The organism is Drancourtella sp. An57 (genome assembly GCF_002161525.1).
Taxonomy (GTDB): domain Bacteria; phylum Bacillota; class Clostridia; order Lachnospirales; family Lachnospiraceae; genus Sellimonas; species Sellimonas catena.
In genome coordinates, this window is sequence record NZ_NFHY01000013.1 from 57,672 (window position 1) to 109,996 (window position 52,325).

The 52,325-nt window shown below is 43.9% G+C and carries 47 protein-coding genes, 7 tRNA genes, 1 rRNA gene and 1 pseudogene (1 of these 56 only partly in view); 7 read left to right on the top strand and 49 right to left on the bottom strand.

All coding sequences use genetic code 11. The features are described from left to right. The 11 genes in view from B5G11_RS11555 to B5G11_RS11605 are tightly spaced (at most 33 nt apart) and all read right to left on the bottom strand, a layout consistent with a single transcriptional unit that may run on beyond the window. Positions 1-639 carry the 5' portion of an RNA-binding domain-containing protein gene (locus tag B5G11_RS11555; protein ID WP_242959049.1) on the bottom strand. It extends 438 nt beyond the left edge of the window, so the window shows 639 of its 1,077 coding nt (coding positions 1-639); its start codon is at positions 637-639; the stop codon falls past the left edge of the window. Positions 640-651: 12 nt separating this feature from the next. Further along, complete coding sequence (locus B5G11_RS11560) at positions 652-1,524, bottom strand: DegV family protein (protein ID WP_087253873.1); 873 nt, start codon at positions 1,522-1,524, stop codon at positions 652-654. Positions 1,525-1,557: 33 nt separating this feature from the next. After that, on the bottom strand, positions 1,558-2,175 hold the full coding sequence (locus tag B5G11_RS11565) for a V-type ATP synthase subunit D (RefSeq protein ID WP_087169029.1): 618 nt from the start codon (positions 2,173-2,175) through the stop codon (positions 1,558-1,560). A 13-nt stretch (positions 2,176-2,188) separates the two neighbouring features. Further along, positions 2,189-3,625, bottom strand: a complete 1,437-nt coding sequence (locus tag B5G11_RS11570; protein WP_087253876.1) for a V-type ATP synthase subunit B — start codon at positions 3,623-3,625, stop codon at positions 2,189-2,191. A gap of 20 nt (positions 3,626-3,645) precedes the next feature. Beyond that, positions 3,646-5,412, bottom strand: a complete 1,767-nt coding sequence (locus B5G11_RS11575; protein WP_087253879.1) for a V-type ATP synthase subunit A — start codon at positions 5,410-5,412, stop codon at positions 3,646-3,648. Beyond that, positions 5,405-5,992, bottom strand: coding sequence for a V-type ATP synthase subunit E (locus B5G11_RS11580; protein WP_242959050.1), 588 nt, complete (start codon positions 5,990-5,992; stop codon positions 5,405-5,407). Before B5G11_RS11580 ends, B5G11_RS11575 begins: the two co-directional genes overlap by 8 nt. A 15-nt stretch (positions 5,993-6,007) precedes the next feature. Next, the gene (locus B5G11_RS11585) at positions 6,008-6,316 is read right to left on the bottom strand and encodes a V-type ATP synthase subunit F (RefSeq protein WP_087169026.1); all 309 of its coding nucleotides are present in this window, start codon (positions 6,314-6,316) and stop codon (positions 6,008-6,010) included. Position 6,317: 1 nt separating this feature from the next. Next, on the bottom strand, positions 6,318-6,749 hold the full coding sequence (locus B5G11_RS11590) for an ATP synthase subunit C (RefSeq protein WP_087169025.1): 432 nt from the start codon (positions 6,747-6,749) through the stop codon (positions 6,318-6,320). A 14-nt stretch (positions 6,750-6,763) separates the two neighbouring features. Continuing rightward, the gene (locus tag B5G11_RS11595; protein ID WP_087253882.1) at positions 6,764-8,704 is read right to left on the bottom strand and encodes a V-type ATPase 116kDa subunit family protein; all 1,941 of its coding nucleotides are present in this window, start codon (positions 8,702-8,704) and stop codon (positions 6,764-6,766) included. Continuing rightward, positions 8,701-9,747, bottom strand: coding sequence for a V-type ATPase subunit (locus B5G11_RS11600; RefSeq protein ID WP_087169023.1), 1,047 nt, complete (start codon positions 9,745-9,747; stop codon positions 8,701-8,703). Before B5G11_RS11600 ends, B5G11_RS11595 begins: the two co-directional genes overlap by 4 nt. A gap of 3 nt (positions 9,748-9,750) precedes the next feature. Then, positions 9,751-10,062 carry a hypothetical protein gene (locus tag B5G11_RS11605; protein ID WP_087253885.1) on the bottom strand — a complete coding sequence of 104 codons (312 nt, stop codon included), beginning with the start codon at positions 10,060-10,062 and terminating at the stop codon, positions 9,751-9,753. Between the two features lie 143 nt (positions 10,063-10,205). On the opposite strand from B5G11_RS11605, the gene B5G11_RS11610 reads away from it, so the two are divergent. Further along, the gene (locus tag B5G11_RS11610) at positions 10,206-12,002 is read left to right on the top strand and encodes a DUF885 domain-containing protein (protein WP_087253888.1); all 1,797 of its coding nucleotides are present in this window, start codon (positions 10,206-10,208) and stop codon (positions 12,000-12,002) included. 73 nt (positions 12,003-12,075) lie between these two features. On the opposite strand, the gene rd is transcribed toward B5G11_RS11610, so the two are convergent. The 3 genes from rd to B5G11_RS11625 form a co-directional block, all read right to left on the bottom strand. Continuing rightward, entirely contained in the window at positions 12,076-12,234 is a 159-nt protein-coding gene (rd, locus tag B5G11_RS11615; RefSeq protein ID WP_024733984.1) for a rubredoxin, read from the bottom strand. 115 nt (positions 12,235-12,349) lie between these two features. Further along, complete coding sequence (locus tag B5G11_RS11620; RefSeq protein ID WP_087169020.1) at positions 12,350-12,874, bottom strand: nucleoside recognition domain-containing protein; 525 nt, start codon at positions 12,872-12,874, stop codon at positions 12,350-12,352. Between the two features lie 52 nt (positions 12,875-12,926). Continuing rightward, positions 12,927-14,276, bottom strand: coding sequence for an MATE family efflux transporter (locus B5G11_RS11625; protein ID WP_087169019.1), 1,350 nt, complete (start codon positions 14,274-14,276; stop codon positions 12,927-12,929). Positions 14,277-14,421: 145 nt separating this feature from the next. On the opposite strand from B5G11_RS11625, the gene B5G11_RS11630 reads away from it, so the two are divergent. Further along, positions 14,422-15,291 (top strand): AraC family transcriptional regulator, encoded by an 870-nt coding sequence (locus B5G11_RS11630; protein WP_242959051.1) that lies wholly within the window; start codon positions 14,422-14,424, stop codon positions 15,289-15,291. On the opposite strand, the gene B5G11_RS11635 is transcribed toward B5G11_RS11630, so the two are convergent. The 6 genes from B5G11_RS11635 to B5G11_RS11655 form a co-directional block, all read right to left on the bottom strand. Next, entirely contained in the window at positions 15,255-17,498 is a 2,244-nt protein-coding gene (locus B5G11_RS11635) for an alpha-galactosidase (RefSeq protein ID WP_087253891.1), read from the bottom strand. The two genes, B5G11_RS11630 and B5G11_RS11635, sit on opposite strands and share 37 nt — an antisense overlap. Before the next feature lie 480 nt (positions 17,499-17,978). Then, positions 17,979-18,128 (bottom strand): hypothetical protein, encoded by a 150-nt coding sequence (locus tag B5G11_RS16365; RefSeq protein ID WP_158099270.1) that lies wholly within the window; start codon positions 18,126-18,128, stop codon positions 17,979-17,981. Positions 18,129-18,130: 2 nt separating this feature from the next. Continuing rightward, positions 18,131-19,507, bottom strand: a complete 1,377-nt coding sequence (locus B5G11_RS11640; protein ID WP_144289693.1) for a hypothetical protein — start codon at positions 19,505-19,507, stop codon at positions 18,131-18,133. 5 nt (positions 19,508-19,512) lie between these two features. Then, positions 19,513-20,310 carry an MFS transporter gene (locus B5G11_RS11645; protein ID WP_087253898.1) on the bottom strand — a complete coding sequence of 266 codons (798 nt, stop codon included), beginning with the start codon at positions 20,308-20,310 and terminating at the stop codon, positions 19,513-19,515. Next, positions 20,285-20,611, bottom strand: coding sequence for an MFS transporter (locus B5G11_RS11650; RefSeq protein ID WP_158099271.1), 327 nt, complete (start codon positions 20,609-20,611; stop codon positions 20,285-20,287). Before B5G11_RS11650 ends, B5G11_RS11645 begins: the two co-directional genes overlap by 26 nt. Before the next feature lie 226 nt (positions 20,612-20,837). Then, positions 20,838-21,164: a hypothetical protein gene (locus B5G11_RS11655; RefSeq protein WP_087253904.1), complete on the bottom strand. Its 327-nt coding sequence runs from the start codon at positions 21,162-21,164 to the stop codon at positions 20,838-20,840. Between the two features lie 553 nt (positions 21,165-21,717). On the opposite strand from B5G11_RS11655, the gene B5G11_RS11660 reads away from it, so the two are divergent. Then, positions 21,718-22,899, top strand: a complete 1,182-nt coding sequence (locus B5G11_RS11660; protein WP_158099272.1) for an Rpn family recombination-promoting nuclease/putative transposase — start codon at positions 21,718-21,720, stop codon at positions 22,897-22,899. A gap of 148 nt (positions 22,900-23,047) precedes the next feature. Here the strand turns inward: B5G11_RS11660 and B5G11_RS11665 are convergent, their stop codons facing one another. From B5G11_RS11665 to B5G11_RS11675, 3 genes are read right to left on the bottom strand one after another with little or no spacing between them, the layout of a single operon-like run. After that, on the bottom strand, positions 23,048-25,018 hold the full coding sequence (locus tag B5G11_RS11665) for a hypothetical protein (RefSeq protein WP_087253910.1): 1,971 nt from the start codon (positions 25,016-25,018) through the stop codon (positions 23,048-23,050). A gap of 21 nt (positions 25,019-25,039) precedes the next feature. After that, a complete protein-coding gene (locus B5G11_RS11670; RefSeq protein WP_087253914.1) occupies positions 25,040-26,548 on the bottom strand; it encodes a glycoside hydrolase family 31 protein in 1,509 nt (502 codons plus the stop codon). Beyond that, positions 26,545-27,012 carry a GNAT family N-acetyltransferase gene (locus B5G11_RS11675; RefSeq protein WP_087253917.1) on the bottom strand — a complete coding sequence of 156 codons (468 nt, stop codon included), beginning with the start codon at positions 27,010-27,012 and terminating at the stop codon, positions 26,545-26,547. Before B5G11_RS11675 ends, B5G11_RS11670 begins: the two co-directional genes overlap by 4 nt. Before the next feature lie 88 nt (positions 27,013-27,100). On the opposite strand from B5G11_RS11675, the gene B5G11_RS11680 reads away from it, so the two are divergent. Next, on the top strand, positions 27,101-28,372 hold the full coding sequence (locus B5G11_RS11680) for an MATE family efflux transporter (RefSeq protein ID WP_158099273.1): 1,272 nt from the start codon (positions 27,101-27,103) through the stop codon (positions 28,370-28,372). Positions 28,373-28,453: 81 nt separating this feature from the next. Here B5G11_RS11680 and B5G11_RS11685 read toward each other — a convergent pair whose 3' ends face one another. From B5G11_RS11685 to B5G11_RS11710, 7 genes and pseudogenes are all read right to left on the bottom strand, one after another. After that, positions 28,454-29,416: a hypothetical protein gene (locus tag B5G11_RS11685; protein WP_144289695.1), complete on the bottom strand. Its 963-nt coding sequence runs from the start codon at positions 29,414-29,416 to the stop codon at positions 28,454-28,456. Positions 29,417-29,793: 377 nt separating this feature from the next. Next, positions 29,794-29,937: a hypothetical protein gene (locus tag B5G11_RS16370; protein ID WP_158099274.1), complete on the bottom strand. Its 144-nt coding sequence runs from the start codon at positions 29,935-29,937 to the stop codon at positions 29,794-29,796. 249 nt (positions 29,938-30,186) lie between these two features. Then, the gene (locus tag B5G11_RS11690; RefSeq protein ID WP_087169576.1) at positions 30,187-31,179 is read right to left on the bottom strand and encodes a PDDEXK nuclease domain-containing protein; all 993 of its coding nucleotides are present in this window, start codon (positions 31,177-31,179) and stop codon (positions 30,187-30,189) included. Between the two features lie 43 nt (positions 31,180-31,222). Then, a complete protein-coding gene (locus tag B5G11_RS11695; protein WP_087169588.1) occupies positions 31,223-31,438 on the bottom strand; it encodes a helix-turn-helix transcriptional regulator in 216 nt (71 codons plus the stop codon). Between the two features lie 101 nt (positions 31,439-31,539). Next, positions 31,540-31,836: pseudogene (locus B5G11_RS11700) on the bottom strand (nucleoside recognition protein); the annotation flags it as partial. A 77-nt stretch (positions 31,837-31,913) separates the two neighbouring features. Further along, positions 31,914-34,274 (bottom strand): ABC transporter permease, encoded by a 2,361-nt coding sequence (locus B5G11_RS11705; RefSeq protein ID WP_158099275.1) that lies wholly within the window; start codon positions 34,272-34,274, stop codon positions 31,914-31,916. A 272-nt stretch (positions 34,275-34,546) separates the two neighbouring features. Then, positions 34,547-36,220 (bottom strand): ABC transporter ATP-binding protein, encoded by a 1,674-nt coding sequence (locus B5G11_RS11710; RefSeq protein WP_087253925.1) that lies wholly within the window; start codon positions 36,218-36,220, stop codon positions 34,547-34,549. A gap of 369 nt (positions 36,221-36,589) precedes the next feature. Between B5G11_RS11710 and B5G11_RS11715 the strand changes: the two genes are divergently transcribed. The 3 genes from B5G11_RS11715 (at position 36,590) to B5G11_RS11725 (ending at position 39,091) form a co-directional block, all read left to right on the top strand. Continuing rightward, complete coding sequence (locus B5G11_RS11715; protein ID WP_182466596.1) at positions 36,590-36,940, top strand: helix-turn-helix transcriptional regulator; 351 nt, start codon at positions 36,590-36,592, stop codon at positions 36,938-36,940. Positions 36,941-37,054: 114 nt separating this feature from the next. Beyond that, a complete protein-coding gene (locus tag B5G11_RS11720; RefSeq protein WP_087169574.1) occupies positions 37,055-37,762 on the top strand; it encodes a LytTR family DNA-binding domain-containing protein in 708 nt (235 codons plus the stop codon). 288 nt (positions 37,763-38,050) lie between these two features. Further along, positions 38,051-39,091 carry a sensor histidine kinase gene (locus tag B5G11_RS11725; RefSeq protein ID WP_158099276.1) on the top strand — a complete coding sequence of 347 codons (1,041 nt, stop codon included), beginning with the start codon at positions 38,051-38,053 and terminating at the stop codon, positions 39,089-39,091. A 15-nt stretch (positions 39,092-39,106) separates the two neighbouring features. On the opposite strand, the gene B5G11_RS11730 is transcribed toward B5G11_RS11725, so the two are convergent. The 19 genes from B5G11_RS11730 to B5G11_RS11820 form a co-directional block, all read right to left on the bottom strand. After that, a complete protein-coding gene (locus B5G11_RS11730; protein WP_087169572.1) occupies positions 39,107-39,694 on the bottom strand; it encodes a nucleoside recognition domain-containing protein in 588 nt (195 codons plus the stop codon). Positions 39,695-39,741: 47 nt separating this feature from the next. Further along, complete coding sequence (locus B5G11_RS11735) at positions 39,742-40,893, bottom strand: AI-2E family transporter (protein ID WP_343215508.1); 1,152 nt, start codon at positions 40,891-40,893, stop codon at positions 39,742-39,744. A gap of 33 nt (positions 40,894-40,926) precedes the next feature. Continuing rightward, positions 40,927-43,533 (bottom strand): calcium-translocating P-type ATPase, PMCA-type, encoded by a 2,607-nt coding sequence (locus B5G11_RS11740; protein ID WP_087253929.1) that lies wholly within the window; start codon positions 43,531-43,533, stop codon positions 40,927-40,929. A gap of 324 nt (positions 43,534-43,857) precedes the next feature. Then, positions 43,858-44,970, bottom strand: a complete 1,113-nt coding sequence (ugpC, locus tag B5G11_RS11745; protein ID WP_087169569.1) for a sn-glycerol-3-phosphate ABC transporter ATP-binding protein UgpC — start codon at positions 44,968-44,970, stop codon at positions 43,858-43,860. Positions 44,971-45,111: 141 nt separating this feature from the next. Beyond that, on the bottom strand, positions 45,112-45,960 hold the full coding sequence (gene rsmI, locus B5G11_RS11750; RefSeq protein WP_087253932.1) for a 16S rRNA (cytidine(1402)-2'-O)-methyltransferase: 849 nt from the start codon (positions 45,958-45,960) through the stop codon (positions 45,112-45,114). A gap of 10 nt (positions 45,961-45,970) precedes the next feature. After that, on the bottom strand, positions 45,971-46,723 hold the full coding sequence (locus B5G11_RS11755) for a tRNA1(Val) (adenine(37)-N6)-methyltransferase (RefSeq protein ID WP_087253935.1): 753 nt from the start codon (positions 46,721-46,723) through the stop codon (positions 45,971-45,973). Then, positions 46,716-47,627 carry a stage 0 sporulation family protein gene (locus tag B5G11_RS11760; protein WP_087169566.1) on the bottom strand — a complete coding sequence of 304 codons (912 nt, stop codon included), beginning with the start codon at positions 47,625-47,627 and terminating at the stop codon, positions 46,716-46,718. Before B5G11_RS11760 ends, B5G11_RS11755 begins: the two co-directional genes overlap by 8 nt. Positions 47,628-47,630: 3 nt before the next feature. Then, complete coding sequence (gene holB, locus B5G11_RS11765) at positions 47,631-48,620, bottom strand: DNA polymerase III subunit delta' (protein ID WP_087169565.1); 990 nt, start codon at positions 48,618-48,620, stop codon at positions 47,631-47,633. Between the two features lie 64 nt (positions 48,621-48,684). After that, entirely contained in the window at positions 48,685-49,269 is a 585-nt protein-coding gene (locus B5G11_RS11770; protein ID WP_087169564.1) for a guanylate kinase, read from the bottom strand. Then, positions 49,262-50,668 carry an aminotransferase class I/II-fold pyridoxal phosphate-dependent enzyme gene (locus B5G11_RS11775; protein ID WP_330677536.1) on the bottom strand — a complete coding sequence of 469 codons (1,407 nt, stop codon included), beginning with the start codon at positions 50,666-50,668 and terminating at the stop codon, positions 49,262-49,264. The genes B5G11_RS11770 and B5G11_RS11775 overlap by 8 nt, the downstream gene beginning before the upstream one ends. 73 nt (positions 50,669-50,741) lie before the next feature. Beyond that, positions 50,742-51,284 carry a hypothetical protein gene (locus B5G11_RS11780; protein ID WP_087253941.1) on the bottom strand — a complete coding sequence of 181 codons (543 nt, stop codon included), beginning with the start codon at positions 51,282-51,284 and terminating at the stop codon, positions 50,742-50,744. A gap of 186 nt (positions 51,285-51,470) precedes the next feature. Further along, positions 51,471-51,543, bottom strand: a tRNA-Lys gene (locus tag B5G11_RS11785). A gap of 16 nt (positions 51,544-51,559) precedes the next feature. Beyond that, positions 51,560-51,632 (bottom strand) — tRNA-Phe (locus tag B5G11_RS11790). Positions 51,633-51,661: 29 nt separating this feature from the next. Next, a tRNA-Met gene (locus B5G11_RS11795) sits at positions 51,662-51,735 on the bottom strand. Between the two features lie 51 nt (positions 51,736-51,786). Next, a tRNA-Tyr gene (locus B5G11_RS11800) sits at positions 51,787-51,868 on the bottom strand. A 22-nt stretch (positions 51,869-51,890) separates the two neighbouring features. Beyond that, a tRNA-Thr gene (locus B5G11_RS11805) sits at positions 51,891-51,963 on the bottom strand. Between the two features lie 44 nt (positions 51,964-52,007). After that, a tRNA-Val gene (locus tag B5G11_RS11810) sits at positions 52,008-52,080 on the bottom strand. Positions 52,081-52,084: 4 nt separating this feature from the next. Continuing rightward, positions 52,085-52,158, bottom strand: a tRNA-Asp gene (locus tag B5G11_RS11815). 79 nt (positions 52,159-52,237) lie between these two features. Then, positions 52,238-52,325, bottom strand: a 23S ribosomal RNA gene (locus B5G11_RS11820); the annotation flags it as partial.

Genomic DNA, 52,325 nt, shown 5'->3' on the forward strand with positions numbered 1-52,325 from the left:
AACCGCTGCCAGATTGAATCCCTGCTCACCAGTTACACGATCAATAGAATATAATCTCGCACTTTTCAACAATTCATCATCTGTCATACGGCTCCACGGATGTCCGCTTCCGTTACTCTGATTTTCTGCCATAATACGAAGTTTAGGAAGCATATCAATCCGCAAATCCTCTTTCTTTACATATGGGTATAGTTTTCGTTCCGTAAAAATCTCTTGTTTACGGATATACATTTGTGCAATTTGGGAAGTTGCAGTTACTTTCACATCCGCATCATCAATCCGGTCATAAATTATTTTCTTGTAACTATGAACCTCGGCACTTGGTAAAACATGAATATGAATAATTGTCTTGCCCTCATATTTCAGGACTTTGGGTGACAAATAAACTGTAGGTGTAAACAACGCCGGATTGCTGACACAGCTTATAAAGTTTCTGACCATATCAGCTGCCGCATTTTCCGGCACCCCTAAAACAGTTCCATCATCCAGTACGCCTAAAAAAATGTCTCCTCCAAAACGGTTCAGAAAAGAGCATACTGTTTCATATACATCGCTTTCAATACCATTCCCACAACGCTTGAATTCCACTGCGATGGTTTCTCCTATGTCCAGTATTTCCTTAATCGCTTTTGAATCCACAGCCTCGCCTCCTTATTCCGTCACTTTCCCTCCGTAGTACACCAGTCCTACAACGCCCGGTCCTGCGTGTGTGCCTATGCTTGGGCTGACATCGTTGATAACGACATCCTCAAATCCAAGATCGTTTACCATTTTCTTCACTGCGAGGGCATCCTCCATGCAGTCTCCGTGAAGGATTGCCACTTTACGGTCTTTTCCGTAATGTTCCGGATCCAGCGACTTTTCCATGTTGGTGACAAGTGTTTTCAGCGCCTTCTTCCGCCCGCGGACAGTGCCGTCGGATTTCAGTTCTCCTGATGCCGTTATACGAAGAAGCGGCTTGATGTTGATCATGCTGCCGACAATCGCAGTCGTTTTGGAGACACGTCCTCCTCTTTGAAGATGGTGCAGATCATCCACGGTAAACCAGACATTGATATGGCTTCGTTCTTCATTCAGTACTGTCAGGACTTCCTGCATTGCTTTCCCCTGCTCCCTTAATTCTGCCGCCCGGTACACTGACAGACCTTCGCCGAGGGATGCATTCAGGGAGTCAAAGATCTCGATTTTCCTGTCCGGATACTCATCGAGCAGCTCCCTTGCCACCATGCGCACGTTGTTATAGCTGCCGCTCAATGCGCTGGAAAATGCGATGTGGAGAATATCTTTTTCTTCTTTTAAAACCGTCTCAAATTTTTCCCGGATGACTGCCGGATTGTTTGCCATGGATTTCGGAAGTTCTCCCTTCCTCATCGTCTCATAAAATTCATGCGGGGACATGTTTTTCTCATCTCCGTAAACCTCATCTCCGAATGCGTAGTACTGCGGGATCACCGGGATTCCATATTTTTTCAGGGCCTCAGCCGGCACATCCGAATTTGAATCTGTTGTAATCGTGTAGTCCATCGTTGTTCTGCCTCCTCATTTCATCTCTTTTCTCTAACTTTGTTTTCTCCGCTTGATCACTTTCAGTCTTGTAAATTCTTCTCTGTCTTTTTCTTCCAGTGCGTTGCTGATGCTTGATACAAGCTGTGTATACATCGGGATAGTGATGTTCTGCAGCGCATTGGCTCTCTTCTGCGTCTTTTTAATATTGGAAGCAAGCCGGTAAGCCGCATTCTCCACCATGGAAAGCTTCACCGTCAAATCTTTCACCTTCCGGAAAGCTTCCGCCGCCCGGTCCGCGGACTCTTTTGTCGCGCTGAACGCATAAGTCGGAACCGGTGTCTTCGGTGTATATTTCACATGCGGGATCTCCGTTCCCATGATACTTCTTGTCTGGATCACGATCGAATCTTCGATCGGAACCGTATATGCGATCTGGGAGATCGTATTGATCCCGTTTTCAATATTTGCCTTCTGAAGACATTGATACGCATAGGTAAATGTGCTGTCAATCTCCTCCTGAATGGTGCGGGCCTGATCGATCAGATCCATCAGTTCCCGGATCAGAATGTTTCTCTTTTTATCCATCAGTTCATATCCCTGCTTCGCAAGCGCAAGAGAATTCTTCGCAAGCATCAGGTTGCCTTTTGTCGGAAATGTCCGTGGATCCAACAGCCTCACCCCTTTACATTTCTTTATTTGCTACAGAGCCCGGACTCGCACTCGTGGTGACACCTTCATCCCGTTTTGTCGGATGATAGTATTTGTCCAGAATCTTCGTATTAACACGGTCCAGCTCCTCTCTCGGAAGCCGTCCAAGAAGCTCCCATCCAAGATCCAGTGTCTCCTCGATGGTACGGTTTTCCTCCGGACCCTGACCGATGTATTTCTCTTCAAATTCCTTTCCAAACGCAAGGTATTCTTTATCGATCGGGGAAAGTTCGTCCTCTCCGATAACCGATGCCAGATTTCTTGCGTCCCCCACTTTTGCGTAGGCGGAAAACAGCTGGTTTGCCAGATCCTGATGATCCTCCCTTGTGTAACCCTCTCCGATTCCGTCTTTCATCAGACGGGACAGGGACGGCAGGACGCTGATCGGCGGATAAATGGACTGACCGTTTAAGTTCCGGTCCAGTACTATCTGGCCTTCTGTAATATATCCGGTCAGGTCCGGGATCGGGTGGGTAATATCATCGTTCGGCATCGTCAGAATCGGAATCTGCGTTACCGAACCGCCTGCGCCCTCCACGATGCCTGCTCTCTCATAGATTGCAGCAAGTTCACTGTACAGATAACCCGGAAAGCCCTTCCGGCTTGGGATCTCTCCTTTGGAGGAGGACACCTCACGCATGGCCTCGGCAAAGGATGTCATATCCGTCAGGATGACAAGGATATGCATGTTCTGCTCAAAGGCCAGATACTCTGCAACCGTCAGCGCTACTTTCGGCGTAATCAGACGTTCCACCACCGGATCGTTTGCCAGATTCAGGAACATGGCCACATGGTCTGCCACGCCGCTCTCCTCAAAAGTTCTGCGGAAAAAGTCCGCCACGTCGTGTTTGACTCCCATGGCCGCAAAGACAATGGCAAACTCTTCACCGGAATCCTCTCCCAGAGACGCCTGCTTGACGATCTGCGCTGCAAGCTGGTCGTGAGGCAGTCCGTTTCCGGAAAAAATCGGCAGCTTCTGTCCTCGAATCAGCGTAGTCAGGCCATCGATTGCCGAAATCCCGGTACGAATATAGTTCCTCGGATATTCCCGTTTTACCGGATTGAGCGGCAGTCCATTGACATCCCGCCTTACTCGCGCGGCAATCGTTCCCAGATCATCGATCGGCTGTCCGATTCCGTTAAAGGTTCTTCCAAGCATCTCGCGGGACAGTCCGATCTCCATCGGATGCCCGGTGAGTCTGGTGTGGGTGTTGACAAGGGACATTCCCTCGGATCCTTCAAAGACCTGGATGACCGCCTTGTCCCCATAAAGCTCAATGATTCTTCCAATCCGCTTCTTGTTTCCTCCCACAATAAATTCTACAATTTCATCATAAAACGCATCCTGTACCCCTTCCAGTACAATGAGGGGACCGTTAATGCTGCTAAGCCCAAGATATTCGATTGGCATAACTGTTTCGTTCCCTCCTTTTATGCATTTTTCTCCAGCACACGCTGGTAGAAGGTATCAATGTCCCGCCGGTACTGCGCAAACAGTTCCAGCCGGTCATTCGGCACATCGTACTTGATGGCAATGACACGTTCAAAAATATTTTCCGACTTCAAAACCGACATCGGATGCCCCATTGTCACAAGGGCCCGTGCCTGTTTGTACAGATATAAAATCGTATCCATCATCAGGAACTGCTTTTCCAGAGAGACGCACGTATCATCTTTGTGGAAAGCGTTCTGCTGCAGGAAGCCCAGACGGATGACTCTTGCAATTTCCAGAATCAACTTCTGGTCATCCGGCAGAACGTCACTTCCGATCAGCTTGACGATTTCCAGAAGGCTGCTCTCCTGATTCAGAAGGGCCATCAGCCGGTTCCGGTAATCTACAAACTTCGGAGAAACATTGTCCTGATACCAGTGGGACAGATCCTGCAAATATTCACTGTAACTGGAAAGCCAGTGGATGGCCGGGAAATGTCTGGAGTAGGCAAGGCTCTTGTCCAGTCCCCAGAAGCATCTCACAAACCGCTTCGTATTCTGTGTGACCGGCTCCGAGAAGTCACCGCCCTGAGGCGATACCGCCCCGATAATGCTGACTGATCCTCTCGTACCGTTTAAGTTCTGCATCATGCCCGCTCTCTCATAGAAAGCCGACAGCCTGGATGCAAGGTAAGCCGGGAATCCTTCTTCTGCCGGCATCTCCTCCAGACGTCCAGAAAGTTCACGAAGAGCCTCCGCCCATCTCGATGTGGAGTCCGCCATGATCGCCACATCATATCCCATGTCCCTGTAATACTCGGCCAGAGTAAGTCCCGTATAGATACTTGCCTCACGGGCCGCCACCGGCATGTTGGACGTATTGGCAATCAGCGTCGTCCGGTCCATCAGAGGGTTTCCGGTCCGCGGGTCTGTCAGTTCCCCAAACTCCTCCAGAACCTGGGTCATTTCATTTCCACGCTCTCCGCATCCGATATAGATAATAATGTCCGCATCGGACCATTTGGCAATCTGATGCTGGGTCATTGTTTTTCCTGTTCCGAATCCTCCCGGGATCGCAGCTGTTCCGCCTTTTGCGATCGGGAACATCGTATCGATGATCCGCTGTCCCGTCACAAGCGGTACCGATGCCGCAAACCGCTGGCTCACCGGGCGCGGTGTCCGGATCGGCCACTTCTGGGCCATCGGAATCTCCACCGTTTGTCCGTTTCCTGTATCCAGAGTCAGAAGCGGCTCTTCGATCGTGTACGGCCCGTCCTCCCGCACAGATACGACCGTACCGTGCAGATGCGGCGGAATCATACATTTATGGACAATAGCTCTTGTCTCCGGTACCTCCGCAAAAATATCGCCGCCGTTGACATAATCGCCTTTCTTCACAGTAAAATGGGTGTCCCATTTCTTTTCACGGTCGAGGGAGTCGACCGAAATTCCTTTTGTAATAAAAGCTCCGCCCGTCTCTGATATTTTTTCCAGCGGACGCTCAATTCCGTCAAATATATTATTCAGAATCCCGGGCGCCAGAGTCACCGACACTGCATTTCCGGAGGCGGTCACTTCTTCTCCCGGGCGAAGTCCCGATGTCTCCTCGTACACCTGAATAGTTGTCCGGTCCTTATCGAGGGCAATGACTTCTCCGACCAGATGATCCTTTCCCACATAAACCATTTCGGACATTCCGAATCCGGTATTGCCTTTCAGATAGATGACAGGCCCGTTAATTCCATAGATTTTCCCAGTCTTAGACAACTCCATCACCTCCCAGGAATACAAATTCATCATACTCCGATCTCAGAGCGGTCCTGAAAGAATGATCAATCAGAATATTTCTGCCGCGGATGACTGCCCGGACTCCTCCGATGAAGTCTTCGTTGCTGATCGTCAGCATAGTGCCGGACTTTAATTCCAGCTCCTCTTTCATCTCCTGATCCGAAGGATTGATATAGATTGTCAATCCCTCATCGCCCGCAAATTCTACAGACTTCCGGATACAGCGCAGAAGAAAGTCCCGGTACTTCTCTGTTTTCATATAGGATGCCACCAGTTCCATGACCTCCCGGAACACCTTATCCTTTAGTTCTTTCTGCACTCTTCCTTCCTGCCTCTTCAGATCCAGCTGTGCCTTTGCCATCGCCTGGTTTTTCTGCTGTCTGGCATTGACTGTCTCCGCTTTGATCCGGGTCTCCATCTGGCGCACGGCCTCCTGCTTATGATCCTCAAACACCTTGTCGAGGGCCGCGCGGTAACTCGTTATAATCTCATTTCCTTCTGCTCTGGCCGCCTCCATTGAGGAGGTCTGAATCTTCGCAATTTTCTCATCTAATGTCAAAAGGAATCCCTCCTTTTATAATTTCAGTCCGATTGCTTCGGTAATATAAGATGTGATAAAGTCTTTTCTCCGTCCGGTTCCGTGTCTGTCAGGAATCTCCACAAGCAGAGGCATTTTCCTCTCCAGACGGAATTCGTCGATGAGATCCGGAAATTCTTTCCCGAATTTCTCCGTCAGAAGGACAATCCCCACAGTCTTGTCCTTCAGGACATTCTGGAGCGCCTCATAGAGCTCCTCACGTTCGTGTACGACAACTCCGTCCACGCCTGCAAGGCGCATTCCTGTATACGTATCGACATTATCACTGATCAGAAACATCTTCATCTTATAACTGTCCCAGGATCATGAAGGAGATGATCAGCCCGTACAGGCAGACACCTTCTGCAAGTCCTACGAAAATCAGCGACTTACCAAGGACGCTGGAGTCCTCGCTGATCGCGCCAAGTGCCGCGCTCGCTGCACTTGCCACGGCGATACCGCCGCCGATACAGGATAAACCGGTAACCAGTGCGGCCGCGATATAGCCCATTCCCGTTGCTGTAGAGGCAGAGGCTGCCGCGTCCGCCGCCTGTACATTCGGTCCTGCAAACATCATAATCGATGCCAGAACGAATGCTCCGAAGAAGAAAAATACATTCACTCCAATGGCACGTTTGTAACGCCCTTTGTTCTTCTCTCCGATCAGATAATATCCAAACGGAATGATAATACTTAAGATCAGTGCTGCAATTAGCGCTATTCTCGCTGCAAGAGTCATAATAAAGTCCTCCTTTATTTTTCCATTTTTCTGTTTTTGTTATATGGCTCAAACTTTCTTCCGCTTCCTTTATAGAACCGGCTGAACATCTCATAGTATTCCAGACGAAGTACCTGGATTCCGACTACAAGTCCTTCCATCAGACAGACAAACAGGTTTCCAAGCACGATCACCACCCAGTTTGTATGCCCGCCCTCTACTCCGGCAAGCATCAGTACGACCTCCATCATCGCCGCATGGCTGACGGCAAAGGCTCCGATACGCACGAAAGAAAGAGTGTTCGAAAAATAGCTCAGGAGCATCTCGAACAGTTCAAAAAATCCTTCTACCAGGAACATCACTGCTCCTTCTTTCATCTTCTCTTTCTTCTTCAGAAGCGTGTTTGTCAACGGCTCCTTAAAGAGAATCAGAAGAAGCGGCACTCCGAACATCACAAGAAGCACGATTCCTGCCGGTGTCTTGTGTCCGGTCATGAACAGAACCACAACCGCCACAATCGATCCGTAAAAGACAAGTCCGGCCACTCCGTTCGGATCAAACCATGCGCCCTGAACATCGTGTCCCCGGAACGCATTGATAATATGAAGTACCATCGCCACCAGAATCAGCAGCATTCCAAAGGCAATCGACACGATAAATACCGTATTTAGTTTCCCGACAAACGGGAGTGTCGTCATATGGTCGATGGGCCTAAGCCACAGAGGCTCTATGATATCTTCAAATCCGAACACACTTCCAAACATGAAGCCGAAGATTGTTGAGAATACTCCTGCCGTAGCAATGATTCCCGCAAGCGGGAGTTTCTTAAAGTGGTAAATCAATGCTCCCACAATGACAAGCAGAAGTCCCTGGCCTACATCGCCGAACATCACTCCGAAGATGAAGGAATAGGTGATTCCCACAAAAAGGGTCGGGTCAATCTCATCGTGGGACGGCAGCCCGTACATACCGACGAACATCTCGAACGGCTTGAAAATCTTCGGGTTTTCCAGTTTTGTCGGCGGTTCTCCGAAGTAGCTGTCATGGTCGTCCTCCACGACAACAAAAACCTTGTCGTCCTGCTCCGCTTCCGCCATAAACTTTTTGACGTCCTCTTCTGCCATCCAGCCGCAGAGGATATAGTAATCTTCTTTTTTATCTTCCACCCTGGCCGCCATCTTACGGACGTCGAAATTGTGAGCAAGCTCTTCCAGCCTCTGCTTCGCCCACACAAGCTGCGGGGCTTTCTGTTCCAGCATCTTCGCCGCTTCTTTATCCAGGTCATCAATTTTCTTCTGGATTTCATACATTTCCTTCAGAAGCTTCTGGCTTGCTTCCTCCGGCGATCCTTCGTACTGCGCCGGAATCTCAATCCGCTCAAAATGAAGGGACCGGAATACCGCATCCGTCTTCTGGAGATCCGCAGGTGCAGCAAAGTAAGCACCGTAGACAGATGTCCCGTCCTGCGCTCCTTTTACAAAAACCGCATCCAGATCATTCAGGAGATATTTCTCCAGCTTCTGGTACTGCTCCACCGGCATCTTACCGAAGCGGTAGGCAATATATTTATAATTCAGGATCTTTCCAAGATCACCGCCCATCGGCCGGAACGGCTCGATGATTTTCTGTCTGGCTGCAATCTCTTCTTTCTTCTTTTTCCACTGATCCTGCTGTGACTGCAGTTTTAAATATTCCTCATTTGTTGTCCGGATCAGTTCAAAAATATCATTGAGCCCCATTTTCGTATCCGGTAAGGTCTTATCCGGATCTTCCAAAAATCCCACAAACTGCACCGCTTTAAGAAGTGCATCCCTGTACGGATTCATTTCCACAAAGGGCCTTAAATTGTCCACTGTCTTCAGCTCAGAAAGCGCTGATTCCAGCTGGATTTCATATCGTGACAGATACAGATCCATCACACGGTCAATATCACTGCGCGGCCCTGAGATATTGACAAATTTCATTTTTACAATCATTTTTTCTGCCCTCCTGTATACTCCATGATCTCATCCGAGGATACACCATAGCGCACACATTCTATCACGGTCGTCAGCTTTTTGATCTCCTCCTCTTTCATAAAGAGGTAGGTATTGATCGACGCAATAGAGTACGGATTTCTCCTCCGGTCTGTCGTGTACAAATAATACAGATAATCCGCGTACATCTTTTCTACCGTCAGATTCTGGCCAAAATCATAGTGTCTTGCGTACGAGGTCTTCTGCACGGCATTCTGAAATTCCTCCAAAGTCGGCGCTTCCACCATCTCCTTGACCAGCCCGGTACTGATCTTGTACTGGATCGGAATCAGCAGCGCATAAATATCCGGCGGGGACAGGCTGAAATATTTCTTGGCCCGGTAAATCCACTGAATATTCAGCATATTGATCTGGGTCCCGTAATCTCTCGCAAAAAGCTCCAGCTCCTTGTCCTTCAGGATCTTCTTGTGATCCTTCCACATGGAAACAAAGTAATACAGATTCAGTGCCAGATCATAATCAAACAGTGTCGCCTTCCCTGAATCCCTCAGCTTCTTTAATGTCTCATAGTATTCCGTTCCCTTCAGGTTTTCAATCAGCTCATCTGTTGTTCTTACGTGGATCAGCTTTTCGATGGAAATCTGCGAATACCGGTCAAAAAATGCTTTCTTATGGTTCAGATCGAAAGGCTCCTGATAGTGGTTGATGACGATCCTCAGACAATAGTTGATCAGCTCCACTTCGTACCGCTTCAGATAAAGCTTTAAAAACTTTCTCTGCTCCAGTGTGCAGAAACGGTAAATCTTCGTGTAATCATGGTACAAGGACAGTTCCAGAAGCTTCTCGATGTTCCCCCTGTGTACAAGGGACGGCTCCAGATTCTCCAGGATTTCCCTGTATACAGTATTCTGAATCAGGTAAGAAACCACTTCCGGCACACTGCTCATGACCATGATCTCATCAAACTGCTCTTTTGTAAGGAGTTTGGCCTCCATTGCCCTTAGCTTCGTGACAATCCCACTGTAGGCAAGTAAATTTCCCATAAGCTACACCTCTGTGATCCGCTTTAAAATATCTTCTGCATACAATGTATGCTTCTCCTCATACTCCTTTTGAAGGGATGCGATGAGCTCCCGACTTGTATTTTCCTGACCGGTAAGAAGGTTCTCCTTATCATGCTCAAGCCCCTCCTGAATCTTTTCGATCCGGGCTTTTGTCTCCTCCTCCATCCGAAGGTCAAATACCTTTCTCTTCTCTTCGTATTCCCTGTCGAGTTTCTCTTTCTCAGCCTCTGCATGCGCTACAATCGCCGATGCAGTCTGCTCAATTTCCGTCAATTTGTTGATTACAGAGTCCATAGAAAGCCCCCTTTTTGTATAATTTGCAATTATCTCTTATCATACAACTTTTAAAATAAAATGCAATGGTTATTTCAAAAGTTTAACATTTGACCGCACTATTTCACATATAATATGACAAATTCTATCTGGAGCCTGAATTTATGAAATTTTCACTCCCAGTTTTCTCATGTTTTCGCAGAAAAAAAGTCCGGTTTGTCCTTCTGGCTGCGGTCAGCCTGGCTGCTGTCTCTCTGCTGATTTATTCCTTTCTTCCGCCCTCTTCGGACCCGGATTCTTTCTTTTCCAGAACGATCACCTCAAACAGCACGGATGAACAGTTTGAAGCATTTACAAAAACACTTTTCTTCCAGGAGGTGTCCGGCGATTCCATCAGCCTGCACTTTAATTTAAAGGATCCGGAAAGTTACGGGATTCTGGATGCGCCTGTCACCTTCGGTACCTTTGTATCCTCTCCCGAGAGTTCCGGAGCATCTCTGGAAAATACTCTGGCAGCACTTGACCGCTTTTCGCCAAAAAAGCTGTCCAAAGAAAATCAGCTCACCTGGCGGATTCTGGATTCTTATCTTGAGACCGCCCTTTCCTGTTCCAAATATCTTCTATATGAAGAGCCGTTAAGTCCGCTCACCGGAACCCAGTCCCAGCTTCCGGTTCTGCTCTCTGAATTTACTTTTGAGACGACAGAGGATATCGATACATACCTGTCACTTCTTTCTACCATGCCGGATTACTTTCAGTCTCTGATTGACTTCGAACAGGCCAAATCCGAGGCTGGCCTTTTCATGTCTGACGACAGAGCGGACGCCGTCATCCAGGAATGTCAGGACTTCGTCTCCATGGGAGAAGATCACTATCTTCTCTCCTCCTTTGAAGAACGCCTTGACGAGATGGGTACGCTATCGGACAGCGAGCGAATTCTGTACACAGCCAAAAACAAAGATCTCCTGACTACTCAGATTTTTCCCGCCTACCAGATTCTGATAGACGGGCTGACTTCACTGAAAGGTTCCGGCACTTCCGACACGGGGCTTTGCAGTCTCCCGGACGGCAAAGAATGCTATGAAGCATTTCTGAAACAGGAAATCGGAACGGACCGTTCCGTCGAGGAACTTGAGCAGCTCGCCGCCTCCCAGATCATCTCTGATATGAAAGAGATGAAAGCGGCGCTTCCCGCCTCCGGAATCGTGTCGGACGTTGTCCTTCAGGAATCCTCCCCGGAATCCATCCTCCTGGAACTGAAACAGAAAATGGAGCCGTCCTTTCCTGACATCCCGGACGTTTCCTTTACCGTCAAGCAGGTGCCAACATCCACGCAGGAATATTTAAGCCCCGCCTTTTATCTCATCCCGCCCATCGACGACAGTACCCAAAATACGATTTACATCAACCCGCGACATGAAATGGAAGGCTTAAACCTTTTCACCACACTGGCCCATGAAGGCTATCCGGGCCACCTCTACCAGACGACCTATTTCCTTTCGCAGAATCCGGATCCGATCCGCACCGTCCTGAACTTTGGCGGATATGTGGAGGGATGGGCCACCTACACAGAAATGATGTCCTACTATCTGGCGCCGATCTCCAAAGAAGAGGCCGTTATCCAGCAGAAAAACGCTTCTATCATCCTCGGTCTCTATGCTCTGGCCGATATCGGAATCCATGAAAAAGGCTGGTCGGAAGAAGACACGCTTGCTTTCTTCTTCCAATACGGTATCGGTGACAAAGACAGCATTTCGGAAATCTATCAGCTGATTCTGGGGGATCCGGCCAACTACGCAAAATATTATTTCGGCTATCTGGAATTTCTGGAACTGAAAAAAGAGGCCATGACCCGCTGGGGCGAAAATTTTTCCCAGAAACGGTTTCATAAGTTTGTTCTGGATATCGGGCCGGCTCCTTTTGATCTGATCAGAAAAGAACTGGAAAAAACGGACGCATAGAAAAAAGAGAAGACAGCGGTCACACAGGGCATCTGCCCCGGACCGGTCTGTCTTCTCTTTCGTTTCATTTCTATTATTCTGCTACGAATACTTCTTTTCCCATACCGCAGATCGGGCATACCCAGTCTTCCGGAAGGTCTTCAAAAGCTGTTCCCGGTGCAATTCCGTTATCCGGATCACCTACTTCCGGGTCATATACATATCCGCATGGTTCGCAAACATATTTCTGCATTTTATATTCTCCTTTCTTCCTATACAAATAGTAAGAATTACTATTTTTATTTATGACCAGTATAATCTATATTACAAAAAAAATCTATCCCTAAATTTGTTTTTTAATAAATTATTTACATTTTTCCGGCAAGCCATACACTCGCCGCAAGTCCGGCCGCCGTCGCAATCATCGCTCCGGCCAGTGTATATCTTGTCTTTTTCACCTTTGCAGTCATAAAATACACAGACATCGTATAAAAAATCGTCTCCGTACACGCCATGGAGATGGAGGCGATCCTCCCTATGTAAGAGTCTGTCCCGAATTCCTTGTAAATATCCGTCAAAAGTCCGGTAGCCGCCGACGAGGAAAACATTTTGACGACAGAAAGAGGTACCAGCTCTCCCGGGAATCCGATTTTCTCCGTCCACTGTCCCAGAATTCCGGACAGAAACTCCAGAAAACCTGAGGCTCGGAGTACTCCCACTGCCACCATCAGCCCTACGAGTGTCGGCATGATCTTCAACACCGTATAAAATCCATCCTTCGCCCCTTTGATAAATGTCTCGTAAACCTGTACCCGTTCCAGAATTCCGGAGACAACAATCGTAAAAATCAGAAAAGGGACGATGTACTGAGACAGAAATAAAACAAACTGCATATTCTGTGCTCCTTCGCATATCGTCCCTTAATTATACGCACACTGTTCCGTTTTATGATTCCGCTTCCCGGTTTTGCTCCAGTCCCTTCATGATTTTAAAGTACATGACCAGAAGCAGGCTTCCCGCAAGAATCCATGCCATCGGACTGGCAAGGCAGGCGCCCACGTAACTTCTGTGACGTGAGGCAATCATTGCCACCACACCTCTTCCAATTAATTCGGCAATTCCCGCAGTCATCGGGAGGAATCCGTATCCCATTCCCTGAATTCCGTTGCGGTACAGGTTCACCACAGTCAGCGGGATGAAGAATACAGACACACAGATCAGATACGTCCGGACTCCGCCGATTACCTGCGGTACATCCGCAGCTTCTACAAAGAGATACGTAAGATAATGTCCGCCCAGGACCATCAGCACCGCAACCACAACCGAATAGACGGAACCGATGATGGTTGCCGAGCGGAATCCCCGCCGGATTCTTTTGATATCTCCCGCTCCCATATTCTGGGCACAATAGGTCGCCATGGCCGTTCCAAGAGCCACATAGGCCTGAGTTACAATCTGCTCGATCTTGCTGGCTGCCGTAAAGGCCGCAACGGAGATGGAGCCGAGCAGATTCAGCGCGGACTGCACCATCATTGTCCCAATAGCAGTAATCGAATACTGAAGCGCCATCGGAAATCCAATCCGCATCTGTGTCCTCAAAAGATCTCCTTCCACTTTCCAGTCTTCTTTGTGGAGATGCAGATGCGGCACCGCCTTCCAGATGTAAATCAGACATGCCGCCCCCGACACGCCCTGAGAAATGACAGTCGCATAAGCCGCCCCTGCCGGTCCCATGCCAAAACAGATGATGAACACCAGATCCAGCACGACGTTCAGAAGCGCCGCCAGAATCAGAAAATAAAGCGGTGTCCGGCTGTTGCCGAGTGCTCTTAAAATACTGGAAAGCAGATTATAAAGTACCTGGGCAAAAATCCCGGCACAGATAATGACAATATATTCGTACGCATAGTCAAAAATGTCTTCCGGCGTATTCAGAAGTCTCAACAGGTCTTTCATAAAGATCACGCTGGCCGCTGTCATCACCACGGAGACAATCAACGACAGAATCGCGGCAGACGCCACTGTTTTCCTCATTGCATTCATATCGCCTGCACCGAATTTCTGCGCCGTCAACACGGTAAACCCGGCAGTCAGCCCGATCAGAAATCCGATAATCAGGAAATTGATCGTCCCTGTCGCCCCGACTCCTGCAAGTGCCTTTGTCCCGACAAATTTCCCGACAACCACGGCATCCACCATATTATAAAACTGCTGGAACACATTTCCTATAAAAACCGGCATCGTAAACCGGACAATCAGCTTTCCGGGACTTCCCTTTGTCATATTGTTTTCCATAGCTGTTCTCCCTTCTCGCATTCCTTTTTTTACTCATATTTTTTCATTCTACCGCTCCGCATGTAATCGCGCAATCCCCTTTTTTATTTACAATTCTTTTTTCTCATGCTACACTCAAGAAAAACCGCTCAGGGGAGGGGATTATATGGACCAGATACAGACTTTTTCAGAATTTAACAGTAATCTTTTTCAGGAAATTTATATGCTTTTCTGCGGAATGCAGGATTGCCCGCCCCTTTATTCCTATGGACCTGCTGTCCGGGACTCCTACATATTTCATATATGCACAAAAGGAAAGGGAACTTTTTATTCCGGAGAAAACAGTTATTCCATCGAAACGGGGCAGGGCTTTTTGATTCGGCCTGACAGGCTCACCTTCTATCAGGCCGATGAGACGGATCCGTGGAGTTATGTCTGGGTTTCCGTTGCCGGCACCGACATTGCCCGCTACTTCGAGCTGATCGGAATCACGCCGGACCACCCGGTCTTTACCTGCCCGGACCCGGAGAAGGCAAAGAACTATGTCCTGGATATGATCGCCCACCATAAGATGAGCTTCCAGAATGAAATTTATATTCAAGGGGTTCTGCTGCAGTTTCTGGCCCTCCTGATCGAAGGCTCCGGCTACAAAAGCAAAAGCAGTAAAAAGGTTGCAGACGTCTATGTCAGCCAGGCCATTTCCTATATATATAAGAACTACCAGAACCCGGTATCCGTTCAGGAAATCGCAGACTTTCTATCCCTCAACCGGAGTTATCTGACGGAACTGTTCTTAAAGACTGTACACCTGTCTCCACAGCAGTTTCTCGTCAAATACCGCATGACCAAGGCGTGTGAACTCCTGGAAAATACCAGTCTCCCCATTGAACACATTGCCTATTCCTGCGGATACTCCAGCACCTTTTCTTTCTCCAAGGCATTCCGGAAGGTCAATGGAACAAGCCCTTCCCGGTACCGCCAGGATAAGAAAACGAATCCTTATTCGATGGAGCTTAAGAGATACAGCCGGGACTGATAGTCCCCGTTCTTTCCGTTGTACTTCTCTTTATTCTCCCCGGAGGAGGCATCGGACACATTCAGGCCGTACCAGAGAAGTTCATCTCCGTAGAGATCTTCCTCGTATTTTCCTGGCTCCATCCCGGCGACATGATACTTCCGGTCCGGATCCAGCCCCTGAAGCCTGACTTTTTTATACGGTCCGTTCACAGACTGCAGGACCTTGTAATATCCGACAATCGCCCGGGTTTTATCTTCTGATACGACCATCCACGCCGTCTCATTTCCCTCAAACGGACTTAACAGCCGGTAAAAAGTGCCGTACTGAATCAGGTGACGGTACTGTTTCATAAACGTAATCTGTGCTTTGACCTCTTCTTTTTCTTCTTCTGTCAGCCTGTTCGGATCCAGCTCATACCCAAAAGTTCCAAAATACGCCACATTCGCACGTGTTTCCAGAGACGTGTTTCGAAGCAGCTGATGATTCGGCACCGCAGACACATGGGCTCCCATGCTGCTGACCGGATAGACAAAAGAGGTTCCGTACTGGATTTTGCATCGCTCTACCGCATCCGTATCATCAGATGTCCAACACTGCGGCGCATAGTAAAGAAGTCCCGGATCAAATCTCGCCCCGCCGCTTGCGCAGGACTCAAACAGGATTTCCGGAAATTCCTTCGTCAGCATATCGTAAAGCCGGTACACACCCAGTATGTACTTGTGCATGACTTTTCCCTGATCCTTTGCACCGGCACCCGCCGAATACACTTCAGACATACTCCGGTTCATATCCCATTTAATATAGGAAATCGGAGCTTCTGTCAGAACCTTTTTCATCTGTTCAAAGATCGCGTTCACAACTTCTTCTCTGGAAAAATCAAGGACATACTGATTACGTCCCACCGACACCTTTCTTCCCGGCACTGACAAAATCCAGTCTGGATGCTCCCTGTAAAGCCTGCTTTCTTTATTCGTCATTTCCGGCTCAAACCAGAGTCCGAATTTCAGTCCCATTTCCTCTACCCTTCTGGCCACTCCCGTAATGCCATCCGGCAGTTTTTCCAGATTCGGATACCAGTCGCCCAGAGAAGAGGTGTCGTCATTACGCTTTCCAAACCATCCGTCATCCAGCACAAACAGTTCCACTCCAAGCTCTTTTGCTGTTTTTACAATTTCAAGAATCTTGTCCTCGTCAAAATCAAAATAGGTTGCTTCCCAGTTGTTGATGAGAACCGGTCTTTCCCGGTCTCTCCAGAATCCTCTTGCAAGGCGGCTCCGGTAAAGCGTATGATATGCCTGGCTCATACCATTCAGTCCGTGATCCGAATATACCATCACAGCCTCCGGAGTCTGGAAGGTCTCTCCCGGTTTCAGATTCCAGGAAAAAGTATCCGGATGAATTCCCATCGTCACTCTTGTTGTGTCATACGTGTCGACATCCGCCTGCGCAAGGAAATTTCCGCTGTAGACCAGGCTGAACCCATAGACTTCTCCATTTCCCTCTGTCGTCTCCTCCCGCTTCAAAGCCAGAAACGGATTATAATTGTGGCTGCTGCATCCACGCAGACTGTATACTGCCTGCACTCCATGCTCCAGCTTTCTCTCCTTGACCGAACGTTCCCTTGCCCATGCTCCGGTCAGCTCGATCATCTCAAAATCCATATCCGGAAGATCAACACTCATACTCATTGCCCGGTCCAGAACAATTTCCTGATCTCCCTTCTGCGTAATCTTCGCACTACGTGCAACTGCCGGAACATTCGCAAAGATTGTATAATATAAAGTAATTTCCGTACCGGATACCTGATCTTCCAGATACAGTTCGAGTGTATCCGCTTCCTCTTCTTTCTCTACATAGGTTGCCGGCAGTCCGGAAAGCTCCGGTTTTCCCTGATAAATGCTGTGTCCTTTGTAAAGGAACTCGGATATCCGGCTGCCGTTTTCCTGAAGAATCTCAAGAGCCGGATATCTCATATCCCCTGATCCGTACACCGGGTATTCCTGCTTGATGTGCTCCATGGAAAATTCCAGTTTTCCTTCAAACGGGCATACAGACATCGGTCTTGCCCGGAAATTCAACATATGCGCAAAACTCTCCCTGTCCCGTAATTTCTTTCCAAAATAAATATGTCCGATCTGTCCATTCTCCAGTACATTCAAAATATAGCTGATGTTTTGATTATACAGATGAAATTCCATCGATGATTTGTGAAAACAAACCGCCATCTCTGCTCCTCCTTTTTCCCCTGATCTTGCGATCCGTAATCTTCTCGTTTTTACTACAACTAATTATAATCATTTCACACTTTTATGCCAGTTCAAGATGTCAGGTAAATATGTCCAAATGTCAGGTAAATGATTATGTACTAAAAATGTTTCCGCCGTAACAAGAAAGAGGAAGACAGCATCAAACCTGATGTCGCCCTCCTCTTTGGAAGTCTCCTCATCTTAACTTGTCCTTGTCTCCCGGCTTTCCAGCGTTCTCTACCGCTGGAACCAGACATCTGCTCCTGTAACCGTATGAATCCTCTGTCCGTACGGTTATTTTTCTTTTTTGACTCTTGAAACCGTATACTTTCTTTGTCTCATACGGTTACTTTTTCCTTTCTTGGCATTTAATCCGTACACTTTATTTGTTCCGTACGGTTACTTTTCTCTTTTCTGGCATTTGATCCGTACAGATGTCTTATTCTCTACCGCTGCTTTTTACCCTTTTAAAGATGTAACCGTACAGATGTCTTCTTTTGTACGGTTACATCTTCCTATCTTACAAAGCTCATTTGCCAGACAGATCAGGCAGGTCGATACCCCGCCGTATCCCGGCTTATCATCAATAAAAATCAGCCTGCGTCCCATTTTTATACCTCCTTATTCCGCACCTCAAGGATCAGCCCTCTCTTTGCCAGCCGGTCTATATATTCAGAAATCTCTTTCTGATTTTCCTCGTCCAGATTGGCATTCCACTCATCGAAAAGGAACAGCCTCACGGACGGATCTTTCATCCGGTCGAGCACTTCCTCCACATTCGCCCGCAGACGTTGTCCTGTAGAATATTCCCTCTCATTACTATCCTCAAAAAACAATCTCGTATGGTTCGGGAACAGATAGGCCCGATCCCCAAAATACTCTTTGATCCGCATCAGAACTGTTGTTTTCCCGCTTCCGTTTGTTCCGGTAATCAGAATCCGCCCATACCTTTCCTCTTCTGCACAATCCTTCAAAAATTCCAGAAAGTTTTCCACATTCTCGAAGCGAAGTTCCACATCACCTGAGGAAAACCGGAGATTCTCCCAACGGATCGTCCCATGATATTGATTTTCTTTCTCCACAGCTGATGATGCATGATCGATGTTCCGAACCTTTTCCCGGATTCCGACCAGTTCGGTAACATATTCCACTATGACGCTCAGATACTGAATGTTGCTCACCTGCCGTGGAAGCGTTACAATGACAGACGTCATCCGGCCCACGTTTCCTGCACTGTCCGCCAACGTCCACAGCACTACCAGAATCATCGGAAAGATACTTCCAACCATAATCAGAAGAGACAGTATATTATTACTGAAACGGTACTGTGTCTCTGTCTTCTCCGCTTTGTCAACGGTCCGCCCAAACACCTCTTTCCACCGGCTCCAGTTATAGCGGTTTCCAATCAGGAGAGTATCCCAGCCGTCAAACAATCTATTCTGCACAGCACTCTGTGCTTCCTGCGCTCCGGCACTCTTACGGACAATTTTTCCCCTTGCCGTCAGAATTCCCGCTGCAATCACCGCTGCTGCACAAAGATATGCAGCAAAAAACCACGGACTCAAAGACCAGCCAATGACGAGGACATTGAAAATCACATTCAAAACCGTCGCCATCAGATCTCCAAAGAATTCGTATGTTTTCTCAATAGTCTGCCACGTCTGATTCTGGAAATACGATTGTCGCTCTCCTCCAAATGCATGACTTGTTTTTAACGACGGCTGATTATATAAATTACTCTCATAAAGAGAAAGATATCTCTGAAACGTTGCATATTCCGCTTTTACCATATATTTCTGACTGAAAATCCGGGGTACAAATACCAGGACGAGAGAAAGCACAAAGACCCCAAACCAGATCATGCCCTCCCCTTTCAGGATTTCCGAGCTCAGGGCAATCATTGCATAGGTGGATGTCGCGGCAATCAGCTGTTCCAAGATAGTAAAAACCAGGAATAAAATACTGAATTTATTAACAAAATGTCTCATATACATCACCTACTTTTCCTTAGTACTATCAATACACTTACCGCACTCACACCAAAGCCAACAGCCAGAAAAATTAAAAACTGCTCTATTGTCACAATTTCCAGAAGAATTCCAAAAATACCATAAATAACTCCAGAACACAGCGACCGTATCAAGGACATCACGGATAACATCGTTGCCCTGTTTCTCTCTACAATCCATTCCTGTATGATGCTGTCCGCCACAGTAAAAATGATTTCTGGCACAAAGCATAAAATTAACGAAATCACAAAAAACAGTCCCTTATTCTGAACCTGGGACAACCATAAAAATCCCAAACACTCTGTTATCAGAGCCAGAAAGATGATCCTGCTTCTGTTAAAAATTCGATTCAGCGGACTCACTGCCAGATAGGCAAACGAATTCCCTATGTACGATAGGGAGAAAAACAAACCGGTCGCCGACACGCTGATCCCAACTGATTCCAGAATCAGCTGATTCAGATTGTAATAACCGTACGCTATTCCATCAATCATACTGATGCCAATAAAGAAAAGGAGGAACATTCCAAGCGGCCGGTATAAAATATTGTCTTTCAACGTTTTTATCAGTTTTCCTGTGCTTTTTTCTCTTTCTGCAAACGGCATGAGGTCTTTCACTCTGCACATAAATCCTGCTGCCACTATCAGAATCAGCATTGTCAAAAGATACGGAAGATTCCAGGAATACTGCGCAAGCTGAGCTCCGATAAAAATTGCACCGCCCATAACAGCCGACTGCGCCGCAAGAATTCTGGAATTAATCTTCAAATACTGATCTTCCATCTTCCATCTTCCGGCTTGCAAGCATCTGATAAAGTAAGGCCGAATCACTGCCGGAAATAAAAGTATACGCAACTGCTTCCAGACCTGCCAACAATATCAGCCAGACTTTCTCCTGCGCTGCTACCATCAGTCCCGCCTGACATGCCAGCAATATCGTTCCTGTAATAATGGAATTTTTCCTTCCGATCCGGTCTCCAATATATCCCGTCGGCACCTCGCTGACCGCTGTACATATATTGTAGACGACAGAATACATCGAAACTTCCACGATCGAAAGCCCTTTTTGCTGTAGATAAATCAAAAAATACCCCGCGTCAGGATCGCCGCACTGGTAATGGAATAAATATAATAGTATAGTAGATTTCTGTTGGATTTCATTGTTGTATGTTTCCTTACATGTGAATATGTCATCATTATATCAAAGCTGTTCCATACTTTGTAGGGAAACTGTCAAAACGACTTAAATAAGCCAAAAACGGAGAAAGGGTCATAATCACCCTTTCTCCACCCTGCTATTATCCACTCTTTTATTCTGCCATCTGTGTCCGATAATCTTTCCACGCTTTCTCTGCTGCCGCTGCTGCTTCCTGCCGCAGCTGATTTTCATCTGTCTCTTCGCCACCTATAATCTGACTTTGCAAATTTCCCACGGCCGAATATAAATTGTGTTCTACCTGGGTCAAAAAATAAGAGCCGTACATTTTTGTTAATAATTCTTCAAAATCATATACTCCATGTGCTCCAGGTTCTGTTGTTTCGGCAGCCTCCTGCTCCGCCTTCTCTTTCGCCTCCATATAAGCATCCTGCAGCTTTTGATCCGGTACGGTAAACAGCATTTCCAGCACTGTTGTCAACGTTTTCTGTTCCGGTGATTCCTGTTCTGTGACCCATATCTAATAGTCCGATTAACTTTCCAGAACTTGTACCAGTAATTTTAATTAATCACTCATATTCTCTTCTTTATAACTCATTGGTATCACTCCCTAAAATGCTGTGTTTTTATTTCTTTCATATTTATCTGTTATTTTGTTTCAATATATCATTTTTTCTGTACATTTACAATCTATGCATTCTTAATATATCAACAATTTATTATTTGCATCCTAAAACGGAAAATTGTCCTCTCTCTTTGTCTTTTCAGAAAAATTTTATCTTTCACCGGCTTGCCTTGCCCTTCTTTTCATGCTATTCTGAGATCGTCTGAAAAGCTGTCTGCTTTTCTATCATTCACGGCATTCGCCGAACAATCCAATTCATAACAAAAAACATGGCCGGGATCTCTGTCTGTAAAGAATACGTTTTCTGTGGGACATCTCTTTTCTGCTGTTTGAAATTATGTTAGACTACAAGAAACAGAAACAGTTTTCTTCTGACAGGTGCCGGACCGCCACAGGAAGGAGACTATTTATGCAAACAAACGAAGTCGAAATCAAAACCATTCAAACCACTTCGGAAGAAGAATTTATTATGAAGCCTTACATCGACTGGTGCTTCAAAGAGTTGATGCGCAATCCAAAAACAAGAACCGGATTCATCGCTGCATTGTTGCGTCTTCCTCCGGAACAGATCGGCAGGACAACGATCCTGGAAAACGAGCTTTCCAAAAGAACAGAGGAAGAAAAGCAAGGTGTTCTGGATGTCCGTGTCCTTCTGGAAAGCGGTACTCAGCTGGATATCGAAATGCAGGTTCTCTATATAGAATACTGGGATGATCGAAGTCTTTTTTATTTAAGTAAAATGTTTTCCAGCCAGCTCCAAAAGGGCGAATCTTATGACAAACTTCAAAAATGTATACAGGTTGGCGTCCTGAATTTTACCTATTTTAAAAAAGACAATTTCTGTCACAGAAGGGTCCGGTTCTATGATGAAGCAACCGGAGATCTGTACAGCGAAAAGCTGGAGCTTCAGATACTGGAACTTCCCAAAATCCCAAAAGAGTACCACCATCCTGACGGCATTATTGCATGGATGAAATTCTTCCGCGGCGGCAATAAGAAGGAGATGGAAGAAATGGCAAAGGGAAATGCATACCTTGAATCGGCCTACGAAGATCTTATGGAGATGAGTCAGGATGAGAAAAAACGCCTGGCATATGAAGCCCGGGAACGGGCCCTGCGCGATCAGCTCGCCTTGCAGCATCAGACTGAAAAAATATTTCAGCAGATCGCAGAAGTACAAGGAGAATTAGATAAAGCTAAGGACACACTTGCCGAAACCAAGGGACAGCTCTCCAAAACTCAGGGACAGCTCTCCAAAACTCAGGGACAGCTCTCCAAAACTCAGGGACAGCTCTCTGAAACTCAGGGACAGCTCTCTGAAACTCGGGGAAAGCTCTCTGAAACTCGGGGACAGCTCTCTGAAACTCGGGGACAGCTCTCTGAAACTCGGGGACAGCTCTCTGAAACTCAGGAACAACTCTCTGAAACTCAAAAACAGCTCGCAGAGGCTCATGCACAGAATGACGTTGCCCACGATCAGGGACGTAAAGATGCGATTATCGATTTGTATCAAAAAGGTCTCCTTAACCTGGAGCAGGCAGCATCCTCATATGGTATGTCGACAGAAGATTTTCAAAAACTGATCTTTTAATTAGAGCAGTTGGTGGTTAATATCAATTTTTATTTTCTGATAAGAAAAGACAGCCCCGGAGAGTCTGGACTTTTTCAAGTACTATGCTCTCCCTGGGACTGTCTATTCTTTTTTGAAGTCTTTATTTCATCCGCCTGAAAGTTGCTTTTTATTTCATCTTCACCAGATGAAAATAGGACGGATAAATTCCCGGAACAATGTTGGAAATCTGGTTTCCATTCTTCGGAGATGTCGATGTATGCCAAAACCGGTTTTCACTTGATGTTCTTCCCCAGAAAAATCCGATGTGGCAGTCTGCTCCCGGCTGATTCCAGTTTACAGGTTCACAGTAAATGATATCCCCCTGTTCTGCTTTTCCGGATTTCAAAAGAGCAGATACTGAATTGTATGTATAATACTCCACATTGGCTTTTTTGAAATAACGAAACCAGTTTGATGCGTTACATGCTCCGCCCCACAGCCCCATCTTGCCAATTGGCGCAAGATTGCCTCCGCATTTCTGCGTAACATAGGCAACAAACCCGGTACAGTTCATTCCACTGTAGCCATCAGCCCGTCTGTCACCATTCGGGTAAAGAATCTCGTGCATATTCAACGGGTTTTTCATTGGTTGATACGGAGTTCCCAGATAATAAGAATCATTTTGGTGTGCACTCAGTTCTTTTACAATCTTTGTTCCGTCAAATCCAAGTGCTTCGGAAAAAGACTTTGTCTTCTTCACCGGTACTGTCTGCTTTTTCTTGAAAGCATTACTTGTACTTCCCGGTGCTCCCTTTGTTTTTGGAACCAGCATAATTTGAAGTGCTTCCATACGGTAAGCATATCCTTCACTTCCAGAAGCCTGTCCGTTTTTCGCCCATCCAAGCCATCCGAAATTCTGGACATGCGCCCGGTAATAAATATCGTAGCACTTCGCAACCTCTCCGGTCAGGCGAATCTTAACCGCCTCCATTCTCAGGCTTTTGGCCTGCGTTCCTGCCTGCTGTCCATTCTTCTTAAATCCCTGCCAGCCTATATTCTGGACATGTGCCGAGTATTCAATTCCGCCGGAAAGTTTCTGTGAATCCGCTGTATCAAGCCACATGGTCATAGCTTCCAGCCTCAGACTCTTTCCAACTGTTCCCATAATCTGCCCGTTGACGGATGTATTTGTATTTCCAATCTTTTGAACATGCCCGCGATAACTCAAATCCGTATTCGTATATGCTTTGATAAATCCCCTTGTTCCTGCTGCCGGTGATGGATCGCCTTTTTCCACAAGCCGGATCATACAGCTTTCCATCCGTGAACTCAGTGCAGAACTTCCTGCCGGAGCGCCGTTTTTCACCCAGTCCAGCCATCCATAATTTTGGATATGTACACGATAATAAATATCATACTGCTCGGCAAGCTCTCCCGTCAGGCGAATCTCAATCGCTTCCATCCGCTTCGATTGTCCCTGCGTTCCAGACAGTTCTCCATCTTTCTTCCAATCCATCCAGCCGTAATCCTGTACATGTGCCCGGTATTCCACGCTTCCCTGAACAGCATCTTCTCCGCCCTGCAGTTTGATTCGGAGCGCTTCCATCCGTCTGTATTTTCCCTCAGTACCGGCCAGTTCACTCTCTTGCCTCCAGTTCTGCCAGCCCTCATTCTGGACATGTGCCTGATACGTAAGTGCCGGTTTCGCTGATCTTACTTTTTCTTTCGGAAGTTCCTGCATCTCCGTCACTGCCTGTTCCGCAGGCTCTTCACTCTCAGGTGCCTTCTCTGTATACGGATTTTCCGTTATGTTACCTTCCTCACTTGCCGGTTCTTCTTCCAAAACGTCTCCCGGAATGTTGTCCGGATTTTCTTCTACGGTTTCATCCTGGTCTTCTCCCGGGACTTCATCCGGTGTCATTCCTTCTTCCAGCTGTTCATCCTTTTCTGAATCTTCCCCGGTCTCTTCCTCTTTTCCGGATTCTGCCCCTTCCTCCGGCTGACTCATATCCTCTTCATTTTCCACACTTTCGGTATTTTTCAGTCCATTTTCCACAGATTCCTCTGCTGTAATGTAATCTTCCTGTGCATTGACAGAAAGCGGCACACTGGATACCGCCAGTGCCGCCGTCAAAAACAATACTGCTGTTCTTTTCATTCCTTACCCCCACTGAATTTATTATCCTATTCTCTCAAAAACAATCGGAATTCCTCGTTCCGATTCGCAATATATGGTTTCGCCCTGCGACGTCCATACTCTTCCACGATCATACCACTTTCCCTTTGGAAGGTAAAGGCTCCTTCCGGTTTTCCCTTTCTCATAAACCGGCGCAACCAGATATTTTCCACCTAACATGAACTGATCCGTCACGTTTTCCACATGTTCCTCCGGAAATTCATATGCCAGATATCGAATCAACGGTTCACCTGTGACGCTGGTCTTTCTGATTTCTTCCATAATATAAGGCAGAAATTTTTTCCGTACCTCAATACTTTTCAAAATATATGCAAAGTTTTCCCGGCTCAGAATCCGAAATGGTGCCGCAGAGAACTGCATAGCAGGCATCAGACAGGCAATCTCGCAATGCCTGACAAACAGTTCTTCATCCAGTCCGGCTTTCTCCATGTTCTGGAAATTCAGATATTCTCCCCCTCCGATCATATCCGGACACCCATAAGCATGCCCCGTAATTCCCTGAAGCAGCGTGTCCGGAACCAAAGATGCAATTCCATTTTCTCCCCAGGAATGATCCTTGTCGCAGAGCCGCTGTAAAAGCGCATATCCCCCTGCCCGAAAAGATGCCCGGTACTCATTGTACGGATATTGTTCCCCGAACTCCGCCCAAAGTCTGGACTGTTCATCCGGCGTCACCCTTCCGAACGTTACATTATCATCCCGGTAATACATGCTGTCCCCTGCATCAAACTTAAATCCATCCACCCCCATGTCTGTAAGTGCATCGAGCTGACATTTCAGCCATTGTACTGCCTTTGGATTGGAAAAATCCAGAACTGCCGAATATCCATTCCACCATTTTGCAATGTACGGCTCCCCTTCCGGCGTCCGGATGAGAATTCCCTGATCCCTCGCCTCCCGGTATTTCAGCGAATCCGGCGATACATACGGACAGACCCATACCATAACCTGATATCCCATCCCGTGGAGCTTCTCTATCATCTGCTCCGGATGCGGAAACTTTCCGCTGTGAAATCTCCAGTCTCCATAGCATTCCGCCCAGCCATCGTCAATCATCAGAACTCCGGGCGACATCCTGCTTTCCAGAATCCGGCCGGCATATGCGAGAATATCCTCCTCATTCTGATGATAAGTAAGCTCGATCCATGTATTGTAAATAATTCTCCCAAACAGATTTTCCGCCGGCATTCCCCGAAATGGAAAATGCTTCTGCATGGCATGCAGATAGGCCTCCCGAAGGCCGCCTCCTGTCTCTTCCAGCTGATAGGAATCCGGGACCTCTATAACGCCGCTTCTGATCCTGATGTGAAATCCCTCCTCAGACCAGAGGCATCGCCCTTTTGTCGACACCAGAAGAGGCATCTCCTGATTCGGCGTTGGATTACTGGTCAAATCCAGCTCCGTTTCCGTATCCGGACCAATCGGCATCCTCATCCCATATTTCACACAGGTACCATACCAGAATTCATTTCCTTGAAACTTAATCTTCATTTAAACTCCCCCTGTTTTTCTTTTGCGTAATATACCAGATCCATGCCATCTTTGATTTTTTCCGTTTTTCCTGTTTTTTGATATCCCATTTTTTCATATAGATAACAGAGCTTTTTCTCCTGTAAAATAGTATCCAGTTCCCATCTTTTTGCTTTTGTATAAAAAGATTCGACCATCTTGATAGCTTCCTGGGCATATCCGTACCCCTGATATTCTGGCAGAATAAAGATCTGTTTCAAAACACAACGTTTTTCAAAATCACAGATTCTGACTGCTCCAATATGTTTTTCTCCATTGGCTTTTTCTAAAATCAAATCCATAACCTTTTCCTTTCCTGTATATTTTCCGCGTTCCTCATGAGTTAAGTATATATGCAAAGGTTGAAAATGCCAATCCCATACCTTGCTTTTTTCCTGCTCGTGATATTCCTCTTGCCAGACATTTTCCAGAATTCTATAATTAATTTATATCGTGGAATGAGATTTAAAAAGGTAATAAAATATGAACTGTATAAGTAAAGAAAGAAAAAGCTGCATTACAGAATTGAATAAAATGGCATTGCCGTTAATCGCAGGTTCCATCACAAGTATCTTGATGGGAATCATTGATCAGGCTTTTATCGGACATATTTCCTTAGAGGCCTATGCCGGTGTCGGACTTGTCTATTCCTGCATCAACAGTCTCGTAGGTGTTCTCGGTGCATTTTCGATCGTCTTTAATATTTGCGGTTCTAATCTAAAAGGAAGAAATGATTTAAAAGGTATCAGCGAAGAGTTTTCCCTTCTCCTGATTCTGTGCGGAGGCATCGGATTCGGGCTTTTTATTCTGTTTAATATATTCTGCAATCCGATTTTACATAAAGGCTTCGGATTAACTGGTAAAACTCTGCAGGAAGCGTCAGAATATCTTAGGATTTTCAGTTTTTCCATTCCACTGAATTTAGTCATCTTTCTGTATTCAAGCGTATTCAAAATATTTAAAAAAACGAACCATATCTTTGCCACAACCTTGTTTATAAATATACTGGGTGTGTGTTTAGACTATATTTTGATTTATGGAAAACTGGGCCTTCCTGCGTTTGGAGCAAAAGGTGCCGCATTAGGAAGTATACTGTCTCTGATTGTGTATCTAGGCATCTATAGTTATACAGCACGCCATCTTGTTCAGATTGATCTGCGGATTCCTCAGATATTAAAGAAAATAAAAGACAAGATCCGCTTTTCCATTCCATTTTTAGCTCAGGAATTCATGGAAGATATCTTATTTGTAGTGGGATTGAATATGATTGTGGCCCGGATCGGCACAGTAGAATTGTCAGCATACAATCTGATTCTGCAAATCATTTCGATTATACAAATGCCCATGTTTGGCTATTCCACAGCCACGGTTTCTTTAGTAAGTGAGGCTTTCGGAAATGGCAGCCATAAAAAGGCAAAACAGATCAAAAATACAGCAACGATACTGTCTTTAAGCTGTTTCGCCTTAATGTTTCTTGTTCTGATAAACTGTGATTCTTATATTATTACTTTTATCTCAGATGAAGCAGAAGTCGTGTCCCTGGCACAATTCTGTCTTCCTGCCGCTTTACTTGCCCAGATTTTTAACTATGGACTCAATATCGAAAAGTCAGCTCTGCAGTCTATCAATGAGTCCCGATACACACTGTATGTCACATTTACTATCAATATGATCATACTGTGCCTGTGCGGCGTACTGGTAAAAAACTTATTGCTACTGTATGTCCTTTTAGGTATCGGCTATGCCGCCGTATATTTGATTTTGTATCAGCGGTCCCGCAGAAGGCTGAATGCGGATTTGCGGTAAAAAATAAATTTACTTCTAAAAAACAAAATAATATGTCCTTCTCCAACTCCTGTTTTTACCAGAATATTCGGAACCTCGCAGCTACTCTTTCACCTGCATCTCGTATTGTTTCCACACTCTGTCTGCCAAATCTGACACGAATTTTTCCCATCCATTTTCCGGTTCTACTCCCCATTCTACAACCTTCTGGATGTCCGATGTCAGAGTCTTTTCAACATCCGTTATAAAATATGCTCCATCCAATTCCTCAAAACTTTCTTCTACTGCTGAAATTGTTACATCTGAACAGTCGGATAACCAATTCCTGATCTCACTTTTCTCTACCGCGATTCCATCGGTGGTGCTAAAAACCTGCCCTATGTTCTCAATACCATCCTCTTTTTCCTGCATCTTATCATTTAAAAACAGCATTAAAAATTCATATGCTTTTTCTTTATGATCGCTGGACATTCCAACTGCCCCATAAGTCATAACGGATGCCATTTTTCTTCCTTCCAATTCCGGAATGGTCTTAACGTAAACCTCTTCTCCCCCTGTCAACGAACCGATAGGCTGTATTTGATACTGTTCTTCTATGTTATCTACCGTATCTACCAACCATTCCTGTTGAAGTGACAAGAAAGATTCTGCAAATGCTGTCCATTTCTCTTTATCAAACAAAACTTGTTGTGTTTCATAATCTGCTGCCGGCTGATACCATCTTCCAGCTGTCAAATATAAACTCCCATCGATTGCCTTTTTCAATCCAGAGCCATCCTCTTTTTCCGCCTGTTCCAACCATTCCCCCAGAGTCTCCTCTGTCACCTTCTCAATGTCATTAGATCCTGATAGTACATAGTAATAACAGGAGAGCGGAATAATATATTGCTTTCCGTCATATTGTCCTGCATTTAAAATCTTCTTATTATAGGTCGTATCATTCCAATAAGAATCTGTTTTCATATATTCATCTAATGATGCTAATGCTCCGCTTTGCATCGTTTGATATGGATTTGCAAATAACTCCGTTTTCACCTCTGCAGCATCTGGATTCGTATCCAGCAAATATACATCTGCTCCTTTTCCCGCCATAATTTGTGTCTGAAGCTTCTGAATCTCTGCATCCCGTCCATTTTCCTCAGTAGGAAGTACCTTTACATTTATCTCAATGTCTTCTGTTTTCATCATAAAATCAGCTACACTGCTTACTTCTTTCTGAATTGATGGGTCCGTGATCACTGTCAGTACAGTTTCATTTTCTTTTCCATTTTGCTTCTCACATCCGCTCATTCCTGTAAAAAGTATTCCAACACATCCCAAAGCAATGATTCTTCTCGCCATATTTTTCATAATGATGCACTTCCTCTTGTTAATTTCATTGTTTTCGATAGTAAGCTCAAAAATTTTTATTGTCTAGTTCTGAAAGCTTATAGCAAAATGTATCATCCAGCAGATAAGTATATGCCGCCTAAAACATCTGCATAGACTAGAGTTTCTTCTGGTTGTCTTATATAAACCTCATAATCTGCATTTCGATACAGGGTTGCGCCTTCAACTAACAAATCCTTTTTTCTCTGCCATATCATTTTTATCAATCTATTATGTATTTATTTCTTAATTCTCATTTATTTTATATTTTTCTTTATTGTTTTCTGTTATTTCAAATTATACTCTATTAACCTGACAAACTCAATATCACTTGCGTAAACGTCACGATTCTTTGCGCAAATGTTACTTACAGCAAAAAAATCCCGGAGAGCTTCACACTCTCCGGGTCTTTTTCCGATCCATCATCTTACAGAATATAATCGCCGTTACTGTACTGATCGTCGTCGCTAATCTTCACCCTCCATCAAAGGCATATTGATCAATTCCTGTAATTTCTTCTGTAACACACTCTTATCAGGCAACTGTAGCTGGTATTCTGCGACCATCATCGGAGATAATGTTCTGCTCATTGCATACTCAACTACTTCATCATCCTTTGATGCACAAAGGATCATCCCCACACTTGGATTCTCATGTTTCTTTTTTTTCTGCCGATCAAGCGCCTCCAAATAGAAATCCATCTTGGAAATATATTCTGGCTTAAATCTGCCAATCTTTAGTTCAAAAGCCACTAAGCACTGTAAGCCGCGATGAAAGAATAAAAGATCAATTTTGTAATCCTCTCCTCCCACTTGCACCCTGACCTCATCATCTATAAAAGTAAAGTCTCTGCCAACCTCCAAAATGAAGTCCCTCATATTGCTGATAAGACCCTTTCTCAGATCAGCTTCCTTAAAATTTGATGGAAGATCCAGAAACTCTATTACATAAGAATCCAGGAACGGATTTTCCTTCAACTCTTTTATCGGTTCAGGCAACAGCTTTTCCTGAGACAGCATGTATCTCTCATAGTATCCGCTATCAATCTGACGTGAAAGTTCTCTTGCTGAATAATTCTCTTTTACACACAAGGCTAAATAAAAATGGCGTTCTTCCACTGTTTTCGCTTTTGAAATAATAGCCAAATGATTTGACCAGCTTATTTGTGTCAACAGTGTTGTCACAAATTCATCGTCCTTATAGGTTTCATAAAATTTCTTCATCCGATATAAGCCACGTCTGTTGAACCCCTTTATGCCAGGAAAAGCATTCTGTATTTCTTCCGCCACAGTATCGATATAGGCATCGCCAAACGAAGCCTTCTCGGATTCTGTGCTCAGATGTTCTCCAATCTTCCAATACATATTAATCAATTCTTCATTAACCTTTTTCAATGCATTTTGTCTTGACTGGCTGATAATCTGAATAAGGCTGCCTGCGACTGTAATCTCATTACTCATATTTTCCCGCCTTTCAAATTTGTGACAACACTGTTGACATAAATCACGATTCCTTTCTCTCCACATAATTCAGTTCAACGTCAAAGCCAAGATCCTCCATCATAGCAAGAAACGTCTTATTCATGATCTGCTCTTTACTGCGGATAATCTTATTCACATATGACGGTGATGTTCCGATATTCTCTGCAATCTTTGCCTGCGTAGTAGATTTCTCGATACATCTCATCTTTATATCCATTTCGATATTGTTCTTTAACATATTTTTCTCCATTGTTCTTCTCAATTATTTGACTTATAACTCAATTTATTATACCACAAATCCTCATTTCTAACCAGTCCACAAAAAAATCCCGGAGAGCTTCACGCTCTCCGGGTCTTTTTACGATCCATCATCTTACAGAATATAATCGCCGTCACTGTGCTGATCGTCGTCGCTACAATCCCTGCTCCCACGATTGCCGTGGGCTCCACGCTGCCGTACTGGCTGCGGAAGGCAATAACATTGACCGGGATCAGCTGAAGGGACGAGATATTCAGAATGAGGAAGTTGCACATGGCGTTGCTGGCCGATGTACTTCCATGATTCAGTTTTCCAAGCTCCTCCATGGCTTTCAGGCCTGCGGGGGTCGCGGCCCATCCGAGGCCGAGAAAGTTGGCTGGTGTCAAGCTAGGACTAAAATATTTTTACAAATAAGAACAATCTTTTCAACCATTTTATTGTCAAAAGACATTTTTTATCTTTTCTTCATCAACCGTTTTTTGACGTCACATTTCATAATTTCATACATCACAAACCAGATCAATACATACAAACTATAGACGGTTCCCATGATGCCACTGAACTGCATAATTTCTGTTCCAGTAAACAATCTTGTCTTTAATGTCAGGGCGGTAAATAGAATGCCTCCGATTAGTGCTTGAATTGCAGGAAAAAGTATAAAGAAACGGAGTTGAAATACAACTTTCTTCATTCTGTCCTTTTCCTTCATACCCAGTTTTTCCAAAAAATCATTATCCCATTTCCAGTTGTTTTCCTCCTCCTTGACAAACAGAAAATACTGAAAAACTGCCATGATCATCAGAATCAGCAGGATAAATCCATTCGCTGTCCGGGTAAGAAGGATTTCAGACTCTGTATTCTGAATCATTTGCGACTTCTCATAAAATGGTTGGATAGAACGATCCCAAAGTTGATCAAATCGATTCTTTTCTTTCAAATACTCAAGCTGATCTGTAACCTGCTTTGTTTTTCCATCCGGAATATTCATGCAAAGCAGTACTGTCGGACCTTCTGTCAGATTTCCTGCATGAGATACTGTATAAAGCTTCCACTCTTCATCTGTAATAGATTCCCGTACATTCCAATTTTCTCGATTATAGGCAGAAATTTCATTCCATGCCTTTTCAAAATATTCATCAGACAGGACAATCAGGTTTTCCTGCTTCCCCTGCTGAAAAATCCCAATCAGGCTATCCCTCTCTTCACTAACAATATTTCTCTCCGGAAAGATATTCCGATAATCAGCTGTATTATAATATTGAAGCGGCTGTCCAAAACGCAGATGTTTTTCAATCCGTGTAGTATCCCAGTCAATCGTATTGGTCTTGACTGAAAGATCCTGCTGATAGACCACATGCATCTTCTCTCCTGAAAGCTCCAGATTTCTTCTCTCTTTTCCCATGACCTCTCTCATCTGATTATAAGATGTTTCAGAAATTGCAATATGCTGTCCCTGCGGCCATTGAACCGGTCGAATTCCTCCCGCCCACGAAGGAATTTTATCACTTCCATAAATAGAGGTCATTCTTACCATCGGGTACTCGATAATATCTGCCCCTGCTTCCCCTGCAATCTTTTCCAGATCAGGGATATCCGCCTCATACGCCATGCATACAATGTCATATGGATACATACCTTCTACATTTTGCTTCATCATAGAACTGATAAACGCTGGGGAAAATACTGCCAGAAGCAAAAATTGAGCAACAGAGAGATAGAACAGCAGCCATACATTTTTCCAGAACCGGTAATAAAATGTATTCCACCGGAAAATTCCCTGATAATATCCTGCCTTGTGCTCTCGCTTTTGCAGCCAAAGCGCCAGTCCTCCCATCAATAAGCAGAGGATTCCCAGTACCGGAAGACAGTAAACCACTTTCATTTCCGCCCATCCCCGAATGGAAAACCATGCCATTCCAAGCACATAGAGAAATATTCCAATCATGATACGTAAAAACAGATTTCTTTTCGGTCTTCTTTCCTTCGCCTTTTCTTCTGTCAGATTAGTCGAATTTCCAAGTGCAATGAAATTCTCCTGATTAAATCCCAGCGCCAAAAGCATCAGTACAAGGTAAACCAAAAAGCCAAAGAAAATCTGCGGAGCACTTACCACTCCCGGCAGATCTACGTTTCCATGAAAGTTCTTTGTAAATGCCCTTCTCATGAGAACCGCTCCCACAGCTCCGGCAGGAATTCCAATCATTGCCGCAATTAGAATGTTGATAAAAAATTCCACAAGGAAAATAAGATACGCTGTATTTTTCCGGATACCAAGAATAACCATCAACCGGTATTCTTTCTTCTGTTCCTTTATGTACCAGGAAATGACCATGACCATCATCAAAACGCTTAAAATTCCTAAGATCAACGCCAGACTCTGAAAAAGTCCATGAATTCCCTCTCCAAACATGACACTTGCCAACGCAGAATCGGACTCTTCCTTTCCTCCGTAAAGTTTATCTGTCATTTGGTACATGGAAAAAACAATGTAACAGATTGCTGCAAGCAGCATCGCTGCCATAACAAAAATAACCTGATTTTTTCCTCGATAACGAAAATTCTTTCGAATAACCTGATAAAATTCTTTTGGATATTTACCCGGAAAATAATTTGCCTTCTTTCGATGGGCTCTTTCTTTTCGTTCATCCTCCTTAAGCGTCTCATACCGTTCATTGATTTCTTCCTGCTGTTCCAGATATTTCACACTCACAAATTCCACTGCCGAAATTGCCATATAATATAATGGAAAATTGACATAAAGTGTAAGATCCATAGTATTAGTAAGTACTGCAAGAAGCCCTCCATACAAAACCATACTGATCGCAGGAAGATATTCTAACCACTCTTGTTTTTTCCCACGCAAAATAAAAGTTGTTCGAATGACCGATGCGAACACATAAAGAGAAACCAATATGAAAATTATATATTCCGGATGAAACTCTTCTTCATTAAACATCCTGATAATCATTCCCGACCAGTAAAGCGATTCCCCAGGGGCACGAAATTTCATGAAAAACAATGGCGGAATTGTAAGAATCCCACTGGCGATCTGTATATGCTTAATCAGTTTCTCTTTTTTCTGAAACGTCATTTCCCCCCACCTCTGTTCAATTTTTCTATTTCTCCTTGATGCAGTCTATATATCGTGTCCATACCTTCCAATTCTTCTTGATGATGTGTTACAACAATTACAGTCTGATTTGGGAATAGTTCTTTCATTGATACTTTACGTGACTCCATATCATATCCTGTTGTCGCCTCATCCAGAAGCACAATCTTAGCTTTTTTTAATAATGCTCTTGAAACAGCAATTTTCTGCCTTTCTCCTCCCGACAACTTCTGTCCACCGTTTCCAAGGATGGTTTCATATCCTTCCTTCATTTGAGAAACAAAATCATCTGCACCACTTTTCCGGCAACTCCTTACAATCTCTTCTTTGCTATATTTTCTACCTAAGTCTATATTATCCCAAACTGATGCATTATAAAAGAAAGGATTCTGGCTTACTACAGCAATATTATTTCTAATGGTTTCTACTCCAATTTTCTGGATTTCTTGACCTTCTATTTTAATTACTCCTGAATCCGGATGGCATATACCTGTAATCAAATTAAAAATTGTTGTTTTACCCGCTCCGTTTTTTCCAATAATTGCGACTTTTTCGCCTTCATAAATCTGAAATGATATACCATCTATAACTTTTTTTTGTCTATCATATGAAAATTTCACATCTTTAAATTCAATTATTGGTGTTTTTCCTTGTTCATCCATATAGTTATTTACGCTTTTTGTAAAGAGCGCAGGTTCTTCTTCTCTATTTAAAAAAGTATAAAATCTATCCGCAGAAGGTCTTATCTTCGCAAAATAATACTTAACATCAATCAATAATGTAATAGACGAATTGATAGTTCCACAATATGTAACAAATGCTAACAGACTCCCAGCTGTCATTTGTCTTTGTATTACGAAATATCCTCCCACTAGGTAAATTATTCCTATTACAAGTGCGTCTAGAATATTTCCACAGAAAGAATATTTTTGATCCCACATAACATTTTTTTGATAAGAATCAAGCAGAATCTTCCGTACCTTCCTTAGCTCTTTATTTTTAAAGTTATATAACGTCCATAACTTCATTTCCCTCATTCCGTTTACTTGTTCTTCTAACCAAGACATAAATTGATTATTTACAATTAAGTTTTCTCTTAGGATATCTCTTTTTCTTTTTGAAAACAAAGTGACGATTCCATATTTGACCCCAATCATTACAAATAAAAGCACTGTCATATTTTTATTAACAACTGATAAACCCAACGCACCTGCCAGTACTTGAAATACTGCCCCTACAGAAACTGCTGCTATTTCATCAAAAATCGCAGACAGATATTGTATATCTGTCTGTAGCGCATTGATAATCTCCATTCCATTTTTGTCTTTATAGAAACTCATAGGGCACCGATATAATTTTTGAAACATTTTTTCATTTAATAAAGCAAACATCTTGTTATGTATTTTCATAAATCCATATGACCGCAGTACCCCACTTCCGGCACCTATGACTTTAGCTAATAAAAATAAAATAACAGAATACAATAGTACTGTAAAATTACCTTTAATAATTCCATCATCTGTAATTTTTGTTACTAAAAACGGTTGAATATAGGTTATGATGCTTTCTATAATTATGCATGCCAAAAGTAACAAGAGGTACTTCTTGCACATAAAAATAATTCTTTTTAAATCAATTTTTAATGTATTCATAAATACTATGCCTTTACTCCTTGTGTAGAAGAGGAGATTACAAATTTGTAATCCCCTCTTCTTTTTATCCTCCGTGAAATTCTTTCATTCAAATTATTTTGTCTCACAATTATCAACTCCTCATTTTAAATTCTGATTTTATTCTATCAAATTTTATTCTTAAAATCTTACCTTTAGGCTCTAAGGTATAATCTTTTACTTTTTTGGCAAAATCACACTAAATCGTGCAAAAAAATAATATTATGCAGAATTTTCTATGTATTTTATTGGTTATCTCTTTTCATTTATCTATAATTCCTGATCAGTTCTGTAGTTTATTCTTTCAAATTCTCTTAAAACTTGTTAGAATAAGTCAAAGGATGTGATATTATGGATGTACAATATAAATCTATTGGAAAAAGAATCAAGCTGAGAAGGAAAGAACTAAATATCAAGCAAAATGAACTTGCAGAAAAACTGAATATTTCCAATAATCATTTGTCTTCTGTCGAGAACGGAAGAGAAAAGCCAAGTCTGGAACTTCTCTTAAATATATGCGAATTATTAAATGTAACCCCTGATTATCTATTGTTAGGAAATATGCATACGAATGATATTTCTCAAGACATTCTTACCGGCTTAAGACTCTGTGCCGAGGAAGACGTCCTCTTAATTCGTAATATGATAGAACTTTTAATTAAGAGAAACCATAAAGACTGGAACAATCGAAATCTTTTATAAACTCAAAGAAAGCGTAGACAAAATAACATTTCATTATGTCTGCGCTTTTTAATTGCTATTTTAAAAAAACTAATGTAAAATAAATCCAGATACCACAGAAAGGTTGAGGATATTATGAATATTTTTATATGTGACGATGACGAAAATATCATTAACCAGCTTTCTACTTATATTCAGGAATATTTCAAAAAAAACAAATTAAAGTGTCCTGCCCTTATTCCCTGCTGCTCAGGTGAAACTCTTCTTTCAAGTCAGCAGCATCCTGACATTGTGTTTCTCGATATTGAAATGCCGGGGATGAGTGGAATTACCACCGCTGCCAAATTAAAAGAATTAAATCCGCGTGTTATTATTTTTATCGTTACTTCTTTTATGGAATATCTTGATAGTGCAATGGAAATTCATGTGTTTCGATACTTAAATAAGCCCATAGACAAGTTACGTCTTTTTCGCAACTTAAAAGATGCGCTTCGCATTTATAATGCTCAATCTCTCCAGATAGCAATTGAAACAAAATCGGAAGTTTATACTGTTTATACCAATGATATTATTTTTATTGAAGCTCGTGACCGCAAGATAACTGTTTATACAACTAATGGCTCTTATAGTTCTATTCATTCTATGAATTATTGGGTGAATAAATTAAATGGATTATCTTTTTTCCAAACACATAAAAGTTTTCTCATCAATCTTAAATATGTATGTCACTTTACTCACGACACAGTTTATTTATACGATAACCGCTTTCAAGCTTACTTAACCCGAAGAAAATATACATTATTTAAAAACACTTATTTATTATATCTAGATAGCACTAAATAAAGGATTTAAACTACTATGTTGATTTCTCTATTCTATTTTCTCATTTACTGTATAGAAGCCTGCATTTTGAAGCAATATTGTAACTCATTATTTGTGCCAAGGCGCTCGGCGGCAAAGCAATGGAGTGTTCTTTTCTTACTTTATATGATTTTATTCCTACTCTCCTTTGCAAAAAATGTTCTTCTTAATGTTTTTGCCTTTTGCTTAATGAACTGGATTTATATTTTATTTTCTTATAATCTACGATGGTACTATGCCCTTTTTCATGCAGTTATGGTAACTACCATTATGGGATTAAGTGAATTCATAGTCTCAAATGCCTTCCATCAGCTTGCACTGCACCTATATACTTCCAATAACAGCCTGCAAAATGTCATACTTTTAGGTGTTGTAAGCAAACAACTATATTTCTTTATATTATATGGCCTGTCCCATATATATAAATCAAAGTCTTCTAATATCCCACCTAATATTTCTATCGCATTTATTTTGATTTCTTTTTTATGCTTTGGAGTTACTTCTACACTATTGGTTATCGGATATTATGTTGAATTACCTTCTCATTTTGGATACTTAATGGCTTTTAGCAGCCTTTTGCTTTTGATAGTCAATATCTTCATCTACTTCCTCTTCTCCTACACCCAGCGGAAAAACGAGGAGTTTACACAAATGCATCTACAAATGCAAAAGGAATCCGATCTGGTCCATTTTTATCAGATGCTGGCCGAACAAACAGATGCCCAGAAACTTGTGATTCACGATATCAAGAAACACCTTTATGCGATTTCTTTATTGAATAATGAACATGAAAATCAAAAAATCAGCGACTACATAGAAAGACTTACTCATTCTTCTCAACTCAAGGTTTCTATGCGTGTTTGCGAGAATGACTTCCTGAACGCAATTTTCAACCGTTATCTGCAAAGATGTGAGCATCTCCATATTACATTGGATATCGATATCCGAAAGCAGGCCTTGTCGTTTATGGATGAATACGACATGATTTCCCTTTTCTGTAACCTGCTTGATAATGCAGTAGAAGCTGCCACCGGTTGCCCGGATTCTTTTATCGAAGTATATGCTGGTTTTTCAAAGTCTCATAATCTGCTTCTGCTTTCCGTGAAAAATTCGTGTATTCAGAAACCGGCCATAGATACAAAAGGCCGTTTAAAAACGCAAAAATCTCCAAATGGCATTCACGGTACTGGACTGAAAAGTGTTCTCCGTGTAGTGAAAAAATATGAAGGAAACTACGAATTTTCCTACGATGAGCAGAGTCATGTTTTCTCTACTGTTATTACACTAACGAATTCAAAGGAAGAAAATTAAAAATCCCGGAGAGCCTCACGCTCTCCGGGTCTTTTTCCGATCCATCACTTTACAAAACACAATTCCTGCTGCCGTGCTGATCGTCGTCGCCACAATTCCCGCCCCAACGATCGCCGTGGGCTCCACGCTTCCGTACTGGCTGCGGAAGGCGATCACGTTGACCGGGATCAGCTGAAGGGACGAGATATTCAGGATGAGGAAGTTACACATGGCGTTGCTGGCCGATGTACTTCCGTGATTCAGTTTTCCAAGCTCCTCCATGGCTTTTAGACCTGCGGGTGTCGCGGCCCATCCGAGGCCGAGAAAGTTGGCGATGATATTCGTCGTAATGTATTCTCCTGCCTTGTGTCCTCCCGGTACTTCCGGAAACAGGAACCGGACAAAGGGTTTCAGAATCTTTGCGCCTTTTTCGATCATGCCGGCCTTTGTGGCAATCTCCATCAGCCCCATCCAGAAGGCCATCACGCCCATCATGGTAATGCAAAGTGTCACAGCTTCCCCGGCAGAGTCAAGCGCCGCATCTGTAATGTCCGGTATTTTCCCTGTAAACGCAGCGAAGATGATTCCGATCAGAATCATCCCCGCCCATAAATAATTCAGCATCGATTCCCACACTTCTTTTTTCACAGTATATGTGGGAATCCGGCAGATTATTTTCCGCTCTGCTGAATATCTTTCATTTTAATATTGTTTTTCTTCAGTTTCAGGTAAACAACCTCCCTGAACAGGGCATAAAGGACAGAAACAATCGGAATAAAAATCAACATTCCGACAATTCCCATCAGGCTTCCGCCGATACTGACTGCTGCCAGTACCCAGATCGAAGGCAGGCCCACGGAATTTCCTACTACATGAGGATAGATCAGGTTTCCTTCAATCTGCTGCAATACAAGGAAGAGAACAATAAACCAGAATGCCTGAATCGGGTCGATCATAAAGATCAGAAATGCTCCGATTGCGCATCCGATAAATGCTCCGAAAATCGGAATCAGTGCCGTAAAGGCAATCAGGATACCGATCAGCCATGCGTACGGCATCTTGAAAATACTCATTGCAATGACAAACATGGTTCCAAGAATCACTGCTTCCACACACTGTCCAGTCAGGAAGTTGGAAAAAGTGCGGTATGTCAGCGAGCAGACCTCAATGACCGCTTCTGCCTTTCCTTTCTCCACGAATGCAAACAGCACTTTCTTAGCCTGAACAGAAAGCTTCTCCTTCTGTAGAAGGATATAGCATGCAAATACAAACGCGATAAAAAACGTAGTAAATCCACTTACAATACTCATTGCCGCCGTCACACCGGATTCCACGATGTTTCCCGCGCCGTTTGATACCCAGTCTACAGCAACCTCGATCACCTTCTGCCAGTTAAACTCCAGCTGATTGAAATAGGCCATCACTTCTTTATTGTTGTGGAACCAGTTATCCGCCCATTCCTGCACTTTCGGAATGAACGCCTGGATGCTGGCGCCAAGTTTTGCGATCGTTCCGGTCAGCTGCGGGAGGACTCCGAAGAGAACGCCTCCCACAATGCCAATCACAAAGATAATCGTAAGAATCAGGCTGACAGGTCTTGCAAGCTTCCGCACGGCTTTATATTTCTCTTTCCACTTTTCCTGAATCAGCCGATTCTCAATAAAATGCATCGGTACATTAAACACAAATGCAATCGCACCACCGAGAATGAAAGGAAACAGCACACTGATCACAAATTTTACTGCCTGAATCACCATCTCATATTTCCAGAAGCACAGAATAATAAGTGCTGTAAAAACGATCAGGTGTCTTATTTTTTTCATATTCTCGTTGTTTAATTCCATATAACGTCCCCTTTATTTTATTCCGAAACGGATTGCTTTGATACACTGAATAACCGGAATATTTAAAATTGCAAGTCCATAAACCGTCAAAAGCTGTGTTATGCTTAATGAAGTTACACTAAATATACCTTCCAGTGCCGGTATTGTCAATACGGCTGTAATCAGGACAAACCCGATCAGGAATGCTCCCTGAAGGTAGATATTATTGAAGAAACCTCTCTTAAACAGAACCGGTTTGTCGGCTTTACAGTTGTATCCGTGGAACAGCCTGGACAGACAGAGTGTTCCGAATGCCATTGTGCTTCCGAGAAGAGCGCCTTCGCTTGTATATCCAATCATAAACGCGATCATGGTCATGACACCGATGGAAAGACCTTCTGTCACAATCTTAAGAAGGAAGTCTTTTGTAAGAATCGACTCGTCTTTCTTTCTCGGTTTCTCATCCATAACATCTTTTCTGTGAGGCTCCAGTCCAAGAGCGATCGCCGGAAGACTGTCTGTCAACAGGTTGATGAACAACAGATGTACCGGTGCAAACGGAACCGGAAGTCCTGCGATAGACGCATACAGAACGGCAAGGATTGCTCCGAAGTTTCCTGACAACAGGAACTGAATGGAACTCTTGATGTTCCGGTATACATTTCTTCCGTTTTCTACTGCCTTGACAATTGTTGCAAAGTTATCATCTGTCAGTACCATGGAGGCTGCATCTTTTGCCACCTCGGTTCCTGTGATTCCCATTGCCACTCCGACATCTGCCTGTTTCAGAGCAGGTGCATCATTGACACCGTCACCGGTCATGGAAACGATGTTTCCTTTTTCCTGCCATGCTTTTACGATCCGGATCTTGTGTTCCGGTGAAACACGGGCATAAACAGAAATATGTTCTACAAAGTTTTTCAGTTCTTCATCGGACATAGTTTCTATATCCGCACCCTCACATGCCTCGGACTCTTCTTTGAGAATTCCGATTCTCTTTGCAATAGCTGCTGCCGTTACTTTATGGTCACCTGTAATCATAACAGGTTTAATTCCTGCGCGGATACATTCTGCTACCGCATCTTTTGACTCTTCACGCGGCGGGTCCATCATCGAGATCAGTCCAAGGAATGTCAGATGATCTTCATCTTCGGCTGTAATTCCCTTCTTGCCTTCCAGTTTCTTATATGCAAATCCAAGAACACGAAGCCCCTGTCTGGAAAATTCCTGGTTCATTTCAGCGATGTCTTCCCGGTCTTTATCCGTCATCGGCTTTTCCTCGCCGTTTTTGCGGATCTGTTCCATTCTCTGTGAAAGGACATCTACCGCACCTTTGACAAGCATGATGGTTCCTTCTTCTGTTTCATGTACTGTGGACATGAGCTTTCTGTCACTGTCAAAAGGAACTTCAGAGATTCTTGCATATATTTCACGGGTTTTTTCCACGTCCATGCCGCAGTTTCCCGCGAATGTGACAAGCGCTGTCTCCGTAGGATCCCCAATCTCCTCACCATTGACATTCTTTGCGTCATTACAGAGAATACTTGCAAACATCAGCTTTTTCGTGTCCGCATCTTCCCGGGATACTTCACTTTTTGCCATCCTTCGTCCTGCAACGTAATAATCCTCTACTGTCATCTTGTTCTGTGTCAGTGTTCCTGTCTTATCAGAACAAATAACCGATACGCTTCCCAGACCTTCTACAGCCTGCAGCTTTCTGATAATCGCATGTTCCCTTGCCATTTTCTGAGTACCGAAAGAAAGTACGATCGTCACGATAGAGCTTAATGCCTCCGGGATTGCTGCTACCGCAAGTGCTACCGCAAACATAAATGCGTCACCAAAAGATTCTCCTCTCCATACATTGATTCCCATCAAAATCGCACAGAGAATCAGAATGAGGATGGACAGCTTCTGTCCGAACTGATCCAGGTTTACCTGAAGAGGAGTTTTCTTTTCTGATGTCGTCTTTAACAAAGATGCAATCTTACCGACTTCCGTTTCCATACCGATTCCGGTCACAACATATTTTCCTCTTCCGTATGTGACAAAGCTTCCTGAGAATGCCATGTTAACTCTGTCTCCAAGAGGTACTTCCTTTTCTATCGTATCCTCACTTTTCTCAACAGGAATACTTTCTCCTGTCAGTGCACTTTCATCAATCTTCAGACTTGCCTGCTCAATAATTCTTCCGTCTGCCGGAACCTGATCACCTGCTTCCAGAATGACGATATCTCCTACTGTTACTTCTCTGGACGGAATCTGTGTCACAATCCCGTCACGCTCTACCTTTGCTTCCGGTCCGGAAAGCTTTTTCAGACTGTTCAGAGACTTTTCTGCTTTGACAGTCTGTACTGTTCCAAGGATTGCATTAATCGTGATAACGATCAGAATAACGATCGCACTCTCCGCGTCACCCAGAAATCCCGAAATAATTGCAGAGATAATCAGAATAATTACAAGGAAATCCTTGTACTGTTCCAGAAAGATCATTCCAACACTTTTCTTTTTCTCTTCCTGTAGCTCATTTGGGCCATATTTTTTCTGATTTTCCCGGGCTTTCTCACTGGAGAGTGATTCCAGTGAGCCGTTGATGTCCATCCTGGTTTCATCAGACCCCATCTGATAATACTGTTTCATTTTCTTCCTCCTTACTTTCTTATAGGGTGTACCATTTTTTCTTTCGCGATTCATGCAGAAAAATAAAGTATAAAAAAAGAGACTTTTACTGCATTTCGCTCATGCAATAAAAGTCTCACTGTTTCATACTCGATCCGGGCAGATAATCTGCCGTACTGACGAACCTGTAACGCTCTTTCCAAGCGCCAGTTACTCCCTTTTATTAATTAATAATATACCTATTTTTGTTTGAAATGTCAACCACTATTCTTTTCAAATTTGAAAAAACGGCTGCCGCACAAAATCTGTACGGCAGCCGCTCTGAAATCTTATTTTCAAAACAGATTAGTTTGTAATTGTCATTTCTGTTTCTTTGTCGAATACGTGGATCTTTTCAGCATCGAATGCGAATTTAACTGTATCTCCGTTTCTTGCTGTTGTTCTTGGATCAACACGAGCTGTCATGTTTGCTCCTTCGTAATCGAAGTGTAAGTAAACTTCTGCACCAAGCATTTCGTATACACGGATTGTAGCTTCGATTACTGTATTCGGAGAAGATGCGATGAACATTGGCTCATCATGTACGTCTTCCGGACGAATACCAAGTACAACTGTCTTTCCTGCGTATCCTCCATCGATGAGTTTCTTAGCTTTTGCAGGAGGAAGTTCGATCTTTGCAGGTCCTACATTTAACAGAACCTTGTCTCCTGAAACTTCACACTGTGCATCAAGGAAGTTCATCTGAGGAGATCCGATGAATCCAGCTACAAACAGGTTGCATGGTTCATCATACAGTTTTCTTGGAGTATCTACCTGCTGAACAACACCAGCGTTCATAACTACGATTCTTGTACCAAGTGTCATAGCCTCTGTCTGGTCATGTGTTACATAGATGATTGTAGTACCAAGTCTCTGATGAAGTTTGGAGATCTCGATACGCATCTGTCCTCTTAATTTTGCATCCAGGTTGGAAAGAGGTTCGTCCATAAGGAATACCTTAGGATTACGAACGATCGCACGTCCCATAGCAACACGCTGTCTCTGTCCACCGGAAAGAGCCTTCGGTTTACGATCAAGCAGTTTTTCAAGGTCAAGGATCTTAGCTGCTTCACGAACCATTTTGTCGATTTCCGGTTTCGGAACTTTTCTTAATTTCAGTCCGAATGCCATGTTATCGTAAACTGTCATATGCGGATACAGAGCGTAGTTCTGGAATACCATCGCGATATCTCTGTCTTTCGGCTCAACATCGTTTACAACTTTATCGCCGATTCTTAATTCTCCTGAAGAAATTTCTTCCAGACCTGCAACCATACGAAGTGTAGTAGATTTACCACATCCTGAAGGTCCTACGAAAATGATGAATTCTTTATCTTCGATTTCAAGGTTGAAATCTTTTACAGCTTCAAAGCCGTTTGGATAAACTTTATTGATATGTCTCAATGATAAACTTGCCATTGGTGCTTCCTCCTAAATCTTAAACCGTTTTTTTCGATGTATTTAGTATAAAAAAAAATCCCAAAAAACGCTAGTGCATGATTGCACAAACATTTTTTAGGATTCTGTACAAGGTGACCAACACTTTTTTGACATATTTTGTCAGTTTTTCCGGATAAGTTTCTGATAAATATCACGCTTACTGACTCCTCTGTCTTTTGCCGTCCGCTTCATCGCTTCCTTCTTTTCGATTCCCTGATCCAGATAGATCTGAAGATGCTCCTCTACAGAAAGCGCAAGCCATCTGGCCTTTTTTGCTTCCTCCATCTCTTCGCGGCTTTTTCCTTCCAGAACAAGCACACATTCGCCTTTCGGAGGATTCTCCTCATAAAAACGGCATGCCCCGTCGAGCGTATCCATATAAGCAGTTTCATGTTTTTTCGTGAGTTCCCTGCATATCGTGATTTTCCTGTCCCCTCCGAGAGTTTCCGCAAGTTCTTTGATTGTCTTTACAAGTCTGTGAGGCGCTTCATAGAGGATGATCGTCCTTGTCTCCTCCTTCATCTCCGAAAGAATCTGCTGCCGCTCCTTCTTATCCTGCGGCAGGAACGCCTCAAACGCGAATCTTCTGGTCGGCATGCCGGATATCGTAAGAGCCGTGATACACGCGCACGCTCCCGGAAGAGACGTCACAGTAATTCCTTCCTCCCGGCACATTTTTACAAGCTCTTCTCCCGGATCCGAAATTCCCGGTGTCCCTGCATCTGTAATCAGGGCGATATTCATTCCTTCCTGCAGCTTTTCCACCAGTTTTCGACCCTTTTCGATCTTGTTATATTCATGATAACTCGTCATAGGGGTATGGATCTCAAAATGATTCAGGAGCTTAATACTGTTTCTCGTATCTTCCGCTGCAATCAGATCCACTTCTTTTAATGTCCGTATCACCCGGAACGTCATATCCTCCAGATTTCCGATTGGAGTAGCGCACAAATATAATATTCCTGACATGGTTTCTCCTTTATTCTTCTCCTGCTCTTCCCATCCCGTAGTTGAGAAGAAGATCCCTTGTATAGCTTCCATCTTTTTCGTAGACAATCAAAGGCGGCTCTATCTGAATTCTGGATTTTCCTTTATTGCTCCCCTCTATCAGAACCATATTCGGCTCCTTGTCCACATAAGGATGAACCAGGCGCATCCGCTTCGGTTCAATGCCGTAAGCCGCCATTTTGGTGAAAATCTCCACCAGCCGGAATGGCCGGTGCACCATATAAAATCTGCCGTGGAATTTCAGAAGTCTTGCGCTCTCGCGCAGAATGTCATCCAGAGTGCAGAGCACCTCATGCCGGGCAATCGTCTTCGCGCTGTTTATGTTTGTAATCCCGTGCTGCCCGATCATATACGGCGGATTGGTGGTAATGACGTCAAAAGAAGCAGCTTTAAAATAGTCTGCCGCTTCTTTGATATCGCCTGTCTTTATAGTGATTTTATCTTCCAGATGATTGTGCTTTACGCTTCTTCTTGCCATGTCAGCACTCTCCTCCTGGATCTCCAGCCCTGTAAAGTCTTCTCCGTCAGTCTTGACTGTCATCAGAATCGGAATAATGCCTGTTCCGGTTCCGATATCAAGAGCACATTCACCTTTCTTGACTTTTGCAAAACTGGCTAAAAGGACCGCGTCCATTCCAAAGCAGAATTTCCCCGGATGTTGGATGATCTCATATCCACGTGTCTGAAGATCGTCCAGTCTCTCGCCTTCTTTTAACTTACACATTGTCCAGTTTCGACGCTCCTTCATTTTTCTCAAGTGCCGCAAGTTCCTTCATTTCTTCTTTGGACAATTTCATGTCGCTCTTCTTTCTTCTTGGTCTGAATCTCAGATCCGAAGCCTTGTATTCCCGGATTTCCTTTTCATCATTCTCCAGTGTTACAATGACTTTGACAAGCTGGCGCAGAACGCTTAAGCTCTGTACTTCTCCTTTTAATCCTTCCGGAGTCGTTACCGTATCTCCTGTAGACGGAAGTCTGCTGTTCAGCTTTTCGTAAGTCTCCTGCTCGTTTGTAAGGCAGCACATCAGTCTTCCGCATACTCCGGAAATCTTTGTCGGATTAAGGGAAAGATTCTGCTCCTTTGCCATCTTGATCGATACCGGAGCAAATTCCGACAGATATGTATGGCAGCAAAGCTCTCTTCCGCAGATTCCGATTCCTCCACGGATCTTCGTCTCATCACGCACTCCGATCTGTCTCAGCTCAATCCTTGTCCTGAAAACCGCTGCCAGATCCTTTACAAGTTCTCTGAAGTCAATTCTTCCATCTGCTGTAAAGTAGAAAAGCACTTTATTATTGTCAAACGTATACTCTGCATCAATCAGCTTCATCTCAAGCTTATGCTTTCTGATTTTTTCCAGACAGATCTGAAATGCTTCTTTTTCTTTTTCCCTGTTTCGCTCTTCTATTCTCCGGTCCTCATTCGTCGCAAGGCGGATGACAGACTTTAAAGGCTGTGTAATCTGATCGTCTTCCACCTCTTTCGGTCCGATCACTACATTTCCAAATTCGATTCCTCTAGCCGTTTCAACGATTACCTGCTGACCTTTTTTTATATGGAATTTTCCAGGAGCAAAGTAATAAACCTTCCCTGCCGGACGGAATCGAACTCCTATAATTCTTGTCATATCTTAGTTCTCCTTTATAGTCAGTAGCAGAAGCTCCATCACCAGATCGAAATTTACATTTGCTTTCAGTCTTACCTTGGCTGTCTCAAGTGCCTTGAGAATCGTCTCGATCCCTTCATAGGAGCTTGTATTTGCCCTCTCTTTGATGTACTTCATCTGATCTGAGAATATCACTCCGTTGATATCTTTCGTCGCCTTGTAAAGCAGCACGTCCCGATACCATACACTGATCAGATCCAGGATATCATCTACCTCTATCTTGTACGAGGAGAGGCTTTTCAGCGCCTTCAAAAGCTCCGGAAGCTCCATGTCCTTGATGTATTTCATCATCTGGAGCGTCTCTTCTTTGATCTCATTAAAATGCTCTGAGGTCGCGAGCATGATCGCTCTTCCCATATTTCCCTGGGCAAAAGCAGTGCAGACGTCCGCCTTATAATCCGGTATCTCCATCTGCTCCATCAGATATTTTTTAATCAGCGCATCCTTTACATTCTTGATCTTTAAAATGACACACCGTGATAAGATCGTAGGCAGAAGGCTGTCCGCATTTTCTGTAAGAAGGAAAATCACCGCATACTCCGGCGGCTCCTCTATGGTTTTCAACAACGCATTCTGTGCCTGAGGCGTCATCATGTCCGCATCCGGCACAATATAGATCTTATATTTTCCATTGTAAGGCCGGATCATAATATCATTATTAATCTGTACACGTACCTCATCCACGCTGATCGTATTCGGCTTTTCGTGAACCACCCTGATAATATCCGGATGATTTCCAGATAGAGCCTGACGGCAGGAATGACACTCATTACACGGCTCTGCTCCGCCCCGTTCACATTGAAGCGTCATCGCAAACAGCTGTGCAAACATCTTTTTTCCTGATCCGCGCTCTCCATTTAAAATATAGGCGTGGGAAATCTGGTTCTGCGTAATAGCTTTCTGAATATAAGATACTAAATCCTTACGCCCGACAACATCTTTAAATCCCGTCATTATTTTCACCTTCTTTTTCTATGTCAATCCCCGATTCTGGTAAATTTAATCCAATATAATTATATCACAAACATTTCTGAATATATAGCATTATTTCATTGAGGCAGTCTTCCAGTACTATATTTTGAAACCGCCTCTGTATGCCGCATCTGCTGAGGTTTTCCTCGGAGAAATCTTCTGTATCTGCCAGAAATCTCCTGCACATTTCCGCATATTTCGGCTTCTCCTGCATCCGCTCTCTTGAAAGTGCCCTGAAAAGACGTTCTCCGTCTTCCACTTCCACGTAGACGGGTACAATCTGCCCTTTCCCGAAATAACCGCACATCTTTTCAAAGGATTCCAGCGTTCCGATCATCAGATAATCCTGATCCTCCAGCCGGATTTTTCCGTCATCAGCCGTGAAATACTTCCAGATGCCGTGAACAGTATGGTATTCCCGCAGTTCAATCACCCTGTTTTCTTTCTGAAACGCATCCAGAACTTTATCATCTACAAAAAAGTACTCCTCCCCGTCCCGTTCGTTTTCACGCATCGGTCTTGTCGTATAAATCGTCACGGTATGAAGAAATGGCATTCTCTTTTTCAGTTCCTTAAAAATCGTGTCTTTTCCGGAGGAACTTTTCCCCATCAGATAGAAAATCTTACCCATTTATCCACACTCCTATTCTGTTTTCCTCTTCTGTTCCTTCAATAGTAAATCCCATATCCCGGTACTGGCAGAGCAGCTCTGCCGCCCGGGCAGAAATTCTTTCTCCCGGAACAACGATCGGACATCCCGGCGGATACAGGTATGCGAAGTCAAGCGAAATCCTGCCTGCGCACTCTTCAAAGCGTACTTTTTCTTTCTCTTCTTCGCTGACCTCATCCCGCCAGCACGGGATTCTGGCCTGCTCAGCTTTCGGAATTTCCGTCCGTATCTTTTTACTATCCTGACAGGTTTTAACCTGTTTGTCAATCTCAAGAAGCGCTTTCTCCAGACGATCAAATCCTTCTTTTGTATCCGCCACAGACGTCATTGCAAGAATATAATTTCCTGCTGTCATCTCCATCTGAAGATGGAAGGTATGGAAAAGCTTTTCGGAAAGCTCTCTGCTTGACCAGTCCGTCCCCTCTGTAGAGATAACAATTTTGGATCTGTCATACGATGTGGATTCACACAATTTCAAATGTGTCATTTTCCGGAGCTTTTCCCGCAGGCTGTCCAGATTTTCTGCATAATTACCGAAAACCTCGTCCTTCCTTGTCTCCAGCATATGGATGCATGCATCAATCCCGGCCATCAGAACGTACGATGGACTGCTTGACTGCAGTATGTGAAGATACCGCTCCACTCTTTTACGATCCACTATTGATCCGTTCATATGAAGCAACGCCGTCTGTGTCAGGGAAGGCAGCGTCTTGTGTACACTGTGTATTACAATATCTGCTCCTAGTCTATTCGCATTTTCCGGAAAATAGTCATGAAATCCAAAATGTGCGCCGTGTGCTTCATCCACAATCAGCGGAATCCCGTATTTGTGTACGATTCCGGCAATTTTTTTTATATCAGAAACTACACCATCGTAAGAGGGAGAAACAATCATTACCGCGCGGATCTCTCTCCTCTGTTCCAAAATCTGCTCCACATCTGCCGCATCAATACAGCCGCTTAGTACTGCTTCCTCATTCTCCTGCTTTTTCGGATAAATATAGACCGGCTTCATCCCGAAGATTTCCACCGCATGATAAACCGATTTGTGGCAGTTTCTCGCGATCAGCACCTCATCTCCTCTTCTTGTACACCCCGCCAGCGCACTCAAAATGCCGACCGTACTTCCATTTACAAGAAAATGGGTCTCTTCTGCCCCGTAGACAGAGGCCGCCCGCGTCTGCGCATCCTTTAGAATTCCTTCACAGTGATGCAGATCATCAAATCCTTCTATCTCCGTAATATCGATCCCAAAAGGAAGATTTTCCTCCATAAAGTTTACATTTCTCTTATGCCCCGGCATATGAAATGCGTAATAATCCGACTTTCCATATGCATCCAGCTTTTCATACAACGTCATAATTCCCTCCTGTAAAAAATGCTGCCCTTCCTTAAAGGGCAGCTGATTTCATTCCATATTCATGGTCCTGTTTTTACTCTGCGAATACCTTCACATTATAAACTGCATTTTGAATTTCCTCTGCAGTTTCCCTGTTTCCCGTATTCAAAACCGCTGAAATCTGACATCCATACTCCATTCCAAAGTTTCCGGATGCAATCAGATATTTTATTTCATTTTCAAGATCATATCTAATCGTAGCATAATAAAGTCCTTCACTTTCATAGGAGCGAAACTCTTCAATCTGGTAAGACATATTTCCGATAATCTCTTCATACAAGGCTGCACACTCCTGCTCTGTTTTTGGAAACTGCTCCGAGGATACACCTTCTTCTTTATATTCAATTCTGACTTCTCCAACATCTCCGGACAGTACAACACTATCGTCACTCTGATCTGTACACTCAAAATCTCCAGGCAAATCTATCTGTACTTCCTGAGTCCCCAACTTATAAACATTTTCTGATATGATACTCTGATCCGTCTCTTCGCCGCCTGAACATCCACCTGCAGCAATTATGGCAAAGAAACAGGCAATCATCAGCGCAGCCCTTATCTTACCGTAGATTCTCCTCATATTCTCTCTCCTTCTTTTCCTAATTTCAGTTTATCGTCAGAAGACCTCCATGTCAAACTTATTTCAGTTTTTTCACTAAAATCTTACATATTTTATAATAGAACCCACTTTCATATCCTGGCTTTCAGAAAATTCTGCAATACAAAAACCCCATATGAGTTATTACTCATATGAGGTCTGTTTCAGTGAAGCATCGGGGATTCGAACCCCGGACAACTTGATTAAAAGTCAAGTGCTCTACCGACTGAGCTAATGCTCCATAAATATAATTTCAATGCCCAAAGCCGGAATCGAACCAGCGACACGAGGATTTTCAGTCCTCTGCTCTACCAACTGAGCTATCTGGGCCTATCCTCAATAAAAAAGGACAAAAAAAATTGCGGGGGCAGGATTTGAACCTACGACCTTCGGGTTATGAGCCCGACGAGCTTCCAGACTGCTCCACCCCGCGTTATTATGAAGTTATTATATATTATAGCACATTTCCTATGAAATATGCAAGTGGATGGAGGTGGATTCGAACCACCGAAAGCGTTGCTAACAGATTTACAGTCTGCCCCCTTTGGCCACTCGGGAATCCATCCAGAATACCAATTAACCTGGTAGAGCCAACGATCGGACTCGAACCGATAACCTGCTGATTACAAATCAGCTGCTCTGCCAATTGAGCCACGTTGGCGTTTTTAATTTAAATGCCACGTTGGCAAAATGCCAGATTGGCAATGGGACCTATAGGGCTCGAACCTATGACCCTCTGCTTGTAAGGCAGATGCTCTCCCAGCTGAGCTAAGATCCCAAAACGACCCGGATGGGACTCGAACCCACGACCTCCGCCGTGACAGGGCGGCGCTCTAACCAACTGAGCCACCGGGCCATTTGATACTTCCATGTACCTTCAAAACCACATATAAGTCCACTTCTTTGTCATCCTGCTTTTTCCTATCCACCATTCCTTGGTTATGCCCTCGACCTATTAGTAACAGTCAGCTCCATGCATTACTGCACTTCCACCTCTGCCCTATCTACCTCGTCGTCTTCAAG

Excerpts from the sequence above, each read along its gene's own strand:
- B5G11_RS11560 (WP_087253873.1), bottom strand. The coding sequence starts at position 1,524 with ATGGACTACACGATTACAACAGATTCAAATTCGGATGTGCCGGCTGAG.
- B5G11_RS11570 (WP_087253876.1), bottom strand. The coding sequence starts at position 3,625 with ATGCCAATCGAATATCTTGGGCTTAGCAGCATTAACGGTCCCCTCATT.
- B5G11_RS11585 (WP_087169026.1), bottom strand. The coding sequence starts at position 6,316 with ATGAAGATGTTTCTGATCAGTGATAATGTCGATACGTATACAGGAATG.
- B5G11_RS11590 (WP_087169025.1), bottom strand. The coding sequence starts at position 6,749 with ATGACTCTTGCAGCGAGAATAGCGCTAATTGCAGCACTGATCTTAAGT.
- B5G11_RS11595 (WP_087253882.1), bottom strand. The coding sequence starts at position 8,704 with ATGATTGTAAAAATGAAATTTGTCAATATCTCAGGGCCGCGCAGTGAT.
- B5G11_RS11600 (WP_087169023.1), bottom strand. The coding sequence starts at position 9,747 with ATGGGAAATTTACTTGCCTACAGTGGGATTGTCACGAAGCTAAGGGCA.
- B5G11_RS11605 (WP_087253885.1), bottom strand. The coding sequence starts at position 10,062 with ATGGACTCTGTAATCAACAAATTGACGGAAATTGAGCAGACTGCATCG.
- B5G11_RS11610 (WP_087253888.1), top strand. The coding sequence starts at position 10,206 with ATGAAATTTTCACTCCCAGTTTTCTCATGTTTTCGCAGAAAAAAAGTC.
- rd (WP_024733984.1), bottom strand. The coding sequence starts at position 12,234 with ATGCAGAAATATGTTTGCGAACCATGCGGATATGTATATGACCCGGAA.
- B5G11_RS11620 (WP_087169020.1), bottom strand. The coding sequence starts at position 12,874 with ATGCAGTTTGTTTTATTTCTGTCTCAGTACATCGTCCCTTTTCTGATT.
- B5G11_RS11625 (WP_087169019.1), bottom strand. The coding sequence starts at position 14,276 with ATGGAAAACAATATGACAAAGGGAAGTCCCGGAAAGCTGATTGTCCGG.
- B5G11_RS11630 (WP_242959051.1), top strand. The coding sequence starts at position 14,422 with ATGGACCAGATACAGACTTTTTCAGAATTTAACAGTAATCTTTTTCAG.
- B5G11_RS11635 (WP_087253891.1), bottom strand. The coding sequence starts at position 17,498 with ATGGCGGTTTGTTTTCACAAATCATCGATGGAATTTCATCTGTATAAT.
- B5G11_RS16365 (WP_158099270.1), bottom strand. The coding sequence starts at position 18,128 with ATGGGACGCAGGCTGATTTTTATTGATGATAAGCCGGGATACGGCGGG.
- B5G11_RS11640 (WP_144289693.1), bottom strand. The coding sequence starts at position 19,507 with ATGAGACATTTTGTTAATAAATTCAGTATTTTATTCCTGGTTTTTACT.
- B5G11_RS11645 (WP_087253898.1), bottom strand. The coding sequence starts at position 20,310 with ATGGAAGATCAGTATTTGAAGATTAATTCCAGAATTCTTGCGGCGCAG.
- B5G11_RS11660 (WP_158099272.1), top strand. The coding sequence starts at position 21,718 with ATGCAAACAAACGAAGTCGAAATCAAAACCATTCAAACCACTTCGGAA.
- B5G11_RS11665 (WP_087253910.1), bottom strand. The coding sequence starts at position 25,018 with ATGAAAAGAACAGCAGTATTGTTTTTGACGGCGGCACTGGCGGTATCC.
- B5G11_RS11670 (WP_087253914.1), bottom strand. The coding sequence starts at position 26,548 with ATGAAGATTAAGTTTCAAGGAAATGAATTCTGGTATGGTACCTGTGTG.
- B5G11_RS11680 (WP_158099273.1), top strand. The coding sequence starts at position 27,101 with ATGGCATTGCCGTTAATCGCAGGTTCCATCACAAGTATCTTGATGGGA.
- B5G11_RS16370 (WP_158099274.1), bottom strand. The coding sequence starts at position 29,937 with ATGATATGGCAGAGAAAAAAGGATTTGTTAGTTGAAGGCGCAACCCTG.
- B5G11_RS11690 (WP_087169576.1), bottom strand. The coding sequence starts at position 31,179 with ATGAGTAATGAGATTACAGTCGCAGGCAGCCTTATTCAGATTATCAGC.
- B5G11_RS11695 (WP_087169588.1), bottom strand. The coding sequence starts at position 31,438 with ATGTTAAAGAACAATATCGAAATGGATATAAAGATGAGATGTATCGAG.
- B5G11_RS11705 (WP_158099275.1), bottom strand. The coding sequence starts at position 34,274 with ATGGTTTTGTATGGAGGGCTTCTTGCAGTACTTACTAATACTATGGAT.
- B5G11_RS11710 (WP_087253925.1), bottom strand. The coding sequence starts at position 36,220 with ATGAATACATTAAAAATTGATTTAAAAAGAATTATTTTTATGTGCAAG.
- B5G11_RS11715 (WP_182466596.1), top strand. The coding sequence starts at position 36,590 with ATGGATGTACAATATAAATCTATTGGAAAAAGAATCAAGCTGAGAAGG.
- B5G11_RS11720 (WP_087169574.1), top strand. The coding sequence starts at position 37,055 with ATGAATATTTTTATATGTGACGATGACGAAAATATCATTAACCAGCTT.
- B5G11_RS11725 (WP_158099276.1), top strand. The coding sequence starts at position 38,051 with ATGGGATTAAGTGAATTCATAGTCTCAAATGCCTTCCATCAGCTTGCA.
- B5G11_RS11730 (WP_087169572.1), bottom strand. The coding sequence starts at position 39,694 with ATGCTGAATTATTTATGGGCGGGGATGATTCTGATCGGAATCATCTTC.
- B5G11_RS11735 (WP_343215508.1), bottom strand. The coding sequence starts at position 40,893 with ATGAAAAAAATAAGACACCTGATCGTTTTTACAGCACTTATTATTCTG.
- B5G11_RS11740 (WP_087253929.1), bottom strand. The coding sequence starts at position 43,533 with ATGAAACAGTATTATCAGATGGGGTCTGATGAAACCAGGATGGACATC.
- ugpC (WP_087169569.1), bottom strand. The coding sequence starts at position 44,970 with ATGGCAAGTTTATCATTGAGACATATCAATAAAGTTTATCCAAACGGC.
- rsmI (WP_087253932.1), bottom strand. The coding sequence starts at position 45,960 with ATGTCAGGAATATTATATTTGTGCGCTACTCCAATCGGAAATCTGGAG.
- B5G11_RS11755 (WP_087253935.1), bottom strand. The coding sequence starts at position 46,723 with ATGTGTAAGTTAAAAGAAGGCGAGAGACTGGACGATCTTCAGACACGT.
- B5G11_RS11760 (WP_087169566.1), bottom strand. The coding sequence starts at position 47,627 with ATGACAAGAATTATAGGAGTTCGATTCCGTCCGGCAGGGAAGGTTTAT.
- holB (WP_087169565.1), bottom strand. The coding sequence starts at position 48,620 with ATGACGGGATTTAAAGATGTTGTCGGGCGTAAGGATTTAGTATCTTAT.
- B5G11_RS11770 (WP_087169564.1), bottom strand. The coding sequence starts at position 49,269 with ATGGGTAAGATTTTCTATCTGATGGGGAAAAGTTCCTCCGGAAAAGAC.
- B5G11_RS11775 (WP_330677536.1), bottom strand. The coding sequence starts at position 50,668 with ATGACGTTGTATGAAAAGCTGGATGCATATGGAAAGTCGGATTATTAC.
- B5G11_RS11780 (WP_087253941.1), bottom strand. The coding sequence starts at position 51,284 with ATGAGGAGAATCTACGGTAAGATAAGGGCTGCGCTGATGATTGCCTGT.